Origin of the sequence: Cryobacterium sp. M96 (assembly GCF_002929845.1) — a bacterium.
Classification (GTDB): domain Bacteria; phylum Actinomycetota; class Actinomycetes; order Actinomycetales; family Microbacteriaceae; genus Cryobacterium; species Cryobacterium sandaracinum.
Map to the genome: position 1 here is coordinate 1 of NZ_PJJS01000033.1, position 51130 is coordinate 51130.

The following is a 51130-nucleotide window of genomic DNA, read 5'->3' on the forward strand; positions in this document are numbered from 1 at the left end:
GTCGGCTCGGCGTCGGCTCGGCGTCGGCTCGGCGGCGGCGGCAGCGGCGCGGCACCGGCACCGAGCATAATCGCCTCGGAACACTCCAATCCGCGGACCTTCAGCGCCCACGGTCATTGGGCACACTCATCTGGCCGGGGAGGGGTCAGTTGGTGAGGGACTAATTGAGGATGAAGAACTGGTCCGCGATCTCGACCCGGGAACCACGCGGCACCAGATAGCGCCGGCCGGGTTCGCAGCGCACCGCCACCGCATCCGGGCGACGGATGATGGTGCCATTGCCCGAGTACCGGTCACTGACCCAGAACTCGCCATCGTACTGGCCGAACTCGAGGTGGCTCTTCGACACCGAACGGCCGAGGTCGTTGATCTGCACCAGGATGTCGACGCGTTCGGTCGGCTGGGGCAGCGGCCGGCGACCGATCAGGCCGGTGCCGAGGGCCGAGATCGTCTCCCCCGTGCTGAACTGGAGCACGAACAGGGACGCGGTAGGGGCGGGGGCCGGGGCGGGTTCCGGAGCCTGGAGCGGCACTGGGCCGGGAGCATCGACCGGAGCCGACACAACCGGCACCACGACCGGCACCGACACAACCGGCACCACGACCGGCACCGACACAACCGGCACCACGACCGGCACCGACACAACCGGCACCNACACAACCGGCACCACGACCGGCACCGACACAACCGGCACCGAGATCACGGAGCGCCGACGGAGCGGCAGGATGACCGTTGTGTCGCTGGGCCGCGGGTCCGGTCGCTTCCGGGTTAGCGGGGTGGCCGTGCTCGAGCTGCCGCATTCGCCGCAGAACATGGCGCCGACGGGAAGCTGCGCACCGCAGATCAGACAGTTCATGGGCGGGCTCCTCCCGGTGCAGGGCCGCTCCCGCTCGGGGCAGATCGGCGAACGGATGCCCCTCCAGCGTACCGACCCAGCGAACGCAACGACACGAGGGCCCGAAGCCGGTCGGTGCGCCTGCTCCCCGCGTTGAGCGAGCGACGCAGGTCGGTGACCGCGGTCCACACGTCCTCGGCGGCGGCATTGCCCGGCCGTTCCGGGGAGAACACGGCACGGTCAACGGCGACGGCCAGTGTCAGAGGTTCCGCTCCCGGCACCAGCGCGGCCACTTCCGTGCGGGTGGCCCCCACCGGAACATCGATGCCATGGTCCACGGCGGCGTCGGCGAATTCTCGCCAGCCGCCCCGAATCCGGTCGAGCGGTGTGGACCGGGTGCGGCGCAGTTGCCGCCTGCGCGCTTTGGCCAGGGCGATCAGCAGGAGGGGCGAGATCAGTACGCCGAGACCGAGGAGCGTCCAGGCGGCGATGGTCGCCGCGGCGAGCAGGAAGACCAGCAGCGGGTTGAGCGGTTCCGGCGGGTCGTCGCTGGTGCTTTCCGGCGGGGCTGGCTCGCGCAGTTCCACCGGGTCGGGGAGGGCCGGGGGCACAACCGACTGCGGCCGGGAAACAACCGACGGGTCATCGGGGGCCCGAGCCGGGATGTCCCGCACGGCCGGGTTCGGATCGATCGTGGCCCAGCCCTCGGTAGAGGAAACCTCAATCCACGCCGAGATGTCGGAACCGACGACGGGGACCGCCTCGGCCCCGGAGGCGGCCTCGGCGCCGGCGGCCGCCTGCGGCACGAAGCCGATGACGACCCGGGCCGGGAAGCCGAGCCGGCGCGCCATCAGGGCCGCGGCCACGGCGTACTGCTCGGCGTCGCCGAGCATGGGCTGGTCGGTGAACAGCTCGCTGATGCGGTCGGCGCCGTGCCCGGACCGGCTCGCCGGTTCGTCCGGAAGGATGCCGTGGCTGATGTAACCATCCGTTTTCAGGCCGTCGAGCATGGCCTGCAGCTGCACACCGGGCGGGTCGCCGGCTTGCACGTAGCGGGCGAGCGTCTGTTCGACCTCGTCCGGCAGAACAGCGGGCACAGGCAGCACGGCGCTGCCGGGTCGCAGGTCGGCCAGGCTGTCCGGTGACCGCGGGATGACGCCCACGCTCTGGTAACCATCGCCCCGGACCAGCCCGGTGAGCACCGCGGCCGTGCCGCTGTTGTCGTTGTAATAGAAGGAGTCGGAGCGCAGGATCCGGGTGGGGCCGTTGAACGTGATGCGTTCGAGCTGTCCGGCGCCGGGCACCCAGACGCCGGTGTAGCCCTCGACGGTCACCGTGAGGGTGGCCGGGTCGCCGTCGACCAGGGACTGGTCGAGACGGTCCGGCAGCCGGGTGAAGGAGCCGGACGCGCTGCTGACCTGGTCGCTGCCGACCGAGTAGACGATCCCGTCGTAGCTGTCCAGGGTGGCCAAGCGGAGGCGGCCGCCGCTCGGGAGGCCGGTCACCTCCAGGAGCACCGCATCCGCCCGCCCGGCCTGCAGGTAACCGCGGAATTCGCTCAGCGGGCTCGGGTAGGCCCGAGGGTCGAACGGCTGCTGCACCCGAGCGCGCAGCACGTCGCGCGGCACGTCGGCCGGCAGCACGACCGCGGCCCCGGTTCCCGCGGCGATCGCCACCGCCACGATCACGGCTGCGCTGACCAGCCCGCGGGCCGCCGCGAGCCGCCGGTCGGACGACGACGCCGTGCTGCGGCGGGATTGCTGCAGGGCGAGCCGCACGCCGGAACGGCGGCGCATCCAGCGAAACCAGAGCAGCCAGAACAAGAGCACGACAAAGAGGCCGAGACCGGTTCCGATCGGCATGGTCGCGACCGTCGGGCCCAGCACGATGCCGCTGACGAACAGGATGGCGGGGGCCAGTGTGCCGAGCTCGCCGACCGGGGCGCGGAGGGCGACCGACAGCCCGATCACGGTGCTGAGCAGCACCAGAATGAAGGCGGGCACGAGCAGCGCCTGATAGGAACCGACCGGAAGCACGATGGTGACGAGCTGTTTCCAGCTCAGCGCGGTCGCGGCGAGCAGGTCGAGCAGGCCGTCCGGGGTGGGCAGGATGCCGCGCACCGCCCGACCAGGAACGGCCAGTGGCACCCCGGCGAGTAGGTAGACCCCCACGGTGGAAAGCGCCACCAGCCAGGTGCCCCAGCGGAACAGCGCCCCCAGTATGGCGACGACGGTACCCAGCCCGAAGGTGACGCCGACCAGCACGATGAACTCGCGGCTCTGATAGACCGGCCAGAGCGAGGCGCTCGCGATCAGGGTCGCCAGGAGCAGCCCGACGGTGTTGCCGACGATGAAGCGCCAGTCCAGACGGATGCCGCGGACCGCCATCCCGCCTCGGCGCGCGCCGCCCCTCCTCACCCACCGCGCGCTCATGCCGCCTTCGTTCGGGCGAGACTGTGCTGCAGGTCGTCGAGGTAGCCGATGGTGAGCACGCTCAACTCGGCCACGCGGCGGAGGCTGGGGACGGTCTCCGGGGCGCAGATCACGGCGACCACGTCGACGCCGGCCGGAAAACGGCTGGCGGCCGTGCGCACCTGCGTGAGGGTGGTGGCCGACCCGCACACCAGGAAGGCCACCGAGATGCCGGCCACGGTGTCCGCTGCGGCCCTGGCCAGCTCGCTGACCGGCAGGGCGGCCAAGGAGCGTTCCACGCCGCTGAGATCGTCGAGCAGCCGGGTGCGGGTGAGGGTGCTCAGCGGACGGAGTCCCGGCATCCGTCGTCGGCTGGAGTCCGGCGGCACCGCACTGGCGACAACGGAGACCGTGCGCGCGTCGCGGATGGCCCGCACCCCCAGGCTGCCGGCGACGCTGACGGCCATCTCGAATTCGTCCTCGCCGGCATAATCGGACTGCGCCAGGCTGAGAGCGACCATGAGGTGGCTGCGGCGGGATTCCTCGAACTGGCGCACCATGTAGCGGCCGGTCTTCGCGGTGCTCTTCCAGTGGATGGTGCGCCGCTCATCCCCGGGCACGTATTCGCGCAGCGCGTGGAACGAGACGTCGCTGTTGGTCAGGTCACGGGTGGGATTGCCCTCAAGGTCGCGGATGAAGCCCGTGCTCATGCTCGGGATCGAGACCGTGCGCGGGTGCACGAACAGCGAGACCTGTTCGGCCCAGACGATCTCCCGGCGCAGTAGCCCGATCGGGTCGGCGCGCGCCGTCCGCACCGGACCGATCGGCATCACGCCGCGTCTGCGGGTCGGCACGATGAAGACGTCCGAAAAGTCCTCACCGCGGGCGAGGCTCGGCATCGAGAATTCGGCCAGCCCGGAGCCGACCCGCACCTCGACGCCCACGCCCGGCAGTCTCCGGCGGGTCGGGTTCCGCACGCTCACCTGGCCGGGCACCCGCTCCCCCACGACCACCCGATCCACGGGCAGGTGCAGGTTGATCTCGAACGCGTTCCGACCGATCAGGAAACAGGATGCCGCCACCAGGAGCACGAGCCCGGCCCAGCCGATCACGATCAGCTCGGTCCAGCCCAGCGCATAGCCGAACAGGAACGAGACCCCCACGACCGCCAGGACGGCCCAGCCGAGCGGGGTGACCACGGACAAGACCGCACGCAGGGCGCCAGCGACACGAGCACCGCATTCCCACCCGAACCGGACTCCCGCCGCGACGAAGTCGGCCAGCCGGCCGTCACCGGAGACTGCGACCGGCAGAGTAGCGGGCGGCGCGGGCGCGAGCAGCGCAGGCGCGGTAGCTGTGCCTGCGCCCGGACCCGGCACGATCTGCGTCACGCAGCCTGCCTGTCGCTGGGCGGCGGAGTCTCGATCAGCACCCGGGCGATCACACTGGAGGCGGTGACGCCGTCGAATTCGGCTTCGGGGTCGAGCACGAGCCGGTGCCCGAGCACGGCGTGAGCCAGCTCCTTGATGTCATCGGGCACCACGTAATGGCGGCCGTTCGCGGCGGCGAGGGTCTTCGCGGTGCGGATCAGCGCGAGCGCCCCGCGCACGCTGACGCCCAGACGTACCTCGGAGCTCGTGCGGGTGCCGTCGATCAGTCGCGCCACGTAATCGTTGATGGTGGCGTCGACGTAGACGGTGCGGGCCAGGGCGGCGAGTTCGACGACGGTCGCCGCGGACACCACCGGAGGCACGGTCACCTCGTGCGCGCGCTGCCCGGCACCTTCGAGGATGCGAATGGTCGAGGCGTGGTCCGGGTAGCCGATGGAGGCCTTCATGATGAATCGGTCCAACTGCGCCTCGGGTAGCCGGTATGTGCCGGCCTGCTCGATCGGGTTCTGGGTGGCGATCACCATAAACGGGGCCGCCACCGGGTGGGTGACGCCGTCGGCGGTGATCTGACCCTCCTCCATCACCTCGAGCAGCGCGGCCTGGGTCTTCGGGCTGGCCCGGTTGATCTCGTCGGCCAGAACGATGTTGGCGAAGACCGGCCCGCGGTGGAATTCGAACGCCCCGCTGCGCTGGTCGTAGATGCTCACCCCGGTGATGTCGCCCGGCAGCAGGTCGGGGGTGAACTGCACCCGGTTGCTGGTACCGCGCACGCTCTGTGCGATGGCGCGCGCGAGCGAGGTCTTGCCGGTGCCGGGCACATCCTCGAGCAGCAGGTGTCCGCCGCTGAGAAGCGCGGTGAACGACATCCGGATGACGTGGTGCTTGCCCAGCAGCACCTGCTCGACCCCGGTCACCAGTCGGTCGAAAACGTCGGCGAACTGGGCCGCCTGCTCCGCGGTCATCGTCATGGGGTGATCACTTTCGTTGGTTCACGGCGCATAGGTATAGGTCTGATTATTCACGGTCACCGCCAGAAGCACGGCACCGGCCGGCGGGGGCGGCGCGCCGGTGCCGAACCTGCAGGTGTTCGGGGAGTCGGCATCCCGCGGGGTCACCGTGGCGTCGCCGGGCACCGAGCAGCCGTAGGCGGCGGGAAGGCCGTTGTTCTGAGGCCCATTGGTCCAGCTGATGACTCCGGTGGCCGGGTCGTAGGCAAGCCCGGTCACGGTGAAGCTGACGGAGGCCTCGGGCGCGCTCAGCGTGCCCGACCACGGCCCGCACGACCCCCAGTCGGTACAGGCCGAAACCTGATAACGCACGATCTCACCGAACGGGAGACTCAGAAGTTCGCGCGGCCAGCCGGCCCCGCCGAAGACGACCTCGGATCTCGGAACGACCCCGCCGGAGCCGTCGACCGCGCGCAGCCGGTAGTCCCGGATGCCCGCACTCGGGTTGATCCCGTCGACGCGCAGATCCCAAGCATCGCCCCGCGCCGCCATGGTGCTCTGCACATCGGTGACAGGTCCGGGCGCCGGGCGCACGAGAACACTCGCCACCGCCGTCGGGGCGCAGCCGCCCTTGTTGTACCCCCAGACGGCGAAGTAGTAGCGGCCGTTGTCCGCGAGGAGGCTGTCGAACACGGTGCTGGTCGCGTCACCGCCGAGCGCCTTCTGCTGGGCGACGATGCCGCCCTCTGTCGGTGGCTGAAGCTCCCCCGACGCGGACACCGTGCACGCCTGCGCACCCGTCGGAACCTGATCTTCGCGCAGCCGCTGCACGAAGTAGCCGCCGATGAGGGCGCCGCGGCCGTCGAACCCGTCCCACGTCACGGTCACCGCTCCGGCGGCGTCGGCCGCGCTGGCCGTGATCGCGCCGGCGCGGGCCGGGCCGAACGGCGTCGCACTCCCCACCGCGCTGTTCCAACCGGCCAGGGCCGGGTAGGCGTCGTTGCGGGCGCTGACCGTAAAGGGAGTGTTCACGCCGTTGACGAGGCCCATCACGTCGACGGAGCAGGTTCCCGCCGCGCAACTCGATCCGGAAGCGCTGACCTCCTCCTGGACGGCGCCGTTCCGGGTCACCACATAGCCGCGAATCGCCGTCCCGCCGCCCACCGGGGCAACGGTGTTCCAGCGCAGGCGCAGCCCGCCGTCGAGCGGCTCCGCAACCAGGCCGGTCGGCGCGGTCGGCACCGAGTCGGACCAGACCCGATCGGACAGCACGGTCGCCTCGGACAGCCCGATCCCGTTCTGCGCGGCGACCGACACTCGCAGAGCATTGCCCTGGCCGTTGCCGGGCGTCGCGACCTGGCAGGAGGTCGCTGAGCAGAGCGAGTTGGACAGCACGGCCCCCGACGCGGCGTCGAGGAGGGAAATCTGATACCCGGTGATCGCCGAGTTGTTGAAGGCCCCGGCGTTGAACGAGAAGGACAGGCCCCGATCGAAGAAGCCGGTGACGCGCAGGCTGGACACCGGGTCAGGTTTGTCCTGCACCGAGATGCGCACGGTGCCCCAGGCGTAGCGGGCAGGGTCGTTCGTCGCGTCGGCCACCTGGTACTGCAGGGTCAGGTCGGTCGGCGCGGCGTCCGAGGCCACCCGGACCGACAGCCGGCTTCGGTCCGTGCTGGGCGTGATGCTCACCCCGGCCGGAACGGCGCCGCCGTCCAGGCCGCGCACCGCGAGCACGCGCAGCGGCACGGACGGGAAAGGATTGGTGGCGCCGTCGTTCGCGAGCACGTCGACGACGGTCGTGCGACCGCGGGGAGCGACCGCGGCATCCGTCACGGGGATGGCGACGGGTCGCATTGACGCGACCACGCGCAGGTCGACCCGGCCGGCTCGGCCCTCCTGAACGCCGTCGCGCACGCCGATCGTGATCGTGCTCCGCGCGCCCTTCGGGGTAGATTCCGTGGCGCGCAGGGTGAGCGTCTGCCCGTCGAGCGCGTAGCTGAAACCGGTCGGAAGCGGGTCGAGCACGGTGTACGCCAGCTCAGGTTGGTCGTTCGGATACGGGTAACTGGTGAGTCGGGTCAGGTCGATGACCTTCTCCTGGTCGGGCTCGAACTCGAGCACCGCTCCATTGAAACCGGGCGGCTGATTCTCGCGGGGCGTGACCTCGATGGGCAGCACGATGGTCGCCGTGCGCCCATCCGGGTCTTCAGGCCCCGAACCGTCGGTGACCTCAAACGAAATGGACGCCGGCCCGAAGTATTTGTCGGTGCTCGCGAACGCGAGGCTGGTGTCGTTCCGGGCCAGGTCGGCCCCGTCCGAATGCGTCGCCCGCACGAGGCTGCGGTCGGTGAGGCGCACCTTTTTTCCGCCGACCGCGACGACATAGTCGTTGATGTCGATGGAGAGCAGCGCCTCGCTCTGCACGGTCAGCGGCGGGGCACCGCGGCGCACCTGGGGTAGGGCGTCGTCGGTCCCGGGAACCCAGATGAACGCGTAGGACACGATGCTCGCGTCCTCCGGGTGCGTCACCGCGAACGGGATGATCTGGCTGGTCGAGCCCACCGTGACCCGGATGCGCCGGGCCGGCGTCACCTCGGCGATTCCCGAGAAACGCTCGGGCACCGTCAGAGCCAATGCGGTGGCCGGCCCTTCCGCGAAGAAGACGTTGGCCAGCACGTCGACGTCGACGGTCCGGGCCTCGAGCACGTCGGACAGCGGCACGTGAGTGTCGCGTGCATCCGGACGCGAGCGCGGGGCGTCCTCGCGGACCACGACCGTGAGGAAGGTGGAACTCGTTCCGCCCCGCACGTTCTGGATTTCATAGATGAAGCCGTAGCGGCCCGGTGTCACGGGTGAGGTCACGGCCACGGTGTCGCCGTCGACGACGGCGGTGCCCGAGTCGGCCTCGCCGCTCGCCTGGCCGCTCGCCTGGCCGCTCGCCTCCACGCCGGTGATGCTCAGGGTGCCGCCGTCGGGGTCGGAGTCGTTTTCGAGCACCCGCACGGCAATCGTGCTGCCGGGGCGCACCACGACTTCATCCGGAGTGGCGACCGGGTTGCGGGCGCCGTCGAGGCGCGGGCTGATCCCCACCCGCACGGTGCCGACGGCCCGGGCCCCGAGCGCGTCGACCACCGAGTAACTGAACGTGTCCGTGCCGGCCGAGTACTCCCCGGCCGTGTAGTCGAGCGAGTCCACGCCTGTGACCGTGACCGACCCCTTCTCCGGACTGGTCTCCTGGCCGACCAGTTGCACGGAGTCGCCGTCGGTGTCGATGCCGGACAGCGGGATCGGGATGCTCACCGTGTCCCCGGCGAGCACACGGGCCGTCACGGTTTTCGGCACGGGGGCGCTGTTCGAGGTGGGATCGGCTTCCCGCACCGCGATGCTGACCTCGGCGTTCGCGAACTGGCCGTCTGGGGCGTTCACTCGGTAGACGGCGGTGACGTTGCCGGCCGTGTCCGGCGCCAGGAACCGCAGCACCCGGCCCGAGACGAAGAGCAGACCGCCGCCAGCGGGCAGTTCGGTCGCGAGCTCCGGCGCCAGGGTGAGGGTGTCGCCCTCGGGATGCTCGTCATTCGCGAGCACGGGGATGTCGATGGCGTCGCCGACGCGCACGGAGATCGAGTCCGGCACGGCGATCGGGGCCTGCTTTTGGGCCGGCGGCGGGATCTCGATCACGGTCACCGTGCCCGCGGCGTCGGCGAGGCCGTTGCTGACCCGGTAGCCGAACACGGCCGTACCGCCCTCGAGGGGTTTGGTCAGGGTCACGCGCAGGATGCGCTGGTCGAGGATCTCGATTCGAAGCCCGCTGTCGGCGGGGACATCCGTGATGCCCGTCACCAGGAGTACCCCACCGGCCGGATCGGAGTCCGTGGCGAGCACGTCCACGAGGGTGGCCTGCTGGCCGCGGATGAATGCGGTGTGCGGCACGGTGACGGGGGCGCTGCTGGCGTCGGGCGCGGCCGTCACGTTAACGCGGATGCGCCCGGTGGCGGTGAGTTCGCCATCCGTCACCGCGTACTCGATCTCGTGCACCCCCACCACGCTGCTCTGCAACCGGAAGGTGCCGGCGTCGAAGTCCGCAGTGATGTTCACCTCGGGTTTGGCCGGCACGCTGCTCAGGCGCAGCGGCGCCGATCCACCGCGCACATGCTCCAGCGGCGACACGGTCGCCTCGCTGCCGGCGGTCGCAAGCACCACGAACGCCTCGGCGACGATGGGCACCGAGCCGCTCGGCCGCACCATCACCGAGAGCGCGCCGGCCCCGCCGGCACGGCCGTCGGAGACGGTGAGGCCCACCGTTTTCGCGCCCCCGCCCGCGCCGGCATCCGTGTAGACGACGGACCCGGCCGGCGTGAAGCTGACCTGGTCCGGTGCGGGCGCGGTCGCCGCCGCCAGATAGAACGGGTCGCCGTCCGGGTCGACCCAGTCGCCCAGCACCGCCGTGGTCACCCGTCCATTGGCGCGCACCGTGGTGTTCGTCGTGCGGGCCTGCACGGGTGCGGCGTTCTCCTCGGGGGAGCGCACCGCGACCGTGACCGTCGCCGAGGCGCTCCCGCCGCGCCCGTCGTCGATGATGTAGTCGAAGCTCAGTGATCCGGATGCCTCCGGCGTGAGGGTCAGCTGCACCTGCTGAGTGTCCGCCACGAGCTCGAGCCGCCCGGCCGACTCGGGCACGGGGGTGAGCGCCGAGATCACCAGCACGTCGCCGTTGGGGTCGAAGTCGTTGAGCAGTACGGGCAGGGTGACGGTGCGTCCCGGCCGGCCGCCGAAAGCGTCATCGACAGCGACGGGTGGCACCTGGGACTTCTCGAACTCCGGCGGGGTGTCGTCAGCCGCCTGCTCGACCTGCTGCTGATCGGGGTCGGTGTCGATCAGTTCGGCCCAGTTGTCGATCAGTTCGTTGCCCTGCTGCACTGCCCAGGTCGTGCCGTTGCGGGCGTCGTTCAGCACGAGTCCGGTTCCGTTCCGGCGGAAGGCCAGCCGGGCGTCCCCGGCGACGCCGGACAGGGTGGCGGTGGCGCCGTCGCTTCCGGTGCCGCCCTCCGCGCCGGCCGCCGCGCAGTCGCGCCAGACGGTGCCGTCCGACCAGGCGGCATGGGCGCAGTAGGCGTCCTGTACGGGCGCGGCGGCGTCCCCGCTCCGGCCGGTGACGAGCGGAGTCAGGCGTCCGCCGGCACGGGGCACCGCAATGAGCCCCTCACGGTGGGCGATGAGAACGCGGTCGCCCGTCACGCTCGGCTCCGACAGGACGGGCTCATCCCCGGAACGGATGCTCCCGGACAGGTCTTCAACCCCCTCCGCCTGGAACAGTCGCCGGCTCGAGGCGTTGAGCAGCGCCCACCGGCCGTCGACGCTGGTCAGCTGGTAGCGGTCATCCTTTTCGCCGGCCGTGAGCGTGACCGTACTGGTAATGGTGTCCGCGGTGAGCAGGTCGACCTGGGAGAGTTCCCCCGTCGCCGGCGTGAAGGCGAACAGCACGCCGGCCTCGTCGAGGCTGACCACGGAGCCGGCACCGAAGGCCAGCGTCGGCTCGGTGGTGCTGTCGAACTCGGACAGCTGGCTCGCGGCCACGCTCCAGACGTCGCCGTTCGCGGTGACCACCGCCCGGTCGCCGGCCAAGAAGACCGAAGCAGCGTCCGGCGGCAGGGCCACGCTGTCGGCCACCTCCGCGGTCGCGGGGTCGAGGATGTCGAGGGCGCTGTTGCCACGGTCCAGCACCAGCACGGTGGCGCCCCGTTGCACCACGTCGAGGCTGGTGCTTCCGGCGCTGACCACCGTGTTCAGTTCGAAGACGGCCGTATTCGCTCGCCCGACGACCTGGCGCGCCTCGTTACTCACCCAGACGGCCGCGTCTCCGAGGTCGAGGCGCTGCGCGGTGTATCCACCGGAGGCGATGGCCACGGTGGCAATGACGGCCACGACCACGGTGCCGCTGAGCGCGGTGGCGAAGAGCGAGCGGTGGCGGGCGAGCCAGCGACGGATCACCCGGCGCCGCCGGACGCGCCCGGAAGGCCGGTGTCGACGCATTTTTCCCCGCTCGGAGCGCCGAGCTTGCCGTCCCGGTTGACCGTGACGGTCACACAGACCCGAGATTGTCCCTGCGGGTCGACCCGGAATTCCGTTCCCCGCTGGATGCTGCTCTGACCGCTGCGCAGGGTCACCACGAAGGTGTCGCCGTCCCGGACCCCGGGGTCGGCCCAGCTGAACACGATGGTTCCAGAGCGGAGCGCGCCATCCACATCACTGACCAGAGGGATGTCGGTGCCGGCCTGGGTCACCAGCACGGTCGCCGCCGTGGTCGCGAGTCCCACGATGATCACCGCCGCAGACACGAGTCCCCATACCGTAAGCGTGCGCCTCCGCTTCTTGGGCCGGGTGGTCACAGTGTCCCCCTGCGGGCCGGTGGTCAGCTGCCCTGTACTCAGCAGTGCCGAGGTCGCCGAGCGCGCGCCGAGGCCGGTTGGCGACGCCTTCCGGCGGCGGCGGCCGGCGTAGGCGTCGACTGAGTTGATGCCCGTGATCCGGGTCCGGTCCTCCTGGTCGGCGGGGGCAGCGACGGCCCAGCCGTCCTGCTCCACCTCGAGGGGCGTCTGCGCGAGACCGAGTTCGGCCTCCACCGATTGAAGCTCTCGGATGAGTTCCAGCACGCTCGGCTGCCGCAGTTCCGGCCGCCGCGACATCGAGCGATTCAGGATGGCGCCGAGCCGGGCCGGCACGTCGGCGCGGTCGAGCGGCGGCACGCGGGCCTTGTTGATGCGGGCCATCATCTGGGCCGAACCGTTCTCGGTACCGGCCACTTCGAACGGGGACATACCGGCCAGGAGCGAGTAGAGGGTGGCGCCGAGCGACCACACCTCCGAGGCGACCGACCCGGAGATCTCGCCGAGCAGCACCTCAGGGGCCGACCACGGAATGGAGAGCCCGATGGCGTCGCTCCTCTCGGCCTCGCCGAGGGTGGCAGCGATCCCGAAGTCCGACAGCACCGGGTGCCCATACGCGGTGACCAGGATGTTGGACGGCTTCAGGTCCCGGTGGAGCACCCCGGACCGGTGCGCGGTCTCGACAGCGCTCGCTATCTTCACACCGATCCGCAGGGTATCCGGCACCGAGAGCGGTTCAAAGCGGTAGCGCTGGCTGAGGGTCGAGGAGCAGTACTCCATGACGAGATACGGTCGTCCGTCCGCGGAGACACTCGCCTGGAAAACCGTGAGAATCGACGGATGCGAGCTCAGCTGGGCCATCAGGTTGGCCTCGGCCTGGAATAGCTGGCGCACGTGATCGTTGACGATCTCGGACAGGAGTACCTTGACCGCGACCTGGCGCCTGGGCATGTTCTGCTCGTAGAGGAACACGTCGGCGAAACCGCCGGATCCGAGCGGACGGAGATAGGAGAATCCCGGCAGGTTCGGCGGCGTGGAGGGTAAGCGCCGTACCATGTCGCCTCCCGGTGTCATCATCAGTGCGGGTCGTGCGTGAGTAGGCGCATATCGACCGGGTGACTCGACAGGCGCTCCCTAATTTTAGGTGTCTCGCTGCCGGACGGGCGGTAGAAAGCTACCCCAACTCTGGGGGTACGACATCGCCGACGGTGATCACGTCGAGCACGATCACCGTGACGTTGTCGCGGCCACCGTTGTCGAGCGCGGCTTCCAAGAGAGCCCTGGCCGCGTCATCCGCCCGCGGGTTGGAGATCAAGAAATGACGGATGCCGTACGCCGTCAGCTCCTTGGTCAGGCCGTCGGAGCAGATCAGGAGCCGCATCCCGGCCTGCAGGGGGCGGATGCGATAGTCGGGCACGGGCGGTTCGTGGAAGCCCACGGCGCGGGTGACGATGTTGCCGTGCGGGTGCACATCCGCTTCGTCCCTGGTGATCCGGCCCGCGTCCACGAGTTCCTGGACCACGGAGTGGTCGGTGGTGACCTGCTCCAGCACGCCGGAGGTGAGCTGGTACACCCGGGAGTCGCCGATGTTGAACACGATCCACTGCGGCTCGCCGGAGACGACGGCCAGCGCGGCGCCCGTCACGGTCGTTCCGGTGCCAAGGTCGGTCACACCCTCGCCCGAGGCCATGTCGACGACGGAACGGCTGAGCGCGTCGTTGATCGCCTCCGCTTCGACGTGGTCCGTTCCGGCGAGCTCGGCCAGCCGGGTCACGACGGCGGCGCTGGCGACGTCGCCGGCGGAGTGACCGCCCATGCCGTCGGCGACCGCGAAGACGGGAATTTCGGCGACGAGGCTGTCTTCGTTGATCTGGCGGCGGTGCCCGGTGTCGGTGATCGCCGCCCAGGCCAGCGTCACGGTTTTCTGCACCGATGGAAGTACGACGATGGAACCGGTTGAGCCTTGACCAATCTGGGTCACGGTTGTGCCTTCCGAAATTGCCGTGCGATTACTGACCGGGCGTGTTGCCGGCTGCGGGGAGGATCTCGATGATATTACCGTCCCCTAAGTGCACCGTCGTACCGGGCAGCACTGCGAGCGATTGGCCGGAATGGAGCCGTTGCCTGCGCCCGCGTGGCGGAGCCACCACGGTGCCGTTCGTGGAACCGAGGTCGGTGACAACGACAGAGCCGCCCTCCTGTCGTATTTCCACGTGGGTTCCGGAGACGGCGGAGGTGGGCGAGGCAACCTCGATCAGCCGCACCGGCGCGGTGGCACTGATGCGCGGCGCTCGCGGTCGGCGACCGAGCCGGCAGGGAAGGTCCAGCGGGATCTCCTCCCCGTTCGGCAGCCGGAACGCAAAGCGAGCCTCGGCGGCCCGGGCCCGTGCGCCGGCCGCAGGCCCGGGCTGCCCGGGCGCCCGGACGTCGGAGATCAGGGTGTCGGCCCCGGCCGGGCGGGCGAGAACGGTGTCGGCGTCCGCCGCGCGGCCCGCGGCGCCGGAGCGCACGATCGTGGCATCGTCGGCAGGTGAGTCGTCAGTCAGCGCAGCGTCGGCCCGCGCAGCGTCGGCCTGCGCAGCGTCGGCCTGCGCAGCGTCGGCCTGCGCTGCCTCGGATTGGCTGTGCTCTGCCAGCGACCAGAACAGGGTGTTCGCGAACACGGATCCGAGCCCGAATGGTCGGCCGGAGTCGAGGGCGCGCGAGGAGGCCACGGGTCGCCCGGTGGAACCCACCGTGAGACCGGTCACGGCCTGGAAGTCGGCCAGCAGCCAGGGGCGAATGCTGACGTCCGAGAACCGGCGCGACCCACCGACCGAGTACACGTCGACCGCGACTTCGCCGCGAAGGACCACGGAGACGGGGATGCCGTCTCCGTCCGTGGAAGCGCGCTGAATGATCACCGCAAAATGCTCGACGGCGTGCTCGCCACCGAGTGGCAACAGAGCGACGAGCTCTTCGGCTTCGACGTGGGGTGCCGTCACCAGCGCGGCCAGGGTCAGGGTGATGCCCGACGGGGTGCCGGCGGGCAGGGCGGCGATGAAGCCGCGCCCCACGACGAAGGTCCAGGCGGCTTCGGTGCCGCGACCGGTTTCGTATCCGACGCGCCCCACGGGTATGGTGCCTTTCCGTTACGTTGACGATCAATATTCGGACGCCGATTCAGTGGCCGATCAGGTCGGTGGCCGATGTATGACATGGCGTGCGTGATTTGCGCGTAGTCCTCGAGCTCGTACATCGACAGGTCTTTACCGTAGCCGGAGTGCGTGAGTCCGCCGTGCGGCATCTCCGCGACGAGGCCATTGCTCCCGCCGCCGACACAATCGAGCAGTGGGCCGCGGCGCGGGATGAACGTCCGTTCCGGCCACCACGTCGATCCGAACCGAGCCGAGGATCAACTCCGTCCCGAACGAATTCGACGGAGATTCTGGCTGGATCGGCCCTGAACCCGCCGAAGCAGCTGGTTATAACCAAAATCTCCGTTGAATTGGTTATCCACGGTGGCCGCCGATGACGAAATTGCGAAGGTCGCGAGCGCTCACGGGACTCCCGAGTGGTTCGATGAGCCGGCGGAACCTCTCCATTAGCGACTATCCCAGCGGCGGGAACCGAGCCTGAACCAGGCAAACTCCCAAGGATTCCGTTGTGTTTGACGTGAATTGCTGCGGAATCGCTTGCCTGAGGTCACTCCCGCTGGCATACTCGCTGGATGAGCGTAAACGGGCGCAATGCGGGCAGGCCGGCAGCACTGGATGAGGTCTCGAAGAAGATCATCGAGCAGCTCCAGAACGACGGCCGACGCTCGTATGCCGAAATCGGCAAGGCGGTGGGCCTAAGCGAGGCCGCAGTGCGGCAGCGCGTGCAGAAATTGACGGATGCCGGCGTCATGCAGGTCGTCGCCGTCACCGACCCGATGCAGCTGGGCTTCTACCGCCAGGCCATGATCGGCATCCGCGCGACCGGGGACACTCGACTGCTCGCGGACCGGCTGTCCGCCATTCCGGCCGTCGACTACGTCGTCCTGACGGCCGGATCCTTCGACCTGCTGGTCGAAGTTGTCTGCGAGGACGACGACGAGCTGATCGACCTCCTCAATTCACAGATCCGTGGTCTCGAGGGCGTCAGCTCCACCGAGACCTTCGTTTATCTCAAACTCCACAAGCAGTTCTACAACTGGGGAACACGGTAAAAAAAATGACAATCACATTAGCCACCACCGACTCCGCCGCGCCCGTCGCCGCAGTCGCCGCCGAAGTTGCCACCGACAGCACCGGCGACACCACAGCCGAGGTGTCGGCCACACCCCGCGTCTACACGGATGCAGAGAACGCCACCCTGCAGCAGAAGGCGAAAGACCACCTCTGGATGCACTTCTCGCGCCAGTCCGTGCTCGAAAGCGGCCACGGCGTGCCGATCATCACCAAGGGTGTCGGCCACCACATCTGGGACTCGAACGGCAAGAAGTACATCGACGGCCTGAGCGGGCTGTTCACCGTCAATGCCGGCCACGGCCGCAAGCGGCTCGCCCAGGTGGCGGCGAAGCAGGCCGAGGAACTCGCGTTCTTCCCAATCTGGTCCTACGCCCACCCGAGCGCCATCGAACTAGCCGATCGTCTGGCCGCAAACGCGCCCGGCGACCTCAACCGGGTCTTCTACTCGACCGGAGGCGGCGAGGCCGTGGAGACCGCCTTCAAGCTGGCCAAGTACTACTGGAAGCTGCAGGGTCGCCCCACCAAGCACAAGGTCATCTCCCGCAACGTGGCCTACCACGGCACCCCGCAGGGCGCCTTGGCCATTACGGGCATCCCGGCCATGAAGGAAATGTTCGAACCGGTCACCCCCGGCGGATTCCGCGTCCCGAACACCAACTTCTACCGCGCCGACGAGCTGGGTTCCGGGCTCGGTGACGACGTGGAGAAGTTTGGCCTGTGGGCCGCCAACCGCATCGAAGAGATGATTCAGTTCGAGGGCCCGGAGACCGTGGCCGCGGTGTTCCTGGAACCCGTGCAGAACTCTGGTGGCTGCTTCCCGCCGCCCCCCGGCTACTTCAAGCGGGTGCGCGAGATCTGCGACCAGTACGACGTGCTGCTGGTGGCCGACGAGGTCATCACCGCTTTCGGACGCATCGGCAACATGTTCGCATCCACGACCTTCGGGATCGAGCCGGACATGATCACCTGCGCGAAGGGCATGACCAGCGGCTACTCCCCGATCGGCGCCACCATTATCAGCGACCGCATCTACGAGCCCTTCAAGCACGGTGACACGACCTTTTATCACGGTTACACTTTCGGTGGCCACCCGGTTTCCGCGGCCGTAGCCATGGCCAACCTCGACATCTTCGAGGAGGAAAAGCTCAACGAGAACGTGCGTGAGAACTCGCCACTTTTCCGGGCCGAGCTCGAGAAGCTGCTCGCCCTGCCGATCGTGGGCGACGTGCGCGGCGAGGGCTACTTCTTCGGAATCGAGCTGGTGAAGGACAAGGTCACCAAGGAGACCTTCAACGACGCCGAGTCTGAGCGCCTGCTGCGCGGCTACCTCTCCAAGGCGTTGTTCGAGGCCGGGCTGTACTGCCGTGCCGACGACCGCGGAGACCCCGTCGTGCAGCTCGCTCCCCCGCTGACCATCGGCCCGGCCGAATTCAGCGAGATCGGCGACATCCTGTACGGCGTGCTGTCGGAGGCGCCCAAGTACCTGTAGCCGCTACGGCCAACCGGATGCCTGAAGCCGGTTACCTGCCGCCAAAAGTTCGATAGCGGCATTCCGCTCAGGCGTTTTCGGGTTCGTCCGGGGGGACCGCAAACGCCCAGTCTGGTAGGTGCCCCGAACCGAAAACGGTGTGGAGCAACTCAGCCATGCCGTACTGCCGGTCAATGGCGAGTGCCTGGTCGACGAAGATTCCGGCGACCGACCCGCGCCCCATCGCCCACGACAGCCAGGCCAGCATGCACAGCGGCGCCGGTCTGGCCGTGCGCGGCGCCAGAGCGACCAGCACCTTCAGCAGTCGGATCGCCGGCTCGATGCGTTCGGGGTCGGGGCGCTCCCGGCCGAGCCCGAGCATAAGGTCGCTCGTGACCCGGGAGTGCGGGCTGTCGAGTCCGTCGGACTGCTCCTCAGCGATGATGTCGTCCAGGCTCCGCCCCGTGGCTCGCTGCAGGATGGCATACCGCAGGTTGAGGCAGTGCGTGTTGCGGCCGACCGTCTCTCCGAAGGCGAATTGCAGCATCATCTGGTCCCGGCAGGCCGGCCCCTGCATCAGGAACAGCAACGCGGCCGCGTCGTCAAGCCCCAGGTTCTGCGGGTCAAAACCGAGCGCCGCCTCCGCGGCCACCACCGGGTCAAGGATGTCACCGGCCAGCTCAAGCAGTTCGGGCATTGTGCCGGCCTGGCCACCGAGGCGTTGATAGCACGCCAGCCGGCGGCCGAGCCGCTCTCTCATCGACGGGTCGACCACCGGCAAGTCCGCGCGACTCTGCAGCGTCGCGAGGTCGCGGCGAACCTCGTCGGGGATGGCCCGGTGCACCTCGGAGGCGGCGATCGCGCGGAGCGGATACCCGCCGGCCGGGCAGTCCGGGTCGAAGTACGAGCCCCACCCGTCGGCGGCCACGCACAGGGCGTCGCGAAGCAGGAAACCGGAGAGCCGGGCGCGAGCGCACAGCACCTCGACGAAGCGTTCCTGCGGCAGGCCGGCCACAGCCACGATGTTCTCGTCGCTGTAGACGACGGGCACCAGCGCGTCGACGTCCGGGATCTTGCAGAGCGTTCCCACGAGCGTGGTGGCGATGCGCTTGAGCACCTTCTCCGGTGCCGCAGGGTCGGGCAGGTTGAACCGCATCGCCCCGCAGGTACGGTTGCCACGGAAGGCGACGAGCACCAGGCTCTTCTCGGGCAAGAACCCGGCGAGCTGCGGCACGAGCGCGAGGAAGTCATGTGCTTCCCTGGTCTTGACGATTGTCCTGTTCATGGGTCCACCCTCTCCGGAGCCGCCTCCACCTCCCGATCCGGGCCGGGTCGGTGCACGACTCGGCGGATTCACATTCTGGGGAGGACTGGCCACGTACTCTGGTTCAGACGGATGCGGCCGGTGGGCAAGCGCACGACACCGACAACAGGACGAGGTTCACGGATGGCATTCTCAATTTTTCTGGATGTGTTGCTGCTGGTCGTTCTGTTCGGCTACCTGATTTCCGGATACCGCAACGGCCTCATCGGCAGCATCGCCGGAATCGCCGGACTCGCGGCGGGTGCCGTCGCCGCCTACTTTCTGGTGCCGCTCGTGGGCACCTGGGTTCCCGCCGCGGAGTGGCGCACGGCCGCGACCCTCGCGGCCGCAGCTGTTCTGCTGATCGGCGGCCTCTCGCTCGGACGCTCCATCGGCAGGATCCTGACTCCCCAGGGCACTCGCAACAAGCTCCGGGTCGTCGACCGCATGCTCGGCGCCGGCGCAGCCGTCGCGGTGTCGGCCCTCGTGGTCTCGATGATCGCCTTCAGCGTCGGTGCCCTCGGGGTCCCCGTGGTGTCGTCGGCGGTGAGCTCGTCGAGCGTGATCCGCTCGATCGACTCCCTGACCCCGGACCAGGTGAAGAGCTTCCTGGCCCAACTGCGCTCCATCGTGGTGACCGAGGGCATCCCGCGTGTCGTGGAGGCCTTCAACGGCGAGGCCCCGGTCGTGCCGAGCGTGGGCACCGACAGCGACGCCCTGCGCGCGGCGAGCGCGTCGGTGATGAAGATCAGCGGCACCGCCTATGCGTGCGGGCAGAACCAGTCCGGCAGCGGTTTCGTGGTCGCTCCGGAACGGGTACTCACCAACGCTCACGTCGTCGCCGGGGTGGAGGAGCCCGTCGTCGTCACGCCCGACGGCAGGTCCCGTTCGGGTCAGATCGTCTACTTCGACCCGATCGTGGACCTCGCCGTGATCGCAGTGTCGGGGCTCGATGCTCCCCCGCTCTCCCTTGGCGACAATCTTCCGCCGGGCAGCCTTGCGGTGAGCAGCGGCTATCCCTTCGGCGGGCCATTCGAATCGGCGCCGGCCGAGGTCGTCGCCGTGGCCCCGGCCCTGGTCGCCGACATCTACGGGCAGGACCCGTCCTCCCGGCAGATCTACACGCTGGCTGCCGACGTCGACCATGGCGAATCGGGCGGCCCCCTGCTCAGCGAGGCCGGTATCGTAACGGGCGTCATCTTCGCGAAGTCGACCACCACCGAGAACCTCGGTTACGCCCTCGCCATGGAGGAAGTCGACCCGGTCGTAGAGCAGGCCGCCACGCTCGGCTCCCCGATCTCGTCCGGCACCTGCATCAGCGGCTAACTGAGTGAGTCCTCGTCGACTGGCTGTGTCGCTGCCTGCGGTCAAAACTGACTGTGCCCGGTGGACCCTGGTCCTCCAGGGCCGGACGCCGCACCCGGTACCGAACCAACTCGTTCGGGGTGGGCGGAAGAGCCAGTCGGAAACCCCCGTCCGCGAACTCTCAGTGGCCGCGGCCATGAGGACTCGCCCATCTGGTCCGCGATGGCAGACTAGACAGGTCCTGAACCAGCGGGACCACAGGAAAGGCTCACTGTATGACGATCATCGCCGCCGCCGACGGTTCGGCTCTGGGCAATCCCGGCCCCGCCGGATGGGCCTGGTTCGTCAACGATTCCTGCTGGGCCGCCGGCGGCTGGAAGCACGCCACCAATAATCAGGGCGAACTGAAGGCCGTGCTCGAACTGTTCCGGGCCACCGCGCACCTCGACGACGACCTTCTCGTGCTGTGCGACAGCCAGTATGTGATCAACTCCATCACCAAGTGGATGCGCGGTTGGAAGGCCAAGGGCTGGCGCAAGGCGGATGGCAAGCCCGTGATGAACCTGGATCTGCTCCAGGAGCTCGACGAAGCTCTGGCCGGACGCCGCTACCGGTTCGAATGGGTCAAGGGCCACGCTAACCACCCGCTCAACGAGGCCGCGGACAGCCGGGCCCGAGCCGTGTCAGAGGCGTACCAGCGGAACGCGCCGATCAACGCCGGCCCCGGCTGGGTGCGGGAGGGCGATGTCGCACCGGTTCGGCGCCCCGCGCTGACCTCGGCCACGAAAGCACGGGCCGTCGCTTCACCTGCCGCCACCCCGAAGCTCCCGGCCGGCCCGTCGCATCCGGAGCTGTTCGCGTTCGACGAGCCGGATGCCTCCCACACCGTGTCTCTGGAACTCTCCGCCGACGAGCACGCCCGTCTGACCGAACGTGCCGCCAGGCTCGGCGTCAGCGTCGGAGAACTTCTTCACGGGCTTATCTGACCTCGGTCTGCTTCACCGCGTTCTTCGACGCGGTCTTCGCCGCGTTCTTCGGCGGCAGAAGGGTGTTCGCCTCGTCGAGGGACATGCCATTGGTCTCCGGAATCTTGGTCAGCACGAACACGAATGACAGCGCCGCGAACAGCGCATACAGGCCGTAGGTCAACGGCAGCGAGACTGCCGCCAGTGTCGGGAACGTGACGGCGATCAGGAAGTTCGCGATCCACTGGGCCGCTGCGGCGATGCCGAGCGCCTTCACCCGGATGGTGTTCGGGAACATCTCGCCGAGCAGCACCCAGACCACCGGGCCCCAGGACGCACCGAAGAAGACCACGAACACATTGGCCGCGACCAGGGCGATCCCACCCCACGCACCGGGCAGGCTGATCTCGCCGCCCACAGTGACCGCCTGGCTGAAGGCGATCGCCATCGTGGCCAGCGACAGCGTCATGCCGATGGAACCGGTCATCAGGATCGGCCGACGTCCGATCCGGTCGATCAGGGCGATGGCGATGAAGGTAACCGCGATGTTGGTCAGGCCGGTGAACACCGAGATGGTGAGCGAGCTCGACTCCTCGAAGCCGACCGCCTTCCACAGGGTGGTCGAGTAGAAGAAGATCACGTTGATGCCGACGAACTGCTGGAACATCGACAAGAGGATGCCGATCCAGACGATCGGGCGCAGGCCGAAGGCCTTGCCACGCAGTGACCCGGTACGCTGACCCAGCGTGTCGGCCTTGATCGAGGCACGGATGTCGCGGATCTCGCGGTCCACATCGCCGTTGGGCCACACCTTCTGGAAGACCGCGCGGGCCTCCGTCTCACGGTCTTTCAGCACCAGGAACCGTGGGGACTCCGGGAGGATCTTCGCGATCACGAAGTACACGGCGGCGGGCAGCGCGCAGGCCAGGAACATCCAGCGCCAGGCATCGATCCCGAACAGGGAGGGCTCACCCGCGCCTCCCGCGGTGTTGGCGAACAGGGCGTCGGATAGCAGAGCAGAGAAAATACCGATCGTGATGGCGAGTTGCTGGAGCGATCCGAGGCGTCCCCGAATCGCTCGCGGTGAGATCTCGGCGATGTACGCCGGGGCCACCACGGATGCGAGCCCGATGCCGAGACCGCCGACGATGCGCCAGAGCACGAGGTCGTAGATGCTGAAGGCGAAGGCGGAACCGACCGAACTGACGAAGAACATGATCGAGCCCAGAAGCATCACCGGAATTCGACCGTATCGATCGCCGACCCGGCCGCCCAGGTAGGCCCCGGCTGCGGCGCCCAGTAGCGCGCTCGCGACCGCGAAGCCGGTGAGGGTCGCCGTGAGCGCGTACTCGTCTTGAATGGCATTCACCGCGCCGTTGATCACGGACGCGTCGAACCCGAAAAGAAACCCGCCGAAGGCTCCCGCCACTGCCAGCGCAATGACCTTTCCGTTCGTGGATGGTTTCTCGGTCTGGGTCATCGTCAGGGCCTCTGTCCTTTTTGTTGAACAATCCGAAAAGACTACGCCCCAACGAAGGGGCGCCGAACCTCGGCGGAACCTGCGCCCGCCATCTCCCTGTGCTATCCATAACTCATGACGCGATTCCTCGGAGTTGACCTGGCCTGGGCCGAAGGCAGCACGTCGAAACCGGCCAATGAATCCGGCCTGGCTTGCATCGACGAGAGCGGCCGGGTGCTCGACGCCGGCTGGGCCCGCGGCACGGATGCCGTGATGCGCTGGATCGACTCCCTGTGGGAACCCGGCGCCGTGCTGGCGGTTGACGCGCCCCTGGTGGTGAACAACCCCACCGGCATGCGCCTGTGCGAGCGGGAAACCGGCAGTCGCTACGGCCGCTGGCATGTCTCCGCGAACGCCTCGAACCTCGGCCGCCCCTGGGCCGGCGGGGTGACGATCCGCCGCCGATTGGAAGCCTCCGGCTGGACCTACACCGACGGCCTCGCGCCGATGGATAAGGCCACCCCCAGCTTCTTCGAGTGCTACCCCTACACGACGCTCGTGGGTGCGGCGGAGTTCGGCTACCTCGACAAGCGACCCCGCTACAAGCGCATGGGCACCTCTCTTCCGCCGGACGAACGCCGGACTGCGCGGGCCATGGTCTGCGATGACCTCATCCAGCGGATCTGGGGGCTCACCCGAGCGTCGCCGCCGCTCGACCTGGGCTCCCATCCCGTCTCGGACGCCCTGGTGACGGAGCATTCACCGTTGGTCGACCGAGCCTACAAACACCGGGAGGACCTGATCGACGCCCTGCTCTGCGCCTGGACGGCCTCGCTCTGGTGGCACCGGGGCACGGAGCGCTGCCAGGTTCTCGGCGCCCGGGACAACGTGTCGGAGCTCGGTCACCGACCGACCATCATCGCGCCGGCCCGGCCTGAGCAGCGCCGCGGCGACGAAGGGGCGCGGCTCGTCACCGCACCGGGTACCAGCGCGTCGTGACCCGCTCGGTCACCTGCCACGACACCGGCTCCACGTGAGTGCGGGCCGCGACGAGCACTCGGTCGCCGACCCGGAGGGCCATCGCGGCGTCATCCGCCGTGAAGCGCACGATCGCGCGCGGAGAACCGGCCACCACGGCAAGATCGGATGCCTCCACGGTCGTCAGCTCCGCGGCGGTGGCCGTCAGATGCGGCAGGACGGAGTCCGGGGCGATGCCCGAATGGAGAGCACCGATGATCAGGGTGATACGGAAAGACGGCATCCTGTCAGCGTAGGCGGGTGCGAACGAACAGGTGTCTACCGGTCTTAGGTGTTTCCCGACGTCCCGACGACCCGACGATTCGACGGAATCGAGGCCCACCATGATCTGGCGCGGCCCTCTTCTAGCACTGCAGGCGTTCCTGACACTCACCTCCCGGTCGGGAGGTCTAACTCTGCAACTCGGGCTGGACGTGCTCAGTCCCCGGTGGCCGACGCGGAATCCGGCTCCGGCTCCTGCCCCGGCCCCGGCCCCGGAAAGCGCACCTCGACCCGGGTCCGGTCCGCCAGCTCGTCCCCGGCCGGATGAGTCAACTCAATGATCACGACGCTCGGTGACTGGCCGAGCAGGTCGAGGATGGATCCGATCTCCAACCCGGAGTAGGGGTCGTCGACATCGAGCACCTCCGGCCGCATCCCGAACAGAGGGTCGGACTCGGCGATCATCAGCACGGCGCCGCGGTGTTCGGCCTGTTCGAAGATGCGGCCGAGGTTGTCCTCGGTGGCGGCAGCACTGGCTCCCACGACCTCGTTCAGGGGCACCGTCACGAGAGGCTTGCCCAGTTCGTTCGCGACGGATGCCGCGGCCTCGGCCTTCGTCACGGCATCCGCTCCCGTGAACACGGCGAGCGCACCTGCCCCGGCCAGCTTCACGACATCACGGACGGTTCCGACCACTGCCGTGCGCTCAGCTGCGTCCAGGGTGAACGAGGCCATCACGCCGAAGGACAGTCGCAGCGGTGCATTTGATGCCAGCCAGAGGGAGGTCAGCACCTCGTTGGTCAGCGGCGAGGGTGAGAGCCAGACCTGCAGGTTGTCTGCCGAGCCGATCGGGACGTTCAGCACGGGATGGCGTTCGATGGCGGCCCGCGCTGCACCGAAGGCACGGTGGCTGCCGGCATCCGTGTCGACGTCGTCGCCGGGAAAAGCACTCACCAGGTAGTGCAGCTCCGAAATCACTCGGCTGGGTCCCCTCTGGGTCTCCTCCCGATAACTGATCAGGCTGTCGTAGTAGAGGAACAGGTTGATGGAGGGGCCGATGACACCGGTGCGGGGTGCGCCGAGCACGTAGGCCGTGACCTGCAGCCCGATCGGCGGAGAAGACAGCAGTCGTTGGAGCGCGACGGTCGTCGAGGCGATGGCCTGGCCGTAGTTGGTGAGCGACGACATAGGGACCCCGGCTTCTGAGAGCTTCTGGATGCGAAAGTGAGCAGACAGTGCCACGGTACTCCGGCTCACCAACCAGATCGAGGAGTTCGGCTGCGCCACGGCGGAACCGGCCCGGTGCCCATCCCGCGGATGCCGTAGCCTGCTTCGATAGATGTGTTCCTCGCGATGTCCGCCTCAGTGAAGGAGTTCCATGGACTACTCGGCAACGATCGTGGCCCAGACCCACGTCACCAAGCCCGACGCACTGCGGCTGATCGCGGAGGCGGCCGGGTCGACCGTGCGAAATGCCGGGACGGCGCATCCGTTCGTGCCCCTCGTCGGCGGCGGTCGCGTCGAAGTGGAGATCCCCAAGTTCGGCGAGGGCCCGCCGCTCGCGATCGATGTCTTCAACCCCCACGGGGCCGAGCAGGCTCGGGCTTCGGCACTGTCATTGCAGGCTGCCCTCGCCAGCGTGACCGATTGGCCGACCGAGGTCAGGTAGCCGCGTGCGCGGCAACCCGCCCAGATAGACCCCCACCCGCCGCTGGACTCCTCCCCCCTTCCCGACGCGGATCAAGCCCCAGCAAACCTCGATGCGACGACCGCGTCCCGATGACGCGCTCCCGAGGTCTCCCTCCCGCCTGCNCGTCCCGATGACGCGCTCCCGAGGTCTCCCTCCCGCCTGCCATCCGCGGCCAGACCCCTGCACGCCTCGCGGCGCACCTTATAAGGTCGGCGCAGGTTGGATCCTGCGCCGGCTTCCACGACCCGCGCCGCCCTGTGCCTGGACTCAAGCTCTGACTGACCTACAGCACCACACACTTGCGCGGCAGCTCGCTCAGGGGAAGTCGAGGGCTGCTCGGGTTACAGGTCACCTGCTGAGAAGTTTGACTCTAACGGTGTCGTGGTTGACCTACGGGCCGCGACGGACTCACGAGGCGCCCCGCGGGCGACGCTCACCACTCGGTGCGTGCACGCTCCTGCTCGACGACCTCTTCCCGGTCGACCAGGCGGCGCAGTCCGGCGAGCGGTTGCGCCATACGGTGATTGCCCCGGATGCGTGGCTCCACCCGGTCGAGGAAGGCCCAGTACCCGGCGGTGAACGGGCATGCGTCCTCGCCCAGGCGTTTCTTCGGGTTGAACGTGCACGCGCCACAGAAGTCGCTCATCTTCGAGATGTAGGCGCCCCCGGAGGCATACGGCTTCGTGGCGACGATCCCGCCGTCGGCGTGCTGGGACATCCCGACCACATTGGCGGGCATCACCCATGGGGCGCCGTCGACGAAGGAGTTCGTGAACCACTCGGTGAGCTCGGCCGGTTGGTAACCGCGCTGCAGCGCCCAGTTGCCGAGCACCATCAGCCGCTGAATGTGGTGCGCATAGCCCGTGCGGCGCACCTCGTCGAGCACATGGCTGAGGCACTTCGCCCGCACGGAACTGCCATCGAGCTCAAGGAACTCCCGCGGCAGGGCCACCCGCGCCTCGAGGTGGTTGCTGCGCCGCACGTAGTCCTCACCCAGGTGCCAGTACAGGTGCCAGACCCAGTCCCGCCAGCCCATGATTTGGCGCACCACGGCCTCCACGCTCTGCAGTGGGGCTCCCCCGGTCTCGTACGCGGCGACTACGGCGTCGATCACCTCCCGCGGATGCAGCAGCCCCAAATTAAGGGGAACGCTCAGCCTGGCGTGGGCCATCGTCTCATCCCCGAGCAGCGAGGCATCCTCGAAGGGGCCGAAGTCGCTCAAACGCGTCTCGACGAAATCGGCGAGCGCCACAAGCGCTTCCGCCCGGGTGGCGGCGAACCGGCGGGGTCCGTCCTCGCCGATCAGTCGAATGCGCCCCTCGGCCTGCCACCGGTCGAGGTCGGCGCGCACCTGCTCGTCGATGTCGTCCTCCACCGGATGGAAGGGGTCCGGCAGCCCCAGGCCCACCGCTCCCTTCGGCGGCGGCTGACGGTTGTCGTGGTCGAAGTTGAACCGGCCGCCCTCGGGATCGGGCCCGCGCATGAGCAGCCCGGTTTCCGTGCGTGCACGGCGATAGAACTGATCCATGATCAGCCGGGACGGCGGTCTCCCCGCGGCCCAGACGGCGAAGTCGGCCTCACTGGTCACGAAGCCGCGGCTGGGCAGCACCCGCGCGCCGAGCTCGTGAACCAGCGCGCGGGAACCCCACGAGGTGGGGTTGACCACCTCAAGGTCCCGGCCGGCCAGCACATCCCGGTAGTGCTCGGCGCGCAGGTACTCGACCCGATCACCGAGCTCCCTGGCCCGGTGCCTGAGGGCGCTGAGAATGAGGTGCGCCTTGGCGCGATGGTAGGGGCGCCGACCGAGAACGCCGACGGACTCCACCATCAGGATCGGTCCGCCGTCGTCGAAATGCGGGCCGAGCTGGTCGGCGAACAGAAAGCGAGGCACTGCCATGGCTTCGAGTTTAGATGCTTTGCCGCACGCAAGGTTCGAGGCCGATGCCCAGCCGCGACGGGTTAGCCTCGGACCATGGGCAGGTTCGTGGACAGTTGGCGGTCGCATCTTCTGGTGACCTTTTCGGGGAACGGGTCTGGTCGCCCGCAGTGGGTCGAAAAAATCGAACAGGGCGACGATATCGGCTTCTTCGGTCCGGGCTCCGCCTCCTGGGCCGTGCATGGTGGGATGGCGACGATGGTCGCCGGCATCCGTGCCCTGCTCATGCAGACCCTTCATCCCGGCGCGATGGCCGGCGTGCACGATTGGTCGCGCTATCGGGAAGACCCGCTCGGACGGCTCTCCGGCACCATTCAGTGGCTCGTCACCGTGACCTTCGCCGACACGACCCTGGCCGAGCACGAGTCGTCCCGCGTTGGGCGCTTCCACGACCGGGTCACCGGCACCTACCGCGACGCCCACGGTATCGAGCGCCCCTATGCCGCCGGGGACCCCGAACTGCTCGCCTGGGTGCACATCGTTTTCACCGACGCCTTCCTGGCCTCGCACACACTCTGGGGCGACCCTATCCCCGGCGGGGCCGATAGCTACGTGCGCGAATGGGCCAAGGCCGGAGAACTCGTCGGCGTGCACAATCCGCCGCGCTCCGCGTCCGAACTGCAGGCACAGCTGGATGCGTTCAAGGATGCCGGCATCCTCAAGAGCGACGAACGCGTGGCCGAGGCGGTGCGCTTCATTCGCAATCCTCCGCTCCGGCCCGCCATGATGCCCTTCTACCGGGTCATGTTCGCCGGCGCCGTCGCCTCGATCCCCCGCGAATACCGCGAGCTGCTCGGCCTGCGGCGCTCCCTGCTCCCGGTGATCTGGGGCACCGGAGCCGTTCTCCGCCTGGTGCGCCTGCTCCTTGGCCGGTCGTCGACCTCAGAGGATGCCGCCCGGGCCCGTATCGCGCGTCTCTCCGCCGAGAACCCCGCCTAGACTGCACGGATGCCTCCGCGCCCTGACCTCTCGCGTACGGGCGCGACTCGCACTCGCCGCTTCCCCTTCCGACTGCTGGTGATCGGGCTGGCTGCCCTCGTTCTGACCTCACTGGGAATCTTCGCAGCCGTCAACCCCGACCTCTCGGAGACCGACGGGGACGTGCAGGTGACCCGCCCCACTGACCGCCCCCTGCGCGTGCTGTTCGTGGGCGATTCGATCAGCTACGGCCTCAACGCGGAACTGCAAGACCTGGGCTTCCGTCCGCTGATGGTCGATGCGCTCGCAGAGGGCGGCCCGGTTCAGGAATTCCACAAGAATCGGGCCGGTGCCACCACCCGCACGGTATCCAGGCTGGTCGATGTGCCGGAGAACCTCGACCTGGCCGTGGTCGAGCTGGGCACCAACGACGTGCTTGACCAGACCGCGCCCGACGAGTTCGCGCTCAGCTACCGGTCACTCCTGGACCGCGTGCACACCGAATCTCCGGGCGTCCCCCTCGTCTGCGTTGGCACCTGGGGCAGCGCGGATGAGACCGACGCGTACAACGACATCATCGACCACGAGTGCGCCCGAGAAGGCGGCGCCTTCGTCAGCCTCTACGACCTCTATCTGATCGAGGCCAATCGCGGCCCCGCCGGACGGGATGTCTTCGGCGGCACGAGCGATCGTTTCCACCCCAATGACGCAGGCTACCGAGCGATTGCCGAGCACCTTCTGGGCCACATCAGCATACGCTGAACTGTTTTGCATATCGCGGGGTGAAAGTACACCCCCTTGATGATTTCCTCTCTGTGAGGAAACCTCCAAGCATGAGACAAAACGACTGGGTACTCACCGTCCACTGCCGGGAGTGCGGGATCGGCGGCACAGCCCAAGTCGGAACCGACCGGCGCATCGTCTGGCCGGTGATCGTGCACGAGGGCGACTGCGAACTCGCCGATGACAAGGACCTCGTGGAGTCCCGCTCCGGGCATCCCGTGCATGGGGTCCGCCAGTCGGCTTACGCGCTGTGACGCCCCGCGGCACCCCGAACGAGTTCGTCGCTGGCCAGCCATGCGCGGCCTGCCGTTAGACCTCCGAGGCGAAGAACGCGCCGATCGCCTTCCGGAGAGCGACCGGGTCGCTCACGTGGCACAATTCGCGGGCGGAATGCATCGAGAGCAGCGGGATACCCACGTCGACCGTGCGGATGCCGAGCCGCGTGGCGGTCAGCGGGCCGATTGTGGAGCCGCACGGCACCGTGTTGTTCGACACGAATTCCTGGTATTCCACGCCGGCCTGCGCGCAGGTTCGGGCCCAGAGGGCCGCACCCGCCGCATCCGTCGCGTAGCGCTGGGTGGCGTTGATTTTCAGCAGCGGTCCGCCCCCGGCGACGACCATGTTCGCCGGGTCGTGCTTCTCCGGGTAGTTCGGGTGCACCGAGTGACCCGCGTCGGCCGACACGCACCACGAGCCGGCGTAGGCGCGCAGGCGATCACTGACGGATGCCCCGAGTCCTGCCCCGATCCGGGTCAGGATGTCGCCCAGCAGCGGCCCGCTCGCACCCGTTCGGGTCTCGGAACCGAGTTCCTCGTGATCGAAGGCCGCGAGCACCAGGATCTGACCGGCCGGTGCAGGGGCTCCGATCAGGGCGACCAGGCCGGCGTGCACCGAGGAGAGATTGTCCATGCGCCCCGCGGCGAAGAGTTCGCGGCCGAGGCCGAACCGGGCCGGATTGGCCGTGTCGGCCGTGAGGATGTCGTAGCCGGCGACCTCCTCTCCCGCCAGCCCGGCCAGGCCCGCCAGATGCCCGACCAGGTCGGCCTGACTCGTTTCCCCCACCCCGAACACCGGGGTCAGGTGCCGCTGACGGTCGAGAGTGAGGCCGGCGTTGGCGTCCCGGTCCAGGTGGATGGCCAGCTGCGGGATGCGGCAGAACGGGCCCGTGCGCACGAGGTGTTCGGTGCCGTCGATGGTGGTGAGGCGGCCGGCGAGTTCGAGTTCGCGGTCGAGCCAGGAGTTGAGCAGAGGACCGCCGTAGACCTCGACCCCGGCCTGCAGCCAGCCGTGGGCGCCGATGGTCGGCTTCGGCTTCAGCTTGAAACCGGGCGAATCGGTGTGCGCCCCCAGAATGCGAAACGGTGTCGTCGGGCCGGCCCCGTCCGGCTGCACCCAGGCGACGACCGCGCCGTCGCGCACGAGGTAGCGCCGTCCGGGCGCACCGGACCACTCCTCGGTTTCGCTCACCCGGTCGAAGCCGGCGGTGTCCAAGCGGCGGGCAACCTCCGCGGCAGCGTGGTACGACGACGGGGAGGCGGTGATGAACTCGGCGAAATCGTCGATGTAGTCCGGTGTGGATGTCATGGGTCATATCCAACCACCCTGCGTACTATGTCCACATTCAGGGCCGAGCAGTCACGGCCAGGCATTCACGGCCCAGAGGAGCGCCCATGAACCAGCCGAGCCAGCCGCCGCACCCGGCCCGCGCCGCCTTCGACGCCGTGATCTTCGACCTCGACGGCGTGGTCACCGACACGGCCGCCGTGCACGCCCGGGCGTGGAAGGCCCTGTTCGACGAGGCACTGCCGGGGCTGACGAAGTCGCCGGTGCCTTCGTTCGAAATCGAGAGCGACTACCGGCGGTACGTCGACGGGCGGGCGCGGGAGGACGGCATCCGTGCGTTCCTGGCCTCGCGCGGGATCGAACCGACGCATGGCCGGGCGACCATCGACGCTCTCGCCGGCCGCAAGCAGGAGCTGTTCACCCGCGAGCTCGCCGTCGGCGGCGTGCAGGCGTTCCCCGGCACGCTGGAGCTGCTGCGCCGGTTGAAAGAGCAGGGGCTGCCGGTGGCCCTCGTGACAGCGAGCCGCAACAGCGCCGCCGTGCTGACCGCGGCGCGCCTTACGGGCCTGTTCGACGTCACGGTCGACGGCACCGACGCCGTGCGGATGCGCCTGGCCGGCAAACCCGACCCGGCCCTGTTCCTCGAGGCGGCCCGGCGACTGCACGTGACGCCGGACCGCACAGTGGTCGTCGAAGACTCCGAGGCCGGGGTGCAGGCCGCGGCGCGCGGCGGATTCGCCCTGGTCATCGGCATGGAGCGTACGGGCGACAGCCGGCTGCGCTCGGCCGGCGCCGATCTCGTGCTCACCGACCTCGCCGACCTGGACCTGGCCGGCCTGGACCCCGCTCTGACCGGGAAGAACCGCGGCTGGGCCGGAGGCGAGACCGGCAGCGACCCGTGGTTGCTGCGCTACATCGGCTATGACCCCGCGACCGAGGGGCTGCGGGAGGCGCTCTGCACACTTGGAAACGGCTACTGGGGCACTCGCGGCGCGGCGGCCGAGTCCACCGACGACGGCGTGCACTACCCCGGAACCTACCTCGCCGGCGTCTACAACCGGGTGCAGACGACCCTCGGCGAGCGCACCGTCGAAGACGAGCACCTGGTCAACGCCCCCAACTGGCTGCCGCTGGGATTCAGGGTGGCCGACGGGGACTGGTTCGACGTCGGCCACACCGAGCTGGTCACCTATCTGCAGGAGCTGGACCTGCGGCGCGGCGTGCTGACCCGGGTCATCCGTTTGCGCGACGAGGCGGGGCGCACCACCCGGGTGACCTCCCGGCGGTTCGTGTCCCAGGCCGCCCCGCATGTGGCCGTGCTCGACACCACGTTCGAGGCGGAGGACTGGACCGGCCCGGTGACCGTGCGCTCGGCCCTCGAGGGCCGGGTCTTCAACCGCAATGTTGCCGCCGACCGGCTTCTCACCAACGCTCACCTGATTCCCCACACCGGCACGCAAATCGACGCCGAGACCGTGCTGCTCGAGATGGAGACTACGCAGTCCGGCATCCACATCGCCCTGGCGGCCCGCACCCGGGTGCGGAGGGACGAGCAGCCGGTCGAGCCCCCGCGGCACCTGCTCACCGACGACGCCGGCTGGGTGGCGCACGAGTTCACCCTGGATCTGGAGCCGGGGCATCCGGTCAGGGTGGAGAAGACGGTCGTCGTCACCACCTCCCGCGACCGGGCCATCGCCTCGCCGGCCCGGGCGGTGGCCATCTGGTTGCGGCGCCTGCCGCACCCGGCGGACCTGTTGGAGGCGCACGAACGGGCCTGGCAGGTGCTCTGGGACGAGTTCGCGGTGGGCATGCGCGCGAGCGATCACCAGTCGCTCGCGCTCAACCTGAACACCTTCCACGTGCTGCAGACGGTGGCGGCCGTCGACGCCGACCTCGACGCGAGCATGCCGGCCCGAGGGCTGCACGGCGAGGGGTACCGCGGGCACGTCTTCTGGGACGAGCTGTTCGTCTACCCGATTCTCACCCTGCGCCGCCCCGACCTGAGCCGCGCCCTGCTCGGCTACCGGTACCGGCGCCTGGGCGAGGCCCGCGCGGCCGCACGGGGCATCGGCCGCGAGGGCGCGATGTTCCCCTGGCAGAGCGGCATCGACGGGCGTGAGGAGACCCCGACGAACCTCTTCAACCCGCTGAACCAGCAGTGGATGCCCGACAATTCCCAGAACCAGCGGCATGTGGGCCTCGCCGTGGCCTACAGCGTCTGGGAGTATTACCAGTCCACCGGCAACACCGAATTCCTGATTCAGCAGGGTGCCGAAATGCTGCTCGAAGTGGCTCGTTTCTTCGCCAGCCTGGCCCGCTACGACGAGGTGGACGACCGCTACGACATTAACGGGGTGATGGGGCCGGACGAGTTCCACGACGGTTACCCCGGGGCGTCGGGCCACGGCCTCCGCAACAACGCGTACACGAACGTGATGACCGCGTGGGTACTGCACCGCGCGGTCGACACCGTGGCTCTGTTGCAGAACCGGTACTGCGGGCCCCTCTGGAACCGGCTGCGACTGCGGCCGGACGAGGTCGACCACTGGGCCCGGATCAGCCTGCGGCTGCGGGTGCCGTTCCACGCCGACGGCGTGATCAGCCAGTTCGAGGGCTACGAGGGCCTGCCCGAGTTCGACTGGGACGCCTACCGGGCCCGGTATCCCTCGATCGCCCGCCTCGACTTGATCCTCAACGCCGAGGGCGACAGCACGAACAACTACCGGCTCTCCAAGCAGGCCGATGTGCTCATGCTGCTCTACCTGCTCTCCGCCGAGGAGCTGCGCGAACTGCTTGAGACCATGGGCTACGAACTGCCGCCGGAGGCGATTGTGCGAACGGTCGAGTTCTACTCGGCACGCTCCACGCACGGCTCCACGCTCAGCAACGTGGTGCACTCCTGGCTGGACGCCCGGCGCGACCGGGAACGGTCGTGGGACTATCTGACCCGGGCCCTCGACAGCGACCTTGGCGACATCCTCGGCGGCTCCACCCACGAGGGCATCCACCTCGGCGCGATGGCCGGATCGATCGACATGGTCGTGCGCTGCTACACCGGGCTGGAGATCCGGGAGAACATGCTCTGGCTGCATCCCGTGCTGCCGAAGGAGCTCGCGGAGGTCACCTTCGCCATCAACTACCGGGAACAGCCGATCCGGCTGAAGCTGACTCCCGGCAACGTGCGCCTGCAGCTGCGGGCAGGCGGCGCCGCTCCGATCCGGGTACGGGTCGAGGGCAAAGAGGCCGTGCTTGCGCCCGGCGAGACCCGCGATTTCCCGCTCGGTTAGCGTCGGTTGTCCCGGACTCCTGAAACCACTATCCCTGTGGGCCAAGGCCGCTCGGGGCAGCCTCGGGGTTGGCGAAGGCGGCCAGCAATTCCCCGATGCGGTGACCACGATCCAGAGGGTGGCGAAGCGGCATTCCCGTGTTGAGGCGATAGATGTTGCGCCGTCCCTCCCGTTCGCGCTCGAGATAACCGGCGTCTTCGAGTTCGGTGACGATGCGTTGAGCCGCCCGCTCCGTGATGCCCACCTGGGCCGCGACGTCGCGCAATCGCACATTCGGGTTCTCCGCCACGCACAACAGCACGTGCGCGTGATTGGTTAAAAACGTCCACTGCGCCATTCTCCTATTCTCACCCAACTGACCATTGTTTCCTCACACGTGAATCCCGACACTCGATGCGTGCTATGTTTTTCGTGTTTTATGAATCGTGAGAGAAGGAGCAGCTTTGAACGAGAATGCGACGGTGGCAATGGTCCTGGCGGGGCCGTGGGTTGCCGTGCTCGCCTCAGCGATCGCCGGGCGTTTCGGCCGGAGCGGTGATCTGGTCGCTCGCATTGCCGCGGCGGTCGTCGGTCTGGGGTTCGTCTTTACGGCAGCCGTCGCCATTGCCCTGTCGACCCTGTGGACGGGTTCAATCCAGGTGGGCTTCGGGGAGACAAGCCTGCAACTCGATGCCCTGGCACTGATCATGTCGATGCTCGTTCTGGGGCTGTCCTCCCTCATTCAGGGGTTCGCCGTGCGCTACCTGCGCGGGGATCCTCGTCAGGTCTGGTTCGTGGTGACCGCGAACCTGCTCACCGGGTTCACCGTGCTGATGGTGTGTGCAGGGTCCGTGGCCCTGTTCGCGTGCGCCTGGGTCGGCGCCGGCGCCGCACTTGTGCTGCTTCTGGCCACCTACTGGCCGCTGGCACAGGCGCGGGAGGGTGTGTGGCGCACCGCGGTTCGCTTTGGTGCCGCCGACACCGCGTTCCTCCTCGCGGTGGCAGTGCTGCTCGTTGGTGCCGGCGGGGACGTGTCCTTCGATCAGCTCGGCGCCGGTGCGTCCGGCCTGAGCGCGCCGGCCCAGCTCACCCTCGCGGTAATGTTGGTCCTCGCCGCCCTGGCCCGATCCAGCCAGATCCCATTCCAGGGCTGGTTGCCGTTCACTCTCGGCGCCCCGACACCGGTCTCTGCGCTGTTGCATGCCGGGGTGGTCAACGCGGGCGCCATCCTGCTTCTGCGGTTCGCGCCGGCGATCGCCCCTCACCGGTCCGTGATGATCGTCGTCTGCGTGGTGGGCGCGGCCACCCTGGTGTTCGCGTCGGCGGTGCGCCTGGCACGCCCGGACGTGAAGGGCCGACTGGTATTCTCCACGATGGCGCAGATGGGGTTCATGATCATGGCTTGCGGGTTGGGCCTGTTCGCGGCTGCAATCTTCCACCTGGTTGCCCACTCCCTGTACAAATCGACACTCTTCCTCGGCGCGGGAACCGGAGTGCGACAGCACGCCACCGACCGCGACCTTCCCACCCGCACAGCCCCGTCGCGCCTGGTGGCGGGCCTTGCGGTGGCCATCTCCGTGACCGTAACGGTTGCCGTACTCGTGGCAGCCAAACTGGTGCTCTCCCCCGCCGTGTCGCCCTCCAGCATCGGCCTGTTGGCGTTCGTCGCCCTGACCGCCGGCGTCACCCTGGCCGTGGCACTGGCAACCCACTTCTCGATCCGCACGATGGTGGTCGGCACCACGGTGACGGCGGCCGTCGGAATCGGCTACGTAGCCTTCCTGCACCTGTTCACGGGAGCACTGGAACCCGGGGTGCCGGTCCAGGGGGCCCCTGGCTGGCTGCTCGTTCTGCCCGCGGTCGGCCTGATCGTCGTCGAGCTGCTGGCTCGAAGCAGCACCGGTGCGGTCTGGCTGCGCGATCGTGTCTACACGTCCGCACTTGCCGTCTCCCTGCCCCGTAACCCCATCAGAACTGGAGCACCCCTGTGAGTCTGATCCTACGCGCGCAGGTCGCTGCCGCCGCCCACGACATCGTTCCGGCCTGGCCGTTGGACTCCTTCATCGCCGTGAACCCGCTAGCCGGCCGCGAATCTTACCCATTCGAGACCGAAACAACCGCGGAGGCGGCAACCACCCGCTCCGGGAGCGCCTACCTGGCTGACTATCAGCGCGGTCGAATCACCCGTGATGACATCGACGCAGCACTCCTCGAACGTATCCCCCAGCTGGCCGACCGACGCTTGCGGATCGGCACCGCAGCCGTGTCCGCGGTCCGGGTTGCCGAACTCGATATGCGCCTGGTCGCAGCCGCACCTGCCCCCGAACCGGTTGCGGTGGCGGAGCTGACGTGGCTCGATGAATACCTGGCCGTCTGGGTTGCCGGCTATCTGTGCCCGGACCCGGCGTGGCCCATGCCACACCATGCCGACGGGTTCTACCGGGCCTGGCGAACCCTGGCCTGCCTCGATCCGTCCCTCCCCCGCACGGTTCGGCGCACCCTCACCACACTTTCGCCCGAACCGGACGCGGCGCTGGCGCACGCCCTGCAACGCCTCGGCATCACGGCGGCCGACGTCCCACGTGCCCTTCGGACCGCACTCGGGCACCTGCCCGGGTGGGTCGGGCACATCAAATGGCGGGCCGAGAAGGTCGGCGACATCGACCTGACCTCGTACCTGGCCGTCCGATTCACGGTCCAGGTTGCGCTCGGAATTACCCCAGCAGCCGACCAGACAACACAGACGGCACAGCGCGACCAGACCACGCTGACCTCGGCACCGTTCTGGTTGCGGGCCGAACGAGTTGCGCAGGCGCTCACCGCCGCACGGCCGAGCCGCGAGGACGTCGCCGCGGTCGCTCGGGTTCTGTCCACTCATCCGATAACCGACCAGCGGTACACCTGGCAGAAAGCCTACGAACTGAACTACCGCACCGCCCTGATCGGGGCACTCCGCTCCACCGTCGAGACCCGGGACGGCCGCAACGTGCAGTTGGTGATGTGCATCGACCCCCGGTCCGAGGGGTTGCGCCGCCACCTCGAAGAAAGCTCCTCCGTCGAGACGTTCGGTTTCGCCGGCTTCTTCGGCGTCCCCATCCGGTTCGCCCACTACCAGGCGCGCGGAGCAATCGACTCGCTCCCGGCACTGCTGAGCGCGCGCCACCACATCACCGAGATCCCCGTCGACCACGAACAAGCACACAGAGTCGTTGCCGCTGGAAAATTCCGAGACGCCCTGCGGCATGCCGTGCATACGGCGGACTCGACAGCGGCGACACCGTTCGCGTTCGCGGAAACGGCAGGATGGTTCTACGGCGGCATCAGCATCCTGCGCACCCTCACCCCGCGCATCCACGCACGGATCGTGCGCGCCCTCTCCCTCTCGCCCCGGGACCTGCGCAGTGACGTGACGATCGCGGACGCGTTCACGCTGGACGAGCGTGCCACGTTGGCCGAAACGGCCTTGCGGATGATGGGCCTGTCCCAGTTCGCCCCGCTGGTCGTTTTGGCAGGTCACGGCTCCGAATCGGAGAACAACCTCTACCAGTCCGCACTGGACTGCGGCGCGTGCGGCGGTAATCCGGGGCACGCCAACGCCCGCGCCGCCGCCGCCATCTTCAACGACCCCGAGGTGCGACTGCTGCTCGCCGACCGCGGGCTGCCGATTCCCTTCGACACGTTCTTCGTGGCCGCCGAACACAACACCGTCAGCGACATGGTCACCGTGCTCGACCGCCACCTGATCCCCGACAGCCACACGAGTTCGGCAGACCGCTTCGAGCAGCTTCAGCGCACCGTTGCGGACAAATTGGTGACCGAACGCGCCCGGCACCTACCGGGAGCATCACCCCGGCATTCCCCCGCACGACTGCGCGGACGTGCCCACGACTGGGCTGAGGTGTATCCAGAGCTCGGGTTGGCGGGAAACGCCACCATGATCATCGGACCCCGCGATATAACCAGGAACGTTGATTTGGGCCGGCGGGTGTTCCTGCACTCCTACCGCACCGAACTGGATCCCACCGGGGCCGCCCTGGAGACGATCATGACCGCCCCCCTTGTCGTGGCGCAGTGGATCAACCACCAGTACTACTTCACAGCCCTGAACCCCGACACTCTCGGCGCAGGAACGAAAACCATCCACAACGCCATCGGCACACTCGGCGTGATCTCGGGCCACAGCGGCGACCTCCGCCGCGGCCTGCCGTGGCAATCCGTGGGTCTGGGCACGGAGCTGTTCCATGAGCCGATGCGCCTCACCGTCGTTGTCGAAGCACCGCTGGCCCGCATCGGAGAGATCATCTCGCGCAACCAAGTCCTGCGAGATCTTTTCGACAATGACTGGATCACCCTCACCGCACGAGATCACCCCGCTGCCCTCTGGCACCGCTATACCGCCTACGGCTTCACAGCGACCGCAACCGCTACTCCCGCCGCCACTGCCACCCCGATGGAAGGACCACACACATGAACAATCTCACCAAGATGACCCGACTGGAGATCGTCGTGCCTGCGCGCGACGCCCCCGCCATCCGCGAGCTGGTTTCCTCCGCCGGCGCCACCGGGTACACCTCCGTCTCCGGTGTCTCCGGCATCGGACACCACGGACAACACTCTGGATCCCTGCTCTTCAACGAGTACGACACCCTCACCATGCTCATCACCGTGTTGCCCCCCGACAAAGCCGACGAACTCATCAACGCCGTGCGCGAGCTGCTGAACACCTCCAGCGGCGTCATGTTCGTCGCCGAGACCTACGTCTCAAGGCCCGACTACTTCCAATGACTTCCTCCCACGCCTACTATGCTGGGCGCCTGATCACCTTCGCCACCATGCACGGCAAGGAGCACCTCGCCCAACAGGCATTCCACGACATTCTCGGCGCGACAGTCAGCGCTGCGGGGGGCCTGAACACTGACCAGTTCGGGACCTTCGCCGGCGATATCCCACGCACCCTCAGCCCCCGCTCGGCAGCCCGCGCCAAAGCGCGACTGGGTATGCAGATCGCCGGCACCACTCTTGGACTTGCCTCCGAAGGCAGCTTCAGCTCCGGATTCGGTCCTCTCGTTGAAAACATGGAGATTCTCCTGTTCATCGACAAAACCCTGGGGTTGGAACTCGTCGAGGGCGCCGTGAATATCTCCGCGCTGCCTGGAGGCAGACGCGTCGACAACACCGACAGCGCTCTCGCGTTCGCGTCAGCCGCGGGATTCCCCGAACAGGGAGTGATCGTGCAGAGCACAAACGATAATCACCTGACTGTCTACAAGAACTTCACGCAACTCAGCGACCTCGAGGAAACCGTCGACATGCTTCTGACGGACCAGTCCACCGTCACGATTCTGCCGGACTACCGAGCGCACAAATCGCCAGCGCGGGCAGAGACGATTCGCAGGCTGAGTTATCAGATGGCTCGTCGCCTCGCTACACCCTGCTCCCTGTGTCAAGCACCTGGGTTCGGTCAGGTAGACATCGAACGCGGCGTTCCCTGTTCCGACTGTAGATCAGCGACCGCATTGATCGCCGCGGACCTCCACGGCTGCGGACGCTGTACCCACAGGACCCGGATACCGCGTGGCCAGGCCACCGCCGACCCGCAATGGTGCGACTATTGCAACCCGTAGTGAGGTCAGGCGTTATTCGTGCTCCCCGTCGGCCTCATGCATGGTGGTCCGCGGCGCGCCTCAGACCTCGGACTGCAGGGCCGCCCGGGCGAACGCGGCCCCACCGGGCGTGACGATCCAGCGCGTGTAACTGCTGGTGCCGGCATCGAACACACCGAGTCGGCGCAGCAAGCGCCACTTCGGCAGCACCAGGTTGAACGCCGCGTCACTGGAGAGCGGGGCACCGTCGGCCCGCACCCAACCGATGGTCTCCAAACTGAGGGCCAGCAGCTGTTTGAACAGCTCGGCCTCGTCAAAACCCCGCCGCGCGATGAGTAGGAGCAGCAGCCTGGTGGCGTCGGACTCGGCCGGGTCGCGGCTCTGGTGCGCGGTTCTGGCCAGATGCCACCACAGATCGCGCGGCGCCTCGACGAGCGCCCGGCCGCGACTCGTCTGCAGCAGCATCCCCTTGCTCACTCGGAGCAGGCCCACGCTGCGCAGGTGTGCGCGCAACTCCAGCAGAGGCAGGAAGTGGCTCTCCCGGCTGGCCGTGACGGGCCAGCCCCAGTCGAGCTGGGTCGAGGCTTCCACGACCACCGCGGGCGGGAGGTAGCCGGCCTGGGTCAGACGGATACCGTGCTCACCGACGCGGCGCAGCATCCACTGCACGGGCGCCACCATGCGCTCCATCGCCCGCACCGGCAGCAGAATGGAGTCGGTCACCCGTGCCTCCGCGAGCACCAGGCGGAACCCGGCGACGGAGTCGGGGTGCATGCGTGTTTCGAGTTCCTGGACGACCTTCACGGTGCGAGCATAGCGAGGTGTGGCCGCGGAGCCTGATGCGACCGATCGTGTCGGGCATCCGCTCTGCCGTAGCCTTGGATCATGGCCAGAGACATTGCAACCACCACCACAGTCGACCTCGCCGAGATGCTCGCTTTCGTGCGCCCGAGGCACCGGATGCTGCTGGCCACCACCCGCACCGACGGCCGCCCGCAGATCTCGCCCGTGACCGGAGGGGTCGACCCCTCCGGCCGAATCGTGATCTCCTCCTATCCTGCCCGGGCGAAAACCCGCGACGCAGAGCGAAATGTGCTTGCCTCCGTACTGGTGCTCTCGGAAGACTGGGACGGCGGCTGGATCCAGGTCGACGGCGACGCCGAGGTGCTGCACATGCCCGAGGCCGGCGACGGGCTGGTCGAGTACTTCCGCTGCATCTCCGGCGAGCACTCCGACTGGGCCGAGTACCGGGCGGCGATGGCGCTTCAGGACAAGTCCCTGATCCGCATCACCCCCAGCCGGTGGAGCCCGATCGGCACGGGCGGCTTCCCGGCCGACGTCGCCGCCCGGCTCGACGCACTGTAGCCGCGCTCGCAGGATCGGCGTCGCGGCGCACCCTGGGGAAGCAGGCGCACGTTCGTCCGTGCGCCCGCTTCCATAACCTGCGCCGCGAGGCCTGGCGCCCGGCGCGCTGTCACCAGCATCTGCGAAGCTGGACGGATGACCGACACCCGCGCCGCCGCCCTCGAGATTCTGCGCAACCTGGTCGGGCGTGACGACGCCGACTTCCACGAGGGACAGTTCGAGGCGATCGAGACCCTCGTCGACCAGCGCCGACGGGCCCTGGTCGTGCAACGCACCGGGTGGGGCAAGTCGGCCGTCTACTTCGTCGCCACGCTGCTGCTGCGCCGCCAGGGAGCCGGCCCCACCATCCTGGTGTCGCCGCTGCTCGCCCTGATGCGCGACCAGGTGGCCGCGGCAGCCCGGGCCGGGGTGCGCGCCGTGTCGATCAACTCCTCCAACCCGCACGAGTGGGCAGAGGTGCAGCAGCAGCTGATCGACGACGAGGTCGATGTGCTGCTGGTGTCGCCGGAGCGACTCAACAACCCGAAGTTCCGCGACGAGCAGCTCCCCGCGCTCCTCGCCCGGGTGGGCCTGCTCGTCGTCGACGAGGCCCACTGCATCTCCGACTGGGGCCACGATTTCCGGCCCGACTATCGGCGTCTGCGCGACCTGATCGCCCAGATGCCCGCCGGGGTGCCGGTGCTGGCGACCACGGCCACGGCGAACAGCCGCGTGGTGACGGATGTCGCGGCACAGCTGGTCTCGACCGGCGCGACGGTCGCGAACGGCGCAACCGGCGTGGCAAGCGCTGAGGTGGTCACCATCCGCGGCCCGCTCGCCCGGGCATCCCTGCGCCTCGGCGTACTGCGCCTGCCCGACTCGCGCACCCGGCTGGCCTGGCTGCTCAGCCACATCGACGAGCTGCCCGGTAGCGGCATCATCTACACCCTCACCGTCTCGGCGGCGGAAGACACCGCACGTCTGCTGCGGGAGGCCGGGCACCCGGTGCGCGCCTATACCGGGCAGACCGACACCGCGGAGCGGGAGGAGTCCGAGGGCATGCTCAAGCGCAACAAGGTCAAGGCCCTCGTCGCCACCAGCGCCCTGGGCATGGGGTTCGACAAGCCCGACCTCGGCTTCGTGTTGCACCTGGGTGCCCCCTCCTCCCCCGTGGCCTACTACCAGCAGGTCGGCCGCGCCGGCCGCGCCACCGAGAACGCCGACGTGCTGCTGCTGCCCGGAGTCGAAGACGAAGACATCTGGCAGTACTTCGCCACCTCCTCGATGCCCAGCCAGCACAAGGCGGAAGCCGTGATCGGGGCGCTCACGGAGCACGGATTTGCCCCGCTGTCCACACCGGCGCTCGAGGCCCGCGTCGACCTCAAGCGCAGCCCGCTCGAGCTGCTGCTGAAGGTGCTCGACGTCGACGGCGCCGTGCGCCGCGTCACCGGCGGCTGGGTGTCCACCGGCCGGCCCTGGTTCTACGACCGGGAACGCTACGAACGCATCGCCGCCGCCCGGGTGAGCGAGCAGCAGGCGATGCTCGACTACGAGCGCACCACCGGCTGCCGGATGGAATTCTTGCAGCGCGCGCTCGACGACGACACCGCGGTGGCCTGCGGCCGCTGCGACAACTGCACCACGGCCTGGTTCCCCGGCGACGTGCGGCCCGAGATGACCTCGGCCGCCGCCCGAGCCCTCGACCGGGTCGGCGTGGCTCTCGAGCCGCGCGCGCAGTGGCCCACCGGGGTGGCGAGCCTGGGCGTGAACGTGCGCGGCAACATCCCGACCGGCGAACGGATGCTGCCCGGCCGCGCCCTCGCCCGCCTCACCGATCTGGGCTGGGGCGGCCCGCTACGCGACCTGTTCGCCACCCAGTCCTCCGACGCGCCGTCCACGGATGCCCCGGCGAGCCCAGCCCTGATCCAGGCCTGCATCCGCGTGCTGGTGGAGTGGGGCTGGGACGAACGGCCGGCCGCGGTGGTGAGCGTGCCCTCGCGGCGGCATCCGTTGCTGGTCGGATCGGTGGCTCGGGCGTTCGCCGAGGCCGGCCGCCTGCCCTGGCTCGGCTCGCTCGACCTCGTGAACGGCGGCCCCACCGGCACGGCGGGCGGCAACAGCGCCTACCGGCTCTCCAACGTCTGGGACCGTTTCGCGGTGGGACCGAAGCTGGCCGCGGCCCTCGACACGGTGCAGGGCCGACCGATCCTGCTCGTCGATGACCTCGCCGACAGCCGCTGGACGCTCACGGTTGCGGGCCGCCTACTGCGTCGCCAGGGGGTGGCGGCCGTGCTGCCGTTCGCGTTGGCGTTGAAGTCCTGAGTTGCCGGAGAACTGAAGCTTTCGCCCTGACGTCAACGCAGCGCGCGCAGCTTGACCGTGCGCTGCAAGCCGACCTCGTCGGCCCGGACTCCCCCGACCGTTCCGCAGTGGGCTGACTGCATGGACAGGCGCACCAGGTCAACGCCGCGCAGCCCCGGCCAGCCCTGCACCAGGTGGCGCCAGGTTGTTGGCACAGCTTCCAGCCCCCAGCGGGCGGCGGTCAGCGCGCCAGCGACACCTGCTACGGCGTCGGTGTCGCCGCCGCCGCGCGCCGCGACTTCGATGGCGCGACGCACCTGGCCGGCATCCGTTCCCCGGGCGTACGTGATCGCCGACCAGGCAGCCTGCAGGGTCTGCACGACCCAGCCGTTACCCGGGAAATCCGCGGGCCGTTCACGCTCGGCATCGTCGAACCGGGTCGACCAGTCCGCGCGGCGCTCGCTCGTCAGGGCGGACAGGCCCACCCGAATGTCGAGTTCGCCCTCGAGCACGGCGTGCCGCAAAGCGAGCCCGAACAGCACGCAGGCATCGCCTGCCTCGGTTTCACGGTGCGTCAGCTCGCTGACCAGGCGCGCGGCCTCGGCCAGGGCGACCGGATCGCCGAGGAACGCCAGCGCCACCGGCGCGGTTCTCAGGAGCGATCCGTTGCCGGCGCTGCGCCCGTTGCGATCATGCTGCTCCCTCGCCCCGCGACGCACGGAGTCGGCGTTCGGCTCGCTGCCCGAGAGCACCGCCCCCAACTGCACGCCCGCGTACGGTGCCGATTTCGCCCAAGCCACCCAGTGGGCCACGACGATGTCGAGGACCGAGTCGTCTCTGAGATCCCCGCCCTCCGCCGCGGCGATCGCGAGCGGCACCGCCATGGCCGTGTAGTCGGTCCACTCGCCGGGTACCCAGTGGAAGCCGCCGCCGCCGCGCATGCTGACCGGGGTGGTTTCCGGTAGCGGCCCGGCAAACTCGTAGCCGGCCCCGAGCGCGTCCCCGCAGGCCATGCCCAGCAGCACCGCTGCTGATCGGTCGTGTTGGTCGGCAGTCAGCTTCATTGCAGGCTCCTTCGGGTCGGGCCGATTCGGGTCGGGTAAGGACCGGAGTACCTGCACATCCGAGAACGAACGTCGGGTGCACGGGATGAGCGCAGCCTATTCCGGCCCAAAATCCCCGGCAAGGCCATTGACCGGGGCCTAACCGGTGTGTGACGCGGCGCGTCACGGGAATACTTACCGGGGCGCACTCCTTGTTAGTCTTCAGACATCGCTTTTCGGCGATGAATACGCACCTGCAACCTCGGTTAGGCCAGAAAAATGAAGCTCAAGATCCTGTCGGCGGTACTACTCACAGCGCTCACCGTGTCGCTGGCCGGCTGCTCCGCGAGCACCGACACCGACGACGCAACCACGACCGGCGCCGACACCTCGCTGTCCTCCGTCATAGACGCGGGCGTGCTCACCATCGGCACTGAGGGCACGTACCGCCCGTTCACTTTCCACGAGGGTGGCTCCGGCGCACTGACCGGCTACGACGTCGAGATCATCGAGGCCGTCGCAGCCGAGCTCGGAGTCACGGCCAAGTTCGAGGAAACCCAGTGGGATGGCATCTTCGCCGGCCTCGAGGCCGGCCGCTTCGACGTCATCGCCAACCAGGTCACGGCCACCCCGGAACGCGTCGCCAAGTACAACTTCTCGACCCCCTACACGTTCTCGACCGGCGTGATCGTGGTCAAGAGCGATAACACCTCGATCACCTCCTTCGAGACCCTGGCCGGCAAGACCACGGCCCAGTCGCTCACCAGCAACTGGAACACCCTCGCCACCGAGAGCGGCGCACGTGTGCAGGCCGTCGAGGGCTGGGCCCAGTCGGTCGCCCTGGTCGAACAGGGCCGCGTCGACGCGACCGTGAACGACAATCTTACCTTCCTCGACTACCAGAAGCAGACCGGCGCCACCGGGCTCAAGGTCGCCGCGAACACCGACGAGGAGTCCGCGACCTCGTTCGCTTTCGTCAAGGGAAGCACGGAGCTGACGGATGCCGTCGACGCGGCCCTCGAGAAGCTCGCCGCCGCCGGCACCCTGACGTCGATCTCGGAGAAGTACTTCGGGTCCGACGTTTCCCAGTAACCCCGTCCAGCCATGAACCAATCCGCCTGGGACCTGTTCTGGACCTCGCTCGGTCCCATCGTGCAGGGGGCGATTCTCGGAACCATCCCGCTGGCGCTCGCCTCGTTCACGATCGGTCTGGCGCTCGCGCTCGGGCTGGCGTTGATGCGCCTCTCCCGGCGCCGGTGGGTGTCCGGCATCGCCCGGGTCTACATCTCGATCGTGCGCGGTACCCCACTGTTGGTCCAGTTGTTCGTGATCTTCTACGGCCTGCCGTCGCTGGGCATCCTGATCGATCCGTGGCCGAGCGCTGTGATGGCGTTCTCGCTCAACGTCGGCGGCTACGCCGCCGAAGTGATTCGGGCTGCCATCCTCTCGGTGCCCAAGGGACAATGGGAGGCGGCCTACATGATCGGCATGTCGCACCGTCGCGCGCTGACCCGGATCATCCTGCCACAGGCCGCCCGTGTCTCGGTTCCGCCCCTGTCGAACACCTTCATCAGCCTGGTCAAGGACACCTCCCTCGCCTCGCTGATCCTGGTCACGGAGCTGTTCCGCGAAGCACAGCAGGTGGCCGCCTTCAGCCAGGAATTCATGCTGCTCTACCTCGAAGCCGCCCTGGTCTACTGGGTGATCTGCCTGGGCCTGTCCTCGGTGCAGAGCGTTCTCGAGAAGCGATTGGACCGCTATGTCCCCCACTGATCCGATTGATCCGACCGAACCGACGGCCCCGGATGCCGCGGCGACCTCCGACGCCCTGCTCCGCGTGCGCGGGCTCCAGAAGAGTTTCGGCGCCAACCAGGTGTTGCAATCCATCGACCTTACGGTGGGTCGCGGCCACGTGCTCGCCCTGATCGGACCCTCCGGTTCCGGCAAGACCACCATCCTGCGCTGCCTGAACGGCCTGGAACTGGCCAACGGCGGAACGATCGACGTGGCCGACGAACTGTCGGTCGACTTCGCAGCCATTCCGGGGAAGAGTCAGCGTGCGGCTCTGCGCGACCGGTCGGCCATGGTCTTCCAGCACTACAACCTGTTCCCGCACAAGACCGTACTGGAGAACGTGCTGGAGGGGCCCGTGGTGGTGCAGCGCCGCCCGAAGGCGGAGGTCGAAGCGGAGGCGCTCGCGTTGCTCGACCGCGTGGGCCTCAGCGCCAAGAAGGACAGCTACCCGTTCGAGCTCTCCGGCGGCCAGCAGCAGCGTGTGGGCATCGTGCGCGCGCTCGCCCTGCGCCCGCAGCTGCTGCTCTTCGACGAGCCCACGTCATCCCTCGACCCGGAACTCGTGGGCGATGTTCTGCGCCTGATCAAGGAACTGGCGGTGGAGGGCTGGAGCATGGTGATCGTGACCCACGAACTCGAATTCGCGCGCGAGGTAGCCACCGAGGTGGCCTTCGTCGACGGTGGCCGGATCGTCGAGCATGGCGACCCGAATCAGCTGCTGCGCCACCCGAAGGAGGAACGCACCCGGCAGTTCCTGCACCGGCTGCTGTTCCCCTTCTAGGTGCACATCCAGGCGTGGGGCCGACCTCGCCGGGCAGCGGCTCAGCCCCTCACCTGCCCGTCAACTCTTGTGCCCGGAGTCGGGCTGATCCGCTGGTTCAGTCTCGGAATGATCCGCTGCCCGGAGTGAGCCGGCATGAGCTCGCACCGTGGGATCCTGGCGTGTCTTGATCAGGCTGGCGACCGTGGTCACGGTCAAGACCACACCGATGACGATCAGGCTGAGATTCGTGCTGATCTCCGGCACTCGGCCATCAAGGCCGTGTGCCCAATGCAGAACGAGTTTCACACCGATGAAGGCCAGGATGAGGGACAGGCCGGTCGACAGGTAGACCAGCCGGTCGAGGAGCCCCTTGACGAGGAAGAAGAGCGCCCGGAGCCCGAGCAGCGCGAAGGCGTTGGCGGTGAAGACGATGTACGCCTCATCGGTGATTCCGAAGATCGCCGGGATCGAATCGAGTGCGAACAGGAGATCGGTGCTGCCGATCGCTATCAGCACGATAAACAGCGGTGTCACCGCGCGGCGGCCGGCGCTCCGTGTGAACATTCGACCGTCGACATAGTCGTCGGTAACGGTCAGGCCCCGACGGGCCACCCGGACCAGTACGTTGTCTTGCACGTCAGGGTCGACGTTACGGTGCCGGAAGAGCTGTACGGCTGTGAAGATCAGCACCAGACCGAAGATCAGGAACATGAATGAGAACAGCGAAAGCAGGGCGGAACCCAGTGCAATGAAGATCGCCCGCAGAATGAGTGCCAGCAGGATCCCGAAGATGAGAACTTTCTGCTGGTATTTTTCCGGGACCGCGAAGGTCGACATGATGATCACGAAGACGAAGAGGTTGTCGATGGACAGGCTCTTCTCAACGATGTACCCGGCGAAGTATTCCGCGCCGAACCCCCAGCCCACCTGCGCCGCGAAAACGAGGCCAAACAGGATCGCGACCGCGATGTACAGCACCGACGAGAGTGCGGCCTCCCGAAACTTGACGACGTGCGGCCGGGCGATGGCCAAACCCAGGTCCAACGCGAGCAGACCCAGAATGACGGCGATGGTGAGCGTCCAGCGGAGCGCAGTTACTTCCAGCAACTGTGACCTTCCTGTCGTGTCCTCAGCGAGAATTTCAGCGTGAGCCTACTCATAAGAGGAACTAAATAAGCATGAACGTCAACAGTATCCTGCCTCTGCTGCTGACCCCCTTCCGGGCAAGCGGCCTGCCTTGCTAAATCCCCAGCTCGTCCGCACTATTCTTTTCCAGTGACTTCAACAGCGATCTCTCCGGTGGGCTCCGACTCAGCATCGCCCTCCACCTTCCGGCAGCTTTCCGGTCTGCTGCGGATCGGCATGGGACTGCTACTCCTCGCGAGCATCATTACGCAGATCACCGACCAGCTCTGGAACGACGCCTTCGTGGCGACCGAGTATTTCGGCTACTTCACCATCCAGTCGAGCCTGATGAACGTGGTCGTGCTGCTCGTGGGAGGTTCCCTCGCCCTTCGCCGAAGCACGGATTCCCAACTCCTCACCGTGGTGCGAATGTCGGTACTCACCTACGCGGTCGTCACCGGGGTCGTCTACAACGCGCTGCTGCGCAACGTCGTCTCCGATGGCTTCATCGGTGTCGGCTGGCCCAACGAGGTGTTGCACGTCTGGGCGCCGATCTTCATCGCGCTGGACTGGATCCTCTCGCCGGGGCGCCCGGCCCTGGCCTGGAAGCGCCTCGGTGTTGCCCTGATCTACCCGCTGGCTTGGGTGGCTTACGCCGTGGTGCGGGGCACCCTGACCGGCTTCTACACCTATCCCTTCCTCGAACCGGCCCAGCCGGGCGGCTACGTGACCGTGATCTTCTACGTGCTCGGCATCGCGACCTTCATCACCGGTCTCGCCGCGGCCGCAATCGCCGCGAGCCGCCTCCGGCCACAGGTTTTGACGACCGAACCTGTGGCCTGATCCGCTGTCGCGGTCAGATCGATCGCGTTGGCGGCGCGAATGTGCTGAACGCGGCGATCATCTCGTCGACGCTGTGCGCCGCGGTCGACGGATGCCGGAACGGCCGGTTCCGCTCGATGCTGTAGTGATTGCGCCGCCCCACCCGTTCGCGGCGGATGTAGCCGGCCGTGACCAGGTCCGCCATGATGCTCAGCGCCGCCCGGGTTGACACCCCTACCGTGTCGGCGAGCTCCTGCACCCGCGCATCGGGGTTCCCCGCGATAGCCAGGAGCAGGTGCGCGTGGTGGGTGAGGAACGTCCACGGCTTGCCGGGGGCATCCGTCGGTCCAGGCGGCGGAACGGGCGGCGGTTCGGGCAGCATCTCGGTCATCGGAGGGTCTCGTTCACCTTCTTCTGCTCAGCCTTCTGTTCGGCCTTCTGCTCGGCATTCTGTGCCTTCTGCTCGGGCGTGCGGGCCGATCGGCGCCAGACCGGCTCCATCTGGGCGAGTTCCTCAGGGGTGGCCTCGCGGAACGAGCCGACGGGAGCGGCCTCGAACTCGCGCCGCCCCTGGCCCCGCGTGGCCCGGAGGCTGAGCATGACCGACACCGCGATGATCAGCGCGATCACAGATAGGGAAACGGTCGTCGGGATGTAGAAGACGTCGAGCAGCAGCATCTTGACGCCCACCCAGATCAGCACCAGCGAGAGACCAATCTTCAGGTAGACGAATCGGTGCATGAGGTCGGCGAGCAGGAAGTACATCGCCCGGAGGCCGAGGATTGCAAAGGCGTTGGCGGTGAAGACGATGAACGGTTCACTGGTGACCGCGAAGATGGCCGGGATGGAGTCCACGGCGAACACGACATCCGTCACCTCGACGAGCACGAGAACCGCCAGCAGCGGTGTGGCGAGCAGAATGCCGTTCTTGCGCACGAGTAAGCGCTGGCCGTGGAACGTCTCGGTCATCGGGATGAAGCGGCGGAAGAGGCGCAACACTTGGGATTTCTCGGGGTGCGCGTGCTCGTTGCGGGTGCGGATCATGCGGTAGCCCGTGAAGATCAGGAACGCAGCGAACACGTAGAGAATCCAGGAGAAGTTCTCGATCAACACGGCGCCCGCGGCGATGAAGATGCCGCGCAGCACGAGCGCACCGAGAACGCCGAGGAACAGCACCCGGTGCTGGTACTGGCGCGGCACCGCGAAAGCGGCGAAGATGATCGCCCAGACGAAGACGTTGTCGACCGCGAGGGACTTCTCGATCAGGTAGCCCGCGTAGTACTGCTGCCCGAACTCGGCCCCGGCCGTCACCCAGATCACGACGCCGAAGGAGATGCCGATGAGCACCCAGATCACGGACCAGATCGCGGCTTCGCGCACTCCGATCACATGGGCCTTGCGATGGGCGAACAGGTCGACGGCGAGCATGACGGCGATGATGCCGAACACCGCCAGCCAGGCGTAGAGGGGAACGTCCATGGGGAATGCCTTCCAGTCACTGCTTCGACTGGAGGTCTGGTCCAACCCGGATCGGGTCCCTGTGGCCGGGCTCCGATGACGGAACCGTAATGACGACCACACGCTGGGGATTACTCCCCTCCGAAAATAAGTGAAGCATACTTCACCCTTTGGCGCAAACAGCGGGGTTGACTGCGGCGGTTGAGCACTTCCGCCGCCGCGACTACCGCGCACTGGAACAACGGAGGATCCCATGACGGGTTTTGTCGACAAGATCGAGGACGCGGCCATCCGCAACTCGAATTTCCGCCAGGTGCTGTACACCGCCCGGGGGCTGCAGCTGGTCGTGATGGCGCTGGAGCCGGGCGAGGACATCGGGGAAGAGGTGCACCCGGATCGAGACCAGTACTTTCGGGTGGAGAAGGGCAAGGGCGAGATCTGGATCGACGGCACCAAGACGAAGATCAGGAAGAACTCCGCCATGGTCGTGCCGGCCGGCGCGCGGCACAATGTGCTCAACACGGGCGGCAAGGTGCTGCGGCTCACGGAGCCGAAGCCGAAGCAGAATTCACGCCAGGCGAAGCCGTCCGCCACGCAGGCTACGGCAAAGCCGACGTCGAAGACGGCCGCCAAGCCCGCCGCGAAGACACCACGCAAGCCGGCGGCAAAGCGCCCCTCGACGAGGGCGCGGTCCGCCGACACCAACTAGCTGAGTGCGGCCTAACGAATTCGACGGAGATTTTGGCTCTCCTGCTTCATCTGTGGGTGTTTCGGAGCGCCTTAACGGCCGCACGCCGCTTCCTG

Annotated in this window: 41 protein-coding genes; 21 read left to right on the plus strand and 20 right to left on the minus strand. The window is 68.1% G+C overall.

Annotated features, from left to right (window positions below):
- Positions 1–160 precede the first annotated feature (160 nt).
- The 8 genes from CXY79_RS15870 to CXY79_RS02765 form a co-directional block, all read right to left on the minus strand.
- Positions 161–856 carry an FHA domain-containing protein gene (locus tag CXY79_RS15870; RefSeq protein WP_104099629.1) on the minus strand — a complete coding sequence of 232 codons (696 nt, stop codon included), beginning with the start codon at positions 854–856 and terminating at the stop codon, positions 161–163.
- On the minus strand, positions 853–3267 hold the full coding sequence (locus CXY79_RS02735; protein ID WP_233191180.1) for a transglutaminase-like domain-containing protein: 2415 nt from the start codon (positions 3265–3267) through the stop codon (positions 853–855). Before CXY79_RS02735 ends, CXY79_RS15870 begins: the two co-directional genes overlap by 4 nt.
- On the minus strand, positions 3264–4637 hold the full coding sequence (locus tag CXY79_RS02740) for a DUF58 domain-containing protein (protein ID WP_233191182.1): 1374 nt from the start codon (positions 4635–4637) through the stop codon (positions 3264–3266). Before CXY79_RS02740 ends, CXY79_RS02735 begins: the two co-directional genes overlap by 4 nt.
- A complete protein-coding gene (locus CXY79_RS02745; protein WP_104099631.1) occupies positions 4634–5605 on the minus strand; it encodes a MoxR family ATPase in 972 nt (323 codons plus the stop codon). The genes CXY79_RS02740 and CXY79_RS02745 overlap by 4 nt, the downstream gene beginning before the upstream one ends.
- A gap of 21 nt (positions 5606–5626) precedes the next feature.
- Entirely contained in the window at positions 5627–11572 is a 5946-nt protein-coding gene (locus CXY79_RS02750) for an Ig-like domain-containing protein (protein WP_104099632.1), read from the minus strand.
- Positions 11569–13023 carry a serine/threonine-protein kinase gene (locus tag CXY79_RS02755; RefSeq protein WP_104099633.1) on the minus strand — a complete coding sequence of 485 codons (1455 nt, stop codon included), beginning with the start codon at positions 13021–13023 and terminating at the stop codon, positions 11569–11571. Before CXY79_RS02755 ends, CXY79_RS02750 begins: the two co-directional genes overlap by 4 nt.
- A 118-nt stretch (positions 13024–13141) precedes the next feature.
- On the minus strand, positions 13142–13948 hold the full coding sequence (locus CXY79_RS02760; RefSeq protein WP_104099634.1) for a PP2C family serine/threonine-protein phosphatase: 807 nt from the start codon (positions 13946–13948) through the stop codon (positions 13142–13144).
- Positions 13949–13976: 28 nt separating this feature from the next.
- Entirely contained in the window at positions 13977–15080 is a 1104-nt protein-coding gene (locus CXY79_RS02765) for an FHA domain-containing protein (RefSeq protein WP_146068075.1), read from the minus strand.
- 596 nt (positions 15081–15676) lie between these two features.
- Between CXY79_RS02765 and CXY79_RS02775 the strand changes: the two genes are divergently transcribed.
- Complete coding sequence (locus CXY79_RS02775; protein WP_104099637.1) at positions 15677–16156, plus strand: Lrp/AsnC family transcriptional regulator; 480 nt, start codon at positions 15677–15679, stop codon at positions 16154–16156.
- Between the two features lie 5 nt (positions 16157–16161).
- Complete coding sequence (locus CXY79_RS02780; RefSeq protein WP_104099638.1) at positions 16162–17667, plus strand: aspartate aminotransferase family protein; 1506 nt, start codon at positions 16162–16164, stop codon at positions 17665–17667.
- A gap of 67 nt (positions 17668–17734) precedes the next feature.
- On the opposite strand, the gene CXY79_RS02785 is transcribed toward CXY79_RS02780, so the two are convergent.
- On the minus strand, positions 17735–18931 hold the full coding sequence (locus CXY79_RS02785) for a DUF4192 domain-containing protein (RefSeq protein ID WP_104099639.1): 1197 nt from the start codon (positions 18929–18931) through the stop codon (positions 17735–17737).
- Positions 18932–19093: 162 nt separating this feature from the next.
- Here CXY79_RS02785 and CXY79_RS02790 point away from each other — a divergent pair, with 162 nt between their 5' ends.
- Both CXY79_RS02790 and CXY79_RS16840 read left to right on the plus strand, forming a co-directional pair.
- Positions 19094–20275, plus strand: a complete 1182-nt coding sequence (locus tag CXY79_RS02790) for a MarP family serine protease (protein ID WP_104099640.1) — start codon at positions 19094–19096, stop codon at positions 20273–20275.
- 254 nt (positions 20276–20529) lie between these two features.
- Entirely contained in the window at positions 20530–21240 is a 711-nt protein-coding gene (locus CXY79_RS16840; protein WP_104099641.1) for an RNase H family protein, read from the plus strand.
- Here CXY79_RS16840 and CXY79_RS02800 read toward each other — a convergent pair.
- Positions 21233–22804: a sugar porter family MFS transporter gene (locus CXY79_RS02800; RefSeq protein WP_255570370.1), complete on the minus strand. Its 1572-nt coding sequence runs from the start codon at positions 22802–22804 to the stop codon at positions 21233–21235. The genes CXY79_RS16840 and CXY79_RS02800 overlap by 8 nt on opposite strands.
- Before the next feature lie 9 nt (positions 22805–22813).
- Between CXY79_RS02800 and CXY79_RS02805 the strand changes: the two genes are divergently transcribed.
- Positions 22814–23677: a DUF429 domain-containing protein gene (locus CXY79_RS02805; RefSeq protein ID WP_104099669.1), complete on the plus strand. Its 864-nt coding sequence runs from the start codon at positions 22814–22816 to the stop codon at positions 23675–23677.
- Here the strand turns inward: CXY79_RS02805 and CXY79_RS02810 are convergent.
- Entirely contained in the window at positions 23649–23939 is a 291-nt protein-coding gene (locus tag CXY79_RS02810) for a hypothetical protein (RefSeq protein WP_104099642.1), read from the minus strand. The two genes, CXY79_RS02805 and CXY79_RS02810, sit on opposite strands and share 29 nt — an antisense overlap.
- Before the next feature lie 194 nt (positions 23940–24133).
- Positions 24134–25105, minus strand: a complete 972-nt coding sequence (locus CXY79_RS02815) for a Pvc16 family protein (protein WP_104099643.1) — start codon at positions 25103–25105, stop codon at positions 24134–24136.
- A gap of 190 nt (positions 25106–25295) precedes the next feature.
- Here CXY79_RS02815 and CXY79_RS02820 point away from each other — a divergent pair, with 190 nt between their 5' ends.
- Positions 25296–25586 carry a hypothetical protein gene (locus tag CXY79_RS02820; protein WP_104099644.1) on the plus strand — a complete coding sequence of 97 codons (291 nt, stop codon included), beginning with the start codon at positions 25296–25298 and terminating at the stop codon, positions 25584–25586.
- 454 nt (positions 25587–26040) lie between these two features.
- Here CXY79_RS02820 and CXY79_RS02825 read toward each other — a convergent pair whose 3' ends face one another.
- Positions 26041–27504: a cryptochrome/photolyase family protein gene (locus tag CXY79_RS02825; protein ID WP_104099645.1), complete on the minus strand. Its 1464-nt coding sequence runs from the start codon at positions 27502–27504 to the stop codon at positions 26041–26043.
- Positions 27505–27579: 75 nt separating this feature from the next.
- On the opposite strand from CXY79_RS02825, the gene CXY79_RS02830 reads away from it, so the two are divergent.
- From CXY79_RS02830 to CXY79_RS02840, 3 genes are all read left to right on the plus strand, one after another.
- Positions 27580–28482, plus strand: coding sequence for an oxygenase MpaB family protein (locus CXY79_RS02830; protein WP_104099646.1), 903 nt, complete (start codon positions 27580–27582; stop codon positions 28480–28482).
- Between the two features lie 9 nt (positions 28483–28491).
- On the plus strand, positions 28492–29223 hold the full coding sequence (locus tag CXY79_RS02835) for an SGNH/GDSL hydrolase family protein (RefSeq protein WP_104099647.1): 732 nt from the start codon (positions 28492–28494) through the stop codon (positions 29221–29223).
- Between the two features lie 71 nt (positions 29224–29294).
- On the plus strand, positions 29295–29498 hold the full coding sequence (locus CXY79_RS02840; RefSeq protein WP_104099648.1) for a hypothetical protein: 204 nt from the start codon (positions 29295–29297) through the stop codon (positions 29496–29498).
- A gap of 55 nt (positions 29499–29553) precedes the next feature.
- Here the strand turns inward: CXY79_RS02840 and CXY79_RS02845 are convergent, their stop codons facing one another.
- The gene (locus CXY79_RS02845) at positions 29554–30828 is read right to left on the minus strand and encodes a M18 family aminopeptidase (RefSeq protein ID WP_104099649.1); all 1275 of its coding nucleotides are present in this window, start codon (positions 30826–30828) and stop codon (positions 29554–29556) included.
- A gap of 86 nt (positions 30829–30914) precedes the next feature.
- Here CXY79_RS02845 and CXY79_RS02850 point away from each other — a divergent pair, with 86 nt between their 5' ends.
- Positions 30915–34094 carry a beta-phosphoglucomutase family hydrolase gene (locus CXY79_RS02850; protein WP_104099650.1) on the plus strand — a complete coding sequence of 1060 codons (3180 nt, stop codon included), beginning with the start codon at positions 30915–30917 and terminating at the stop codon, positions 34092–34094.
- Between the two features lie 28 nt (positions 34095–34122).
- Here CXY79_RS02850 and CXY79_RS02855 read toward each other — a convergent pair whose 3' ends face one another.
- Positions 34123–34431: a winged helix-turn-helix domain-containing protein gene (locus CXY79_RS02855; protein WP_104099651.1), complete on the minus strand. Its 309-nt coding sequence runs from the start codon at positions 34429–34431 to the stop codon at positions 34123–34125.
- A gap of 106 nt (positions 34432–34537) precedes the next feature.
- On the opposite strand from CXY79_RS02855, the gene CXY79_RS02860 reads away from it, so the two are divergent.
- From CXY79_RS02860 to CXY79_RS02875, 4 genes are read left to right on the plus strand one after another with little or no spacing between them, the layout of a single operon-like run.
- On the plus strand, positions 34538–36064 hold the full coding sequence (locus CXY79_RS02860; RefSeq protein ID WP_146068076.1) for a proton-conducting transporter membrane subunit: 1527 nt from the start codon (positions 34538–34540) through the stop codon (positions 36062–36064).
- Positions 36061–38544: a DUF2309 domain-containing protein gene (locus CXY79_RS02865; protein WP_104099653.1), complete on the plus strand. Its 2484-nt coding sequence runs from the start codon at positions 36061–36063 to the stop codon at positions 38542–38544. Before CXY79_RS02860 ends, CXY79_RS02865 begins: the two co-directional genes overlap by 4 nt.
- Positions 38541–38858 carry a DUF190 domain-containing protein gene (locus CXY79_RS02870; protein ID WP_104099654.1) on the plus strand — a complete coding sequence of 106 codons (318 nt, stop codon included), beginning with the start codon at positions 38541–38543 and terminating at the stop codon, positions 38856–38858. Before CXY79_RS02865 ends, CXY79_RS02870 begins: the two co-directional genes overlap by 4 nt.
- Positions 38859–38905: 47 nt before the next feature.
- Positions 38906–39697, plus strand: a complete 792-nt coding sequence (locus CXY79_RS02875) for a DUF6671 family protein (protein WP_146068077.1) — start codon at positions 38906–38908, stop codon at positions 39695–39697.
- A gap of 60 nt (positions 39698–39757) precedes the next feature.
- Here CXY79_RS02875 and CXY79_RS02880 read toward each other — a convergent pair whose 3' ends face one another.
- Complete coding sequence (locus CXY79_RS02880; RefSeq protein WP_104099656.1) at positions 39758–40480, minus strand: hypothetical protein; 723 nt, start codon at positions 40478–40480, stop codon at positions 39758–39760.
- Positions 40481–40561: 81 nt separating this feature from the next.
- Here CXY79_RS02880 and CXY79_RS02885 point away from each other — a divergent pair, with 81 nt between their 5' ends.
- Both CXY79_RS02885 and CXY79_RS02890 read left to right on the plus strand, forming a co-directional pair.
- Positions 40562–41041 carry a PPOX class F420-dependent oxidoreductase gene (locus CXY79_RS02885; RefSeq protein ID WP_104099657.1) on the plus strand — a complete coding sequence of 160 codons (480 nt, stop codon included), beginning with the start codon at positions 40562–40564 and terminating at the stop codon, positions 41039–41041.
- Positions 41042–41176: 135 nt separating this feature from the next.
- Positions 41177–43342 (plus strand): RecQ family ATP-dependent DNA helicase, encoded by a 2166-nt coding sequence (locus CXY79_RS02890; protein WP_104099658.1) that lies wholly within the window; start codon positions 41177–41179, stop codon positions 43340–43342.
- A gap of 32 nt (positions 43343–43374) precedes the next feature.
- Here the strand turns inward: CXY79_RS02890 and CXY79_RS02895 are convergent, their stop codons facing one another.
- Complete coding sequence (locus tag CXY79_RS02895; protein WP_104099659.1) at positions 43375–44385, minus strand: ADP-ribosylglycohydrolase family protein; 1011 nt, start codon at positions 44383–44385, stop codon at positions 43375–43377.
- Positions 44386–44643: 258 nt separating this feature from the next.
- On the opposite strand from CXY79_RS02895, the gene CXY79_RS02900 reads away from it, so the two are divergent.
- From CXY79_RS02900 to CXY79_RS02910, 3 genes are read left to right on the plus strand one after another with little or no spacing between them, the layout of a single operon-like run.
- Positions 44644–45456, plus strand: coding sequence for an amino acid ABC transporter substrate-binding protein (locus tag CXY79_RS02900; RefSeq protein WP_104099660.1), 813 nt, complete (start codon positions 44644–44646; stop codon positions 45454–45456).
- 12 nt (positions 45457–45468) lie between these two features.
- The gene (locus CXY79_RS02905) at positions 45469–46137 is read left to right on the plus strand and encodes an amino acid ABC transporter permease (protein ID WP_104099661.1); all 669 of its coding nucleotides are present in this window, start codon (positions 45469–45471) and stop codon (positions 46135–46137) included.
- Complete coding sequence (locus CXY79_RS02910) at positions 46124–46939, plus strand: amino acid ABC transporter ATP-binding protein (protein ID WP_104099662.1); 816 nt, start codon at positions 46124–46126, stop codon at positions 46937–46939. The genes CXY79_RS02905 and CXY79_RS02910 overlap by 14 nt, the downstream gene beginning before the upstream one ends.
- Positions 46940–46999: 60 nt before the next feature.
- Here CXY79_RS02910 and CXY79_RS02915 read toward each other — a convergent pair whose 3' ends face one another.
- Positions 47000–48028 carry a TerC/Alx family metal homeostasis membrane protein gene (locus tag CXY79_RS02915; RefSeq protein WP_104099663.1) on the minus strand — a complete coding sequence of 343 codons (1029 nt, stop codon included), beginning with the start codon at positions 48026–48028 and terminating at the stop codon, positions 47000–47002.
- Between the two features lie 168 nt (positions 48029–48196).
- On the opposite strand from CXY79_RS02915, the gene CXY79_RS02920 reads away from it, so the two are divergent.
- Entirely contained in the window at positions 48197–48889 is a 693-nt protein-coding gene (locus tag CXY79_RS02920) for a Pr6Pr family membrane protein (protein ID WP_104099664.1), read from the plus strand.
- 13 nt (positions 48890–48902) lie between these two features.
- Here CXY79_RS02920 and CXY79_RS02925 read toward each other — a convergent pair whose 3' ends face one another.
- Both CXY79_RS02925 and CXY79_RS02930 read right to left on the minus strand, forming a co-directional pair.
- Positions 48903–49259 (minus strand): winged helix-turn-helix domain-containing protein, encoded by a 357-nt coding sequence (locus CXY79_RS02925; protein ID WP_134420938.1) that lies wholly within the window; start codon positions 49257–49259, stop codon positions 48903–48905.
- Entirely contained in the window at positions 49256–50347 is a 1092-nt protein-coding gene (locus CXY79_RS02930; protein WP_104099665.1) for a TerC family protein, read from the minus strand. The genes CXY79_RS02925 and CXY79_RS02930 overlap by 4 nt, the downstream gene beginning before the upstream one ends.
- A gap of 232 nt (positions 50348–50579) precedes the next feature.
- Here CXY79_RS02930 and CXY79_RS02935 point away from each other — a divergent pair, with 232 nt between their 5' ends.
- Complete coding sequence (locus tag CXY79_RS02935) at positions 50580–51035, plus strand: cupin domain-containing protein (RefSeq protein ID WP_104099666.1); 456 nt, start codon at positions 50580–50582, stop codon at positions 51033–51035.
- Positions 51036–51130: the final 95 nt, after the last annotated feature.

Excerpts from the sequence above, each read along its gene's own strand:
- CXY79_RS02825 (WP_104099645.1), bottom strand. The coding sequence starts at position 27,504 with ATGGCAGTGCCTCGCTTTCTGTTCGCCGACCAGCTCGGCCCGCATTTC.
- CXY79_RS02900 (WP_104099660.1), top strand. The coding sequence starts at position 44,644 with ATGAAGCTCAAGATCCTGTCGGCGGTACTACTCACAGCGCTCACCGTG.
- CXY79_RS02890 (WP_104099658.1), top strand. The coding sequence starts at position 41,177 with ATGACCGACACCCGCGCCGCCGCCCTCGAGATTCTGCGCAACCTGGTC.
- CXY79_RS02895 (WP_104099659.1), bottom strand. The coding sequence starts at position 44,385 with ATGAAGCTGACTGCCGACCAACACGACCGATCAGCAGCGGTGCTGCTG.
- CXY79_RS02785 (WP_104099639.1), bottom strand. The coding sequence starts at position 18,931 with ATGAACAGGACAATCGTCAAGACCAGGGAAGCACATGACTTCCTCGCG.
- CXY79_RS02905 (WP_104099661.1), top strand. The coding sequence starts at position 45,469 with ATGAACCAATCCGCCTGGGACCTGTTCTGGACCTCGCTCGGTCCCATC.
- CXY79_RS02840 (WP_104099648.1), top strand. The coding sequence starts at position 29,295 with ATGAGACAAAACGACTGGGTACTCACCGTCCACTGCCGGGAGTGCGGG.
- CXY79_RS02935 (WP_104099666.1), top strand. The coding sequence starts at position 50,580 with ATGACGGGTTTTGTCGACAAGATCGAGGACGCGGCCATCCGCAACTCG.
- CXY79_RS02930 (WP_104099665.1), bottom strand. The coding sequence starts at position 50,347 with ATGGACGTTCCCCTCTACGCCTGGCTGGCGGTGTTCGGCATCATCGCC.
- CXY79_RS02870 (WP_104099654.1), top strand. The coding sequence starts at position 38,541 with ATGAACAATCTCACCAAGATGACCCGACTGGAGATCGTCGTGCCTGCG.
- CXY79_RS02815 (WP_104099643.1), bottom strand. The coding sequence starts at position 25,105 with ATGTCGTCGCTCACCAACTACGGCCAGGCCATCGCCTCGACGACCGTC.
- CXY79_RS02805 (WP_104099669.1), top strand. The coding sequence starts at position 22,814 with ATGACGCGATTCCTCGGAGTTGACCTGGCCTGGGCCGAAGGCAGCACG.
- CXY79_RS02820 (WP_104099644.1), top strand. The coding sequence starts at position 25,296 with ATGGACTACTCGGCAACGATCGTGGCCCAGACCCACGTCACCAAGCCC.
- CXY79_RS02910 (WP_104099662.1), top strand. The coding sequence starts at position 46,124 with ATGTCCCCCACTGATCCGATTGATCCGACCGAACCGACGGCCCCGGAT.
- CXY79_RS02855 (WP_104099651.1), bottom strand. The coding sequence starts at position 34,431 with ATGGCGCAGTGGACGTTTTTAACCAATCACGCGCACGTGCTGTTGTGC.
- CXY79_RS02810 (WP_104099642.1), bottom strand. The coding sequence starts at position 23,939 with ATGCCGTCTTTCCGTATCACCCTGATCATCGGTGCTCTCCATTCGGGC.
- CXY79_RS02775 (WP_104099637.1), top strand. The coding sequence starts at position 15,677 with ATGAGCGTAAACGGGCGCAATGCGGGCAGGCCGGCAGCACTGGATGAG.
- CXY79_RS02875 (WP_146068077.1), top strand. The coding sequence starts at position 38,906 with ATGCACGGCAAGGAGCACCTCGCCCAACAGGCATTCCACGACATTCTC.
- CXY79_RS02755 (WP_104099633.1), bottom strand. The coding sequence starts at position 13,023 with ATGGTACGGCGCTTACCCTCCACGCCGCCGAACCTGCCGGGATTCTCC.
- CXY79_RS02845 (WP_104099649.1), bottom strand. The coding sequence starts at position 30,828 with ATGACATCCACACCGGACTACATCGACGATTTCGCCGAGTTCATCACC.
- CXY79_RS02835 (WP_104099647.1), top strand. The coding sequence starts at position 28,492 with ATGCCTCCGCGCCCTGACCTCTCGCGTACGGGCGCGACTCGCACTCGC.
- CXY79_RS02745 (WP_104099631.1), bottom strand. The coding sequence starts at position 5,605 with ATGACGATGACCGCGGAGCAGGCGGCCCAGTTCGCCGACGTTTTCGAC.
- CXY79_RS02925 (WP_134420938.1), bottom strand. The coding sequence starts at position 49,259 with ATGACCGAGATGCTGCCCGAACCGCCGCCCGTTCCGCCGCCTGGACCG.
- CXY79_RS02830 (WP_104099646.1), top strand. The coding sequence starts at position 27,580 with ATGGGCAGGTTCGTGGACAGTTGGCGGTCGCATCTTCTGGTGACCTTT.
- CXY79_RS02885 (WP_104099657.1), top strand. The coding sequence starts at position 40,562 with ATGGCCAGAGACATTGCAACCACCACCACAGTCGACCTCGCCGAGATG.
- CXY79_RS02790 (WP_104099640.1), top strand. The coding sequence starts at position 19,094 with ATGGCATTCTCAATTTTTCTGGATGTGTTGCTGCTGGTCGTTCTGTTC.
- CXY79_RS02780 (WP_104099638.1), top strand. The coding sequence starts at position 16,162 with ATGACAATCACATTAGCCACCACCGACTCCGCCGCGCCCGTCGCCGCA.
- CXY79_RS02850 (WP_104099650.1), top strand. The coding sequence starts at position 30,915 with ATGAACCAGCCGAGCCAGCCGCCGCACCCGGCCCGCGCCGCCTTCGAC.
- CXY79_RS02735 (WP_233191180.1), bottom strand. The coding sequence starts at position 3,267 with ATGAGCGCGCGGTGGGTGAGGAGGGGCGGCGCGCGCCGAGGCGGGATG.
- CXY79_RS16840 (WP_104099641.1), top strand. The coding sequence starts at position 20,530 with ATGACGATCATCGCCGCCGCCGACGGTTCGGCTCTGGGCAATCCCGGC.